Source organism: Phreatobacter aquaticus (assembly GCF_005160265.1).
Lineage (GTDB): Bacteria > Pseudomonadota > Alphaproteobacteria > Rhizobiales > Phreatobacteraceae > Phreatobacter > Phreatobacter aquaticus.
Window position 1 is genome coordinate 2,658,299 of the sequence record NZ_CP039865.1, and the last position, 55,231, is coordinate 2,713,529.

The 55,231-nt window shown below is 66.9% G+C and carries 55 protein-coding genes (2 of these 55 cut by a window edge); 14 read left to right on the top strand and 41 right to left on the bottom strand.

Annotated elements, in window-relative coordinates; all coding sequences use genetic code 11:
- On the top strand, nt 1-1,914 hold the 3' portion of the coding sequence (locus E8L99_RS12445) for a DUF2339 domain-containing protein (RefSeq protein WP_137099837.1). It extends 912 nt beyond the left edge of the window; only the last 1,914 of its 2,826 coding nucleotides appear in the window; its start codon lies off the left edge, out of view; it ends in the stop codon at nt 1,912-1,914.
- Nucleotides 1,915-1,953: 39 nt separating this feature from the next.
- Here E8L99_RS12445 and E8L99_RS12450 read toward each other — a convergent pair whose 3' ends face one another.
- Nucleotides 1,954-2,901, bottom strand: a complete 948-nt coding sequence (locus E8L99_RS12450; protein WP_252511097.1) for a WD40 repeat domain-containing protein — start codon at nt 2,899-2,901, stop codon at nt 1,954-1,956.
- A 213-nt stretch (nt 2,902-3,114) separates the two neighbouring features.
- Here E8L99_RS12450 and E8L99_RS12455 point away from each other — a divergent pair, with 213 nt between their 5' ends.
- Nucleotides 3,115-3,744 (top strand): histidine phosphatase family protein, encoded by a 630-nt coding sequence (locus tag E8L99_RS12455; protein WP_137099839.1) that lies wholly within the window; start codon nt 3,115-3,117, stop codon nt 3,742-3,744.
- 4 nt (nt 3,745-3,748) lie between these two features.
- Here E8L99_RS12455 and E8L99_RS12460 read toward each other — a convergent pair whose 3' ends face one another.
- The 19 genes from E8L99_RS12460 to E8L99_RS12550 form a co-directional block, all read right to left on the bottom strand.
- Complete coding sequence (locus tag E8L99_RS12460) at nt 3,749-4,885, bottom strand: CaiB/BaiF CoA transferase family protein (protein WP_137099840.1); 1,137 nt, start codon at nt 4,883-4,885, stop codon at nt 3,749-3,751.
- A gap of 4 nt (nt 4,886-4,889) precedes the next feature.
- Nucleotides 4,890-5,348 (bottom strand): GNAT family N-acetyltransferase, encoded by a 459-nt coding sequence (locus tag E8L99_RS12465; protein WP_137099841.1) that lies wholly within the window; start codon nt 5,346-5,348, stop codon nt 4,890-4,892.
- Nucleotides 5,345-5,701: a helix-turn-helix domain-containing protein gene (locus E8L99_RS12470; protein ID WP_168201660.1), complete on the bottom strand. Its 357-nt coding sequence runs from the start codon at nt 5,699-5,701 to the stop codon at nt 5,345-5,347. The genes E8L99_RS12465 and E8L99_RS12470 overlap by 4 nt, the downstream gene beginning before the upstream one ends.
- Nucleotides 5,688-5,963 carry a BrnT family toxin gene (locus E8L99_RS12475; protein ID WP_137099843.1) on the bottom strand — a complete coding sequence of 92 codons (276 nt, stop codon included), beginning with the start codon at nt 5,961-5,963 and terminating at the stop codon, nt 5,688-5,690. The genes E8L99_RS12470 and E8L99_RS12475 overlap by 14 nt, the downstream gene beginning before the upstream one ends.
- Nucleotides 5,964-6,012: 49 nt before the next feature.
- Nucleotides 6,013-6,594, bottom strand: coding sequence for an amino acid synthesis family protein (locus tag E8L99_RS12480; protein ID WP_137099844.1), 582 nt, complete (start codon nt 6,592-6,594; stop codon nt 6,013-6,015).
- On the bottom strand, nt 6,591-7,457 hold the full coding sequence (locus tag E8L99_RS12485) for a UPF0280 family protein (RefSeq protein ID WP_137099845.1): 867 nt from the start codon (nt 7,455-7,457) through the stop codon (nt 6,591-6,593). Before E8L99_RS12485 ends, E8L99_RS12480 begins: the two co-directional genes overlap by 4 nt.
- 1 nt (nt 7,458) lies before the next feature.
- Nucleotides 7,459-7,938 carry a MarR family winged helix-turn-helix transcriptional regulator gene (locus E8L99_RS12490; protein WP_137099846.1) on the bottom strand — a complete coding sequence of 160 codons (480 nt, stop codon included), beginning with the start codon at nt 7,936-7,938 and terminating at the stop codon, nt 7,459-7,461.
- Complete coding sequence (locus E8L99_RS12495) at nt 7,935-9,443, bottom strand: 6-hydroxynicotinate reductase (RefSeq protein ID WP_137099847.1); 1,509 nt, start codon at nt 9,441-9,443, stop codon at nt 7,935-7,937. Before E8L99_RS12495 ends, E8L99_RS12490 begins: the two co-directional genes overlap by 4 nt.
- A gap of 273 nt (nt 9,444-9,716) precedes the next feature.
- Nucleotides 9,717-12,458 (bottom strand): molybdopterin-dependent oxidoreductase, encoded by a 2,742-nt coding sequence (locus tag E8L99_RS12500; RefSeq protein ID WP_137099848.1) that lies wholly within the window; start codon nt 12,456-12,458, stop codon nt 9,717-9,719.
- Entirely contained in the window at nt 12,458-13,324 is an 867-nt protein-coding gene (locus tag E8L99_RS12505) for an FAD binding domain-containing protein (protein WP_137099849.1), read from the bottom strand. Before E8L99_RS12505 ends, E8L99_RS12500 begins: the two co-directional genes overlap by 1 nt.
- Nucleotides 13,324-15,018: a hydantoinase B/oxoprolinase family protein gene (locus tag E8L99_RS12510; protein ID WP_137099850.1), complete on the bottom strand. Its 1,695-nt coding sequence runs from the start codon at nt 15,016-15,018 to the stop codon at nt 13,324-13,326. Before E8L99_RS12510 ends, E8L99_RS12505 begins: the two co-directional genes overlap by 1 nt.
- A complete protein-coding gene (locus E8L99_RS12515; RefSeq protein ID WP_391527446.1) occupies nt 15,015-17,054 on the bottom strand; it encodes a hydantoinase/oxoprolinase family protein in 2,040 nt (679 codons plus the stop codon). The genes E8L99_RS12510 and E8L99_RS12515 overlap by 4 nt, the downstream gene beginning before the upstream one ends.
- 248 nt (nt 17,055-17,302) lie before the next feature.
- Complete coding sequence (locus E8L99_RS12520) at nt 17,303-18,019, bottom strand: ABC transporter ATP-binding protein (protein WP_137099852.1); 717 nt, start codon at nt 18,017-18,019, stop codon at nt 17,303-17,305.
- Nucleotides 18,019-18,807, bottom strand: a complete 789-nt coding sequence (locus tag E8L99_RS12525) for an ABC transporter ATP-binding protein (protein ID WP_137099853.1) — start codon at nt 18,805-18,807, stop codon at nt 18,019-18,021. The genes E8L99_RS12520 and E8L99_RS12525 overlap by 1 nt, the downstream gene beginning before the upstream one ends.
- Nucleotides 18,804-20,678: an ABC transporter permease gene (locus tag E8L99_RS12530; protein WP_137099854.1), complete on the bottom strand. Its 1,875-nt coding sequence runs from the start codon at nt 20,676-20,678 to the stop codon at nt 18,804-18,806. The genes E8L99_RS12525 and E8L99_RS12530 overlap by 4 nt, the downstream gene beginning before the upstream one ends.
- 114 nt (nt 20,679-20,792) lie before the next feature.
- Entirely contained in the window at nt 20,793-22,019 is a 1,227-nt protein-coding gene (locus tag E8L99_RS12535; RefSeq protein ID WP_137099855.1) for an ABC transporter substrate-binding protein, read from the bottom strand.
- A gap of 203 nt (nt 22,020-22,222) precedes the next feature.
- Nucleotides 22,223-23,230 carry an asparaginase gene (locus E8L99_RS12540; RefSeq protein ID WP_137099856.1) on the bottom strand — a complete coding sequence of 336 codons (1,008 nt, stop codon included), beginning with the start codon at nt 23,228-23,230 and terminating at the stop codon, nt 22,223-22,225.
- A 288-nt stretch (nt 23,231-23,518) separates the two neighbouring features.
- Nucleotides 23,519-24,289 (bottom strand): class II glutamine amidotransferase, encoded by a 771-nt coding sequence (locus E8L99_RS12545; protein WP_137099857.1) that lies wholly within the window; start codon nt 24,287-24,289, stop codon nt 23,519-23,521.
- A gap of 7 nt (nt 24,290-24,296) precedes the next feature.
- Nucleotides 24,297-24,554, bottom strand: a complete 258-nt coding sequence (locus E8L99_RS12550) for a DUF6356 family protein (RefSeq protein ID WP_252511098.1) — start codon at nt 24,552-24,554, stop codon at nt 24,297-24,299.
- Nucleotides 24,555-24,682: 128 nt separating this feature from the next.
- Between E8L99_RS12550 and E8L99_RS12555 the strand changes: the two genes are divergently transcribed.
- Nucleotides 24,683-25,162: an Lrp/AsnC family transcriptional regulator gene (locus E8L99_RS12555; protein WP_137099858.1), complete on the top strand. Its 480-nt coding sequence runs from the start codon at nt 24,683-24,685 to the stop codon at nt 25,160-25,162.
- Between the two features lie 2 nt (nt 25,163-25,164).
- On the opposite strand, the gene map is transcribed toward E8L99_RS12555, so the two are convergent.
- From map to E8L99_RS12575, 4 genes are all read right to left on the bottom strand, one after another.
- On the bottom strand, nt 25,165-25,914 hold the full coding sequence (gene map, locus E8L99_RS12560; protein WP_137099859.1) for a type I methionyl aminopeptidase: 750 nt from the start codon (nt 25,912-25,914) through the stop codon (nt 25,165-25,167).
- Nucleotides 25,915-25,969: 55 nt separating this feature from the next.
- Nucleotides 25,970-26,881 (bottom strand): MBL fold metallo-hydrolase, encoded by a 912-nt coding sequence (locus E8L99_RS12565; protein ID WP_137099860.1) that lies wholly within the window; start codon nt 26,879-26,881, stop codon nt 25,970-25,972.
- A gap of 80 nt (nt 26,882-26,961) precedes the next feature.
- Nucleotides 26,962-27,873, bottom strand: a complete 912-nt coding sequence (locus E8L99_RS12570; RefSeq protein WP_137099861.1) for an FkbM family methyltransferase — start codon at nt 27,871-27,873, stop codon at nt 26,962-26,964.
- 45 nt (nt 27,874-27,918) lie between these two features.
- A complete protein-coding gene (locus E8L99_RS12575) occupies nt 27,919-29,352 on the bottom strand; it encodes a protein adenylyltransferase SelO family protein (protein ID WP_137099862.1) in 1,434 nt (477 codons plus the stop codon).
- A gap of 126 nt (nt 29,353-29,478) precedes the next feature.
- On the opposite strand from E8L99_RS12575, the gene E8L99_RS12580 reads away from it, so the two are divergent.
- On the top strand, nt 29,479-30,186 hold the full coding sequence (locus E8L99_RS12580) for a hypothetical protein (RefSeq protein ID WP_137099863.1): 708 nt from the start codon (nt 29,479-29,481) through the stop codon (nt 30,184-30,186).
- 6 nt (nt 30,187-30,192) lie between these two features.
- Here the strand turns inward: E8L99_RS12580 and E8L99_RS12585 are convergent, their stop codons facing one another.
- From E8L99_RS12585 to E8L99_RS12595, 3 genes are all read right to left on the bottom strand, one after another.
- Nucleotides 30,193-31,200 carry an LLM class flavin-dependent oxidoreductase gene (locus E8L99_RS12585; protein WP_137099864.1) on the bottom strand — a complete coding sequence of 336 codons (1,008 nt, stop codon included), beginning with the start codon at nt 31,198-31,200 and terminating at the stop codon, nt 30,193-30,195.
- A 290-nt stretch (nt 31,201-31,490) separates the two neighbouring features.
- On the bottom strand, nt 31,491-32,159 hold the full coding sequence (locus tag E8L99_RS12590; protein ID WP_137099865.1) for a GntR family transcriptional regulator: 669 nt from the start codon (nt 32,157-32,159) through the stop codon (nt 31,491-31,493).
- Nucleotides 32,160-32,175: 16 nt separating this feature from the next.
- Nucleotides 32,176-33,369, bottom strand: coding sequence for a pyridoxal-phosphate-dependent aminotransferase family protein (locus tag E8L99_RS12595; protein WP_137099866.1), 1,194 nt, complete (start codon nt 33,367-33,369; stop codon nt 32,176-32,178).
- Nucleotides 33,370-33,646: 277 nt separating this feature from the next.
- On the opposite strand from E8L99_RS12595, the gene E8L99_RS12600 reads away from it, so the two are divergent.
- Complete coding sequence (locus E8L99_RS12600) at nt 33,647-36,577, top strand: FAD-binding and (Fe-S)-binding domain-containing protein (protein WP_137099867.1); 2,931 nt, start codon at nt 33,647-33,649, stop codon at nt 36,575-36,577.
- Between the two features lie 235 nt (nt 36,578-36,812).
- Here E8L99_RS12600 and E8L99_RS12605 read toward each other — a convergent pair whose 3' ends face one another.
- From E8L99_RS12605 to E8L99_RS12615, 3 genes are all read right to left on the bottom strand, one after another.
- A complete protein-coding gene (locus E8L99_RS12605) occupies nt 36,813-37,787 on the bottom strand; it encodes a Bug family tripartite tricarboxylate transporter substrate binding protein (protein WP_137099868.1) in 975 nt (324 codons plus the stop codon).
- A gap of 115 nt (nt 37,788-37,902) precedes the next feature.
- Nucleotides 37,903-38,502 carry a YdeI/OmpD-associated family protein gene (locus E8L99_RS12610; RefSeq protein ID WP_137099869.1) on the bottom strand — a complete coding sequence of 200 codons (600 nt, stop codon included), beginning with the start codon at nt 38,500-38,502 and terminating at the stop codon, nt 37,903-37,905.
- A gap of 4 nt (nt 38,503-38,506) precedes the next feature.
- The gene (locus E8L99_RS12615; RefSeq protein WP_137099870.1) at nt 38,507-39,316 is read right to left on the bottom strand and encodes an aspartate dehydrogenase; all 810 of its coding nucleotides are present in this window, start codon (nt 39,314-39,316) and stop codon (nt 38,507-38,509) included.
- Nucleotides 39,317-39,474: 158 nt separating this feature from the next.
- Between E8L99_RS12615 and E8L99_RS12620 the strand changes: the two genes are divergently transcribed.
- Nucleotides 39,475-40,458, top strand: a complete 984-nt coding sequence (locus E8L99_RS12620) for a tripartite tricarboxylate transporter substrate-binding protein (protein WP_168201661.1) — start codon at nt 39,475-39,477, stop codon at nt 40,456-40,458.
- A gap of 7 nt (nt 40,459-40,465) precedes the next feature.
- Here the strand turns inward: E8L99_RS12620 and E8L99_RS12625 are convergent, their stop codons facing one another.
- A complete protein-coding gene (locus E8L99_RS12625; RefSeq protein WP_137099872.1) occupies nt 40,466-41,389 on the bottom strand; it encodes a sugar kinase in 924 nt (307 codons plus the stop codon).
- Nucleotides 41,390-41,818: 429 nt separating this feature from the next.
- On the opposite strand from E8L99_RS12625, the gene E8L99_RS12630 reads away from it, so the two are divergent.
- Nucleotides 41,819-42,592: a ferredoxin--NADP reductase gene (locus E8L99_RS12630; RefSeq protein WP_137099873.1), complete on the top strand. Its 774-nt coding sequence runs from the start codon at nt 41,819-41,821 to the stop codon at nt 42,590-42,592.
- A gap of 190 nt (nt 42,593-42,782) precedes the next feature.
- Nucleotides 42,783-43,352, top strand: coding sequence for a hypothetical protein (locus E8L99_RS12635; RefSeq protein WP_137099874.1), 570 nt, complete (start codon nt 42,783-42,785; stop codon nt 43,350-43,352).
- Here E8L99_RS12635 and E8L99_RS12640 read toward each other — a convergent pair.
- The 4 genes from E8L99_RS12640 to E8L99_RS12650 form a co-directional block, all read right to left on the bottom strand.
- Nucleotides 43,346-43,927: a gamma carbonic anhydrase family protein gene (locus tag E8L99_RS12640; protein WP_137099875.1), complete on the bottom strand. Its 582-nt coding sequence runs from the start codon at nt 43,925-43,927 to the stop codon at nt 43,346-43,348. The two genes, E8L99_RS12635 and E8L99_RS12640, sit on opposite strands and share 7 nt — an antisense overlap.
- 104 nt (nt 43,928-44,031) lie before the next feature.
- Nucleotides 44,032-44,163 carry a hypothetical protein gene (locus E8L99_RS24045; protein WP_256371366.1) on the bottom strand — a complete coding sequence of 44 codons (132 nt, stop codon included), beginning with the start codon at nt 44,161-44,163 and terminating at the stop codon, nt 44,032-44,034.
- Nucleotides 44,160-44,630, bottom strand: coding sequence for a hypothetical protein (locus tag E8L99_RS12645; protein ID WP_137099876.1), 471 nt, complete (start codon nt 44,628-44,630; stop codon nt 44,160-44,162). Before E8L99_RS12645 ends, E8L99_RS24045 begins: the two co-directional genes overlap by 4 nt.
- Nucleotides 44,631-44,715: 85 nt before the next feature.
- Complete coding sequence (locus E8L99_RS12650) at nt 44,716-46,050, bottom strand: TIGR03808 family TAT-translocated repetitive protein (RefSeq protein ID WP_137102097.1); 1,335 nt, start codon at nt 46,048-46,050, stop codon at nt 44,716-44,718.
- A 156-nt stretch (nt 46,051-46,206) separates the two neighbouring features.
- Here E8L99_RS12650 and E8L99_RS12655 point away from each other — a divergent pair, with 156 nt between their 5' ends.
- A complete protein-coding gene (locus E8L99_RS12655; RefSeq protein ID WP_137099877.1) occupies nt 46,207-46,965 on the top strand; it encodes a metallophosphoesterase family protein in 759 nt (252 codons plus the stop codon).
- Between the two features lie 3 nt (nt 46,966-46,968).
- Here E8L99_RS12655 and E8L99_RS12660 read toward each other — a convergent pair whose 3' ends face one another.
- Both E8L99_RS12660 and E8L99_RS12665 read right to left on the bottom strand, forming a co-directional pair.
- A complete protein-coding gene (locus tag E8L99_RS12660; protein ID WP_168201662.1) occupies nt 46,969-47,580 on the bottom strand; it encodes a pyroglutamyl-peptidase I in 612 nt (203 codons plus the stop codon).
- Complete coding sequence (locus E8L99_RS12665) at nt 47,577-48,770, bottom strand: pyridoxal phosphate-dependent aminotransferase (RefSeq protein WP_137099879.1); 1,194 nt, start codon at nt 48,768-48,770, stop codon at nt 47,577-47,579. Before E8L99_RS12665 ends, E8L99_RS12660 begins: the two co-directional genes overlap by 4 nt.
- Nucleotides 48,771-48,941: 171 nt before the next feature.
- On the opposite strand from E8L99_RS12665, the gene E8L99_RS12670 reads away from it, so the two are divergent.
- The gene (locus E8L99_RS12670; RefSeq protein WP_137099880.1) at nt 48,942-50,330 is read left to right on the top strand and encodes a M48 family metalloprotease; all 1,389 of its coding nucleotides are present in this window, start codon (nt 48,942-48,944) and stop codon (nt 50,328-50,330) included.
- 11 nt (nt 50,331-50,341) lie between these two features.
- Nucleotides 50,342-51,154, top strand: coding sequence for a DsbA family protein (locus tag E8L99_RS12675; RefSeq protein ID WP_137099881.1), 813 nt, complete (start codon nt 50,342-50,344; stop codon nt 51,152-51,154).
- A 226-nt stretch (nt 51,155-51,380) separates the two neighbouring features.
- Here the strand turns inward: E8L99_RS12675 and E8L99_RS12680 are convergent, their stop codons facing one another.
- On the bottom strand, nt 51,381-51,755 hold the full coding sequence (locus E8L99_RS12680; RefSeq protein WP_137099882.1) for a nuclear transport factor 2 family protein: 375 nt from the start codon (nt 51,753-51,755) through the stop codon (nt 51,381-51,383).
- A 159-nt stretch (nt 51,756-51,914) separates the two neighbouring features.
- On the opposite strand from E8L99_RS12680, the gene E8L99_RS12685 reads away from it, so the two are divergent.
- Together E8L99_RS12685 and E8L99_RS12690 are read left to right on the top strand one after the other, a co-directional pair.
- Nucleotides 51,915-52,301, top strand: coding sequence for a DUF2267 domain-containing protein (locus E8L99_RS12685; protein ID WP_137102098.1), 387 nt, complete (start codon nt 51,915-51,917; stop codon nt 52,299-52,301).
- The gene (locus E8L99_RS12690) at nt 52,301-52,864 is read left to right on the top strand and encodes a hypothetical protein (RefSeq protein WP_137099883.1); all 564 of its coding nucleotides are present in this window, start codon (nt 52,301-52,303) and stop codon (nt 52,862-52,864) included. The genes E8L99_RS12685 and E8L99_RS12690 overlap by 1 nt, the downstream gene beginning before the upstream one ends.
- A 70-nt stretch (nt 52,865-52,934) precedes the next feature.
- On the opposite strand, the gene E8L99_RS12695 is transcribed toward E8L99_RS12690, so the two are convergent.
- The 3 genes from E8L99_RS12695 to E8L99_RS12705 form a co-directional block, all read right to left on the bottom strand.
- On the bottom strand, nt 52,935-53,639 hold the full coding sequence (locus E8L99_RS12695) for an outer membrane protein (protein WP_137099884.1): 705 nt from the start codon (nt 53,637-53,639) through the stop codon (nt 52,935-52,937).
- 273 nt (nt 53,640-53,912) lie between these two features.
- Entirely contained in the window at nt 53,913-54,338 is a 426-nt protein-coding gene (locus E8L99_RS12700; protein WP_137099885.1) for a MerR family transcriptional regulator, read from the bottom strand.
- Between the two features lie 115 nt (nt 54,339-54,453).
- Nucleotides 54,454-54,876, bottom strand: a complete 423-nt coding sequence (locus E8L99_RS12705; RefSeq protein ID WP_137099886.1) for a MerR family transcriptional regulator — start codon at nt 54,874-54,876, stop codon at nt 54,454-54,456.
- A 231-nt stretch (nt 54,877-55,107) separates the two neighbouring features.
- Between E8L99_RS12705 and E8L99_RS12710 the strand changes: the two genes are divergently transcribed.
- Nucleotides 55,108-55,231, top strand: partial view of an MgtC/SapB family protein gene (locus tag E8L99_RS12710; RefSeq protein ID WP_137099887.1) — the 5' end (the start) only. The gene runs 599 nt beyond the window's last position; only the first 124 of its 723 coding nucleotides appear in the window; it begins with the start codon at nt 55,108-55,110; its stop codon lies beyond the right edge, outside the window.

Below are 55,231 nucleotides of genomic sequence, written 5' to 3' on the forward strand. Positions count from 1 at the left end.
TTCCCGATCTATGCCTCGGTTATCACCGCGGCCTGCTACACGCTCGCCTGGATTCGTGGCTGGCGCTGGCTCACAGTCGCCGCGACCATCGCGGCCACCGTGCTCGGCACGGTCGCCATGATCGGCACGCGCGGGTCGGCGCTGCCAACCCTGATCCAGGCTGTCCTCGGCATTGCCACCGCGGCCATATTCCTCGTGCCGGGCATCCGCTTCACTCCCGACCACCCCCGCGGCATTGCCAAGATCGCGACCGGCGCGCTGGTCGCCTTTGCCGGCCTCGCCATGCTCGCCGTCCTCGACAGCCGGCATGAGGCATTTCCGCTCGTCCTGTTCGGGGCCATTGCTCTGACGATGATCGGTCTGACCTGGCGCACGCCATCCGTCGTCTTCTCTGTGCCTGCGACCGGGCTGTTCGCCACCCTGATCGTGCTGGCCATGGCAGCCGGCGTCCGGCGCCCCCTGGCGATCACCGATCCCCTGGCCATTCCCGACGCATTCCCGGATTCGCTCGCACGGATCGTCTGGGCGGGCCTGGCCTTCGCGCTGGTCTATGGGATCGGCGCCGCAGCCGCCGCGATTTATCGCCGCCAGGTCCAGGCGCGCACCGTTCTGGTCCTCGTCACGACTTCCGTTCTTGTGCCGCTCGCCATGCTGGCCATCGTCTATGGCAAGGTCGAGGGCTTCATCATCTCGCCGCGCTTTGCAGCCCTCGCCATGGTACTGGCCGCGACCTTCGGCGCTGCAACGGAGGCCACCCATCGCCTACGTTCCGGTGCGCGCCCGGGCCTCGCCTCGGCTTCGGCCATCTATGCAATCGGCGCTTTGGCGGCTGTCGCCTTCGCGCTGACCCTGCTGCTCGAGCGGGCCTGGTTGACGCTGGCACTGTCGGCGATGATAGCCGGCATCGCCTGGGTCTATACCCTCAGGCCCTTGCCGCATCTGCGCTGGGTGGCTGCCATCACCGGCCTTGCCGTCCTTGGGCGCCTTTTCTGGGACCCGGCCATCAACGGCGCTGGCGTCGGCGAGATGGTCATCCTCAACTGGCTGCTGCCCGGCTATGGCGTCCCCGCCGCTTCCGCGGCCTTCGCGGCCCTCCTGCTGCGCCGCAGGCGGGGCGAGGACACGCCCGTCCAGGTTCTCGAAGGCCTCGCCATGGTCTTCGCGGCCCTGCTGGTGATCGTCGAGACGCGCCACGCCTTCGGTGCGCACGGCCATCGCCTGTTCTATGCGCCGATGCGCTTCGGCGAGGCCGCGACCCACACGGTCACCATTCTTGCCTTCGGACTTGGCCTGTCACGCATCGCCTCGATCAGGCCCGGCGCACTCTGGCAGAACGTCACCCTGCTCGCGCGATATGCATCATGGGCATGGATTGTCGCGGTCATGGGCTTCGCGATGAACCCCTGGCTGTCCGGCTATTCGATCGGTCCGCACCCCATATTCAACTGGGCGCTGCTCGGCTATGGCTTTGCCGGTGTCCTGGCTCTGGGCTCGGCTCTGCTGGAGCGGCGTGCCGGCCGTGATGCAGAAGCCAAGATCATGGCTGTGCTGGGCCTCGGTCTGGTCTTCTTCTGGCTGAACACGGTCATCGGCGCCCTGTTCCGCGGGCCGGTGCTCAGCCGAGGCTCGATCAGCGATGGCGAACTCTACGCCTATTCCGCGGCCTGGCTGGTGCTTGGCCTGATCCTGCTGGGCCTCGGTGCTGCTTTTGCCAGCAAGGTGCTGCGTCTGGCCTCGGCCGCCCTCGTCGGACTGACCGTGCTGAAAGTGTTCCTGGTCGACATGTCGGACCTCACCGGCCTGTGGCGGGCGCTGTCCTTCATCGGGCTCGGCCTGGTTCTGCTGCTGGTCGGCCGCATCTATCAGCGCGTGCTGGGCATCGCTCAGAAGCCCGCGGACGGGCATGGCCAGTAGGCGGTCCTCGAGGGCCCCTGAAACGAGCGGGCTCGTGGCCTAAAGCGCGGCAAGTCCCGCCTTGCCGCCCTCGGTGCCGTACACGAAACCTTTGCCATCGGCGCGCCATGCCATGGCGGAGACGGGGTCACCGTCGGGCTCGCGCATCAGGATTTCCGCGCCGTCCTCGATCCGGGCGAGCAGGATCAGCCCATCGGCAAAGCCGACCGCGCAGACCGGGCTCGACGGATGGCCAGCCACCTGGGTCACCCGCACGCCGGCCTTGGCGCCCGGCGCGATCATGGTCGGTTGCGCGCCCATCGGGCCGTTCTTGGATGAGAAGGGCCAGAGGATCGCCTCGGTCGCCCCCGACGTCGCGAGGAACTTCGCGCCCATGGTCCAGCCGAAGGATTTCACCTTGCCGGGATAGCCGGACATGCGCATGTGCTGGCCGTCTTCCAGGCGCCAGCCGTGCAATTGCGGCTCCTGCATCGTGGTGACGACGAAGCGCTGGTCAGGGCTGACGGCGACCCCGAGATGCGAGCCCTTCCATTCCAGGAACTGGGGCTTCGCCTCGATATTCGGATACCAGAGGCTGACGCCATTATAGTGGGCCACGGCCACCCGGAACCCCTTCGGGAAGAAGGCGAGCCCGCCAACCGCTGAGATGACGTCGAGCGATTTGACCGCCGCGAGATCCTTCGGGCCTCGACCGCCCACCGCGAAGGCCTTGCGCCCGGCGCTCCAGGCAAGACCGCCGCCAGGTCCCATCGCCACACGGTCGATCCAGGCGCCGCCGCTGTCATGCACCGTGCGCGCGCCATCCTTGATATTGAACAGGACGACCTTGCCGTCGTCGCCGCCGGTCACCATCGACTGGCCATCGCTCGCCGTATCCAGAATGCCGCCATCGTGCAGAGTTTCACGCCGGTCGGTCTCGCCGGCCACGATCAGCTCGCCGGAAACGAGCGCGAGAACTGCCTCTTGGCCGAGAAAATGCGCTGACATCACGCGCTCGCCAGCTTCGATTGGCCGGACACGATCGCGGACGGAGGGACGGGATGGTTTGGTCATCATGACGCTTAGCTAGCGGATGGCGTCGGCCTTGGCGAGAGGGGCGTCCCCGTGACATCGGTGGATGAAACAGCCAGCCCCTTTGACAGTCGCGCCGCACTCGGCCATGCCATCGCCCGACTTCATGCTGCTGCCCCAGGGAGCCAGATGGCCACCGGAACTCCTACCCAGGTCGCACCGACCGTCGGCTACAACGCCATTGTCGATCTTTCGCGGACGATTGCCTTCCGGCCTCGGCTGTCGCGCTTCATTTTTCTGCGCCACGGCGAGACCGAGGGCAATCGCAAGGGCATTTACCAGGCGCCCGAGACGCCGCTGAATTCGGCTGGCGAGGCGCAGGCCGCAGAAGCTGCCTCGATCCTGGCGCTCGCGTCCATCGTCCATGTCGCGGCGAGCCCGATGATGCGCGCCTGGCGCACCGCGGCCATTGTCACCGATGGCATGGGCCTGACGCCGGAGCCCGATGGTGCTCTGCAGGAGCGTCTCTATCTGGGTCTGGCTGGAACCCCGGTCGGAACCCTGGACTGGAACGATGATCCGCCGGCCTGCGAATCGCTTGCGACCTTCGTCCATCGCGCAGGCTCCGGTCTGTCGCGCTGGCTGTCGCGCGAGGATGATCCGGAAGGCGACTTGCTGCTGGTTTCCCATGGCGGCGTGCTGCTGGTGCTCGCAGCGCTGACCGGCGTCGACCTGGGCACGGAGTTGCGTCGCAACGCCACGCCGATCCTGTTCACCAAGTCGAGCGCCGGCGGCTGGGAAGCCCAGGCGGCGGGCTGAAGTCCTAGCCGCCGAACTCGGCCTTCACGGCAGCGGTCTGCTGGCCAAGCGCCGGCACGGGTCCCAGTTCCGGCGTCTGGTTGTCGTGGATCGCGCCCGGTGCCAGCAGCGTCTTGCGGCCGGCGGGCGTATCGACATCCATGTAGCGGTTCTGCGGATGCTGCTTCAGGTCGTCCAGCGACGACACGCGGCCATAGGCGACCTTGGCCTTTTCCAGCCGCTCGACGATCGCCTCGCGCGGGGCACCCGCAAAAGCCTGGATGATGATCTGATCCAGCGCCGGGCGGTTCTCCACCCGCTTGACGTTCGAGACGAAGCGCGGATCGGTTGCGATCGCGCCGTCGCCTAGCACGTTTTCGCACAGCGACAGCCATTCCCGCTCGTTCTGGATCGAGAACAGGATCGCCTTGCCGTCGCCGCAGGGGTAGGCGCCGTAGGGTGCGATGGTCGGATGGTTGAGGCCTGAGCGCGTCGGATAGATGCCGCCATAGGCATATTGGAGATAGGGCACGTTCATCCAGTCGGCGAGCGCGTGATAGAGCGACACCGCGATATGGCGGCCCTGGCCATTGATCGACCGACCGATCAGTGCCTGCAGGATCGCCTGGAACGCCGTCATGCCGGCAGCGATATCGCAGACCGACACGCCGACGCGCGCGCGGCTTTCGCCGTCGCCAGTGATCTCGGCGAGCCCTGCTTCCGCCTGCACCAGGAGGTCATAGGCCTTGAGGTGCTTCCACGGACCTTCCTCGCCATAGCCCGAGATGGAGCAGGTGATGAGGCGCGGGTGCTTCGCCCGGAGCGCTTCCATGCCGAAGCCGATCCGCTCCAGCGCGCCGGGCGCGAGGTTCTGGATGAACACATCGGCCTTGGCGATGATCGCCGCCAGAACCTTCTGGTCGGCCGCGTCCTTGAGGTCCAGGACGACCGATTCCTTGCCCCGGTTGAGCCAGACGAAATAGGCGCTCTCGCCATCCACCGCCCGGTCGTAGCGGCGGGCGAAGTCGCCCTCGTCGCGCTCGATCTTGATGACCCGGGCGCCCGCATCGGCCAGCCTGGAGGCTGCATAGGGCGCGGCCACCGCCTGTTCGACGGAAACGACAAGAAGGCCGGAGAGATCGGTCTGCGATGCGGCGGGCATGGGCTTACTCGGAGAAGAGGGTCTTCTCCATAAAGACGCTGCCCGGGCTTGGTCTATAGCTGCCGAACGCTGCGCATGGCTTGTAGCCCATGGCCGCATAGAGCTGGAGGGCTGCGGCATTGCGCGGACCGGTCTCCAACTGGACCAGCGTGATGCATTCCGAACGCGCAACCGCCTCCAGAGCCTCCATCAGGGCACGCCCCGCGCCGAGCCCACGTGCCGTACTGTGCACGAACAGGCGCTTCACCTCGCCCTGTGGCGGGGCGATCGCCAGCGCGACGCAGCCGACCGCCCGGCCCTCGTGGCGCGCCACGAGGAAGCGGATATCGTCGGCGAGCAGCCGGTCGACGAGCGATCCATGCCGCTGTTCCGGTGGGTAGAGCGTCGCCGCAAAGGCATCCGCTGCCGCGATCAGCGCGCGCGCCTCGGCGCTGTCTGCCCGTTCAAGGGCGATAACGATCACGAGGCGAGCGCCCGGTCCACCGCCTCGCGTTCCGTCTCGATGACCGTGATATAGGCCAGGAAGGCGCTGTCGGGCATGGTCCGGCCCTGCTCGATATCCCTGAGACGGGCGAGATTGATCCGGTAGCGTTCGGCGAATTCAGGCTGGCTCAGGCCGAGCGACTGACGCAGCAGGCGGACCTTTCGCCCGGCCACGCCGCGGTCGAGCTCCTCCTCGGTCCAGGGCGGGTTGTCGGGATCGTCAAGCGCGTTCTGCTCGATCTGCTCCGGAGACAACGCGTTCATGCGCCGCTCGAAGTCAGGATCGAGCGCGGGCAGGTTGTTCGGGTCGAGAAAGAACCTACCTTTGGACATATGTTCTGATTTCCTTCGGATTGGCTCGGCGAGCCGAGATGATCCAATGCACGTCATCTCGCAAGGTATAGACCACGCTGAACAATCTACCGGCGAGAAGGCCAGTCGTCTTGCGTCGCAGCTCGCCATCCTCCTCGCGGGACGCATCAATGTCGATCCGCAGCGGATCAAGAAAGACGCTTCTCGCCTCCCCGAAACTGATCCCATGCTTGATCAGGTTCGAGGCGGCCTTGTCGTCATGCCAGTCGAAACTGAACGGCAAGACCGCCTCCGGATCATACGGAATTTCCGTACTTTCGGCAACGGCTCCTCTACCGCTGCCCGTCCCACTTCGAGATCTGGTCCTGCGTCAGGCCGCCCATGCGCGGATGCGGCCGGCCACCGGTCGCCATGGCGAGCGTGAACATGATCTCGTCCGGGCGGGGGCTGTCGGCTACGAAGGCGGTGATGCCGTCGAAATGGCTGCGGACATAGGCCGCATCCTTGTGGTGCAGCGGGATGTCGAGAATGGTGCCGACCGTGCCGATCTTGGTCATGGACGGCACGATGGACAGCGCCTGACCCAGCAGTTCGCGCATCGCATAGCCGCCGGGCACATGCCAGAGGGCGCCGTGTTCCAGTTCGCCGGCCGTGCCGACCACTGAACCCTTGCCATAGCCTTCGATCGATTTCGGATCGCCGCCCATCGCCTTCAGGAGCGTGGTCGAGCATTCGAGACCGAGCGGCTTCAGCGCATCCATCATGCCCTGGATGTCCTCGACATAGCGGCCGGCGAAGGGGTTCTTGACGATCGCCGCGACGAACCCCTTGAGGATCGGCTTGTCGAGCTTCGGCCCGCCATCATGGCGCACGTCTTCCACGCCGACGACGATCTTCCTCACATCCACGTTCATTGCGGTCTCTCCCCGAGGCTTCTGTGGTGTCCGACGGTGACAGTCTGGCCCTTGAGGCTCAAGGCTGCATCGATGATGAGGCGGCGGAGCCGCAGCTGCTCCGCGCGCTCCCGGCCGGCGGCGAGCGCCTGGCGGATATCGTCCGCCGACAAGTCGCCGACAGCAACCGTCACGGCGAGGTCGCCGAGGTCGCTGTCGGGATCGAGCGCGCGGGCAGGGCGGCGCGTGACAGCTGGATGATCGACATCGACCGCATTGGCGATCAGGCTGGCGCAGGCATCGGCGCTGGCCGCATCGCGAGCGAGCACAGTGACGCTGTCGGCTATGCCAAGCGAGAACGACCGCCCCTGCGCGCCGGATGTCGCGATGCCGCCGATGCCGTCGCCGTGGCGGAGCGATACCTGCCCGTTGAGCGCGGGGACCGATCCGCGTGAGAAATCGGCGGCCATCGCCACCTCCAGCGTTTCGCCTTCGGTCAAGAACACGGCGATGTCGCCGCCATTGTTGACGAAGGCGCGATCCAGCGGCGCGGCCTCGGTCAGCACCTCCAGGATCTCGTCCGCCACCGAGCCTGCGACCGCCGCCATGGGGGTCAGGAAAACGCCCTGGTGCGGCCGGCAGGCATTGATCATGCGCAAGCCCACCGGCGTCTCCACCGTCGGCCGTTCGCTCATCGGCTTGCGCAATTCGGTAAGTTCTCCGGCGAGTTCGGGCAGAACGGTGCGGAACCGGGCAATGGCTGCGTGATAGGCCTCCTTGACGGCCGCCGTCGCGCCCCAGGCCTTGATCACGAGGTCGATCGGCCCGTGCTGCAGATGCAGCCGGTCGCCGGCGAGCCATTGCGTGGTCGGGGCCTCCCACATGTCAGGTGATCTTGGCCAGCAGGGCGACCAGTGTCCGCGCCTCTTCGGCGGTCATCGGCTCGAGGGTTCTCGCCGTCACCTCCGAGCCCCGGCTCTTCATCGCCTCGGCCACGCCGCGGCCCTCGTCGGTCAACGACAGCAGGACCAGCCGGGCATCGGTCGGATCGACCGAGGGCGAAACAAGGCCCCGTTTGGTCAGCCGTCCGGCCACGCCGAACATGGTCGCGGGATCGATCCCCACCAGCCGCCCCAGCAGATTCTGCGAGGTCGGGCCCAGATCATGCAGCTTGGCGAGTACGGAATATTGCACCGGCGTCACCTCGAATCCGTCCATCACCTGATCGAAGATCGAACTCGCGCGCTGGTGGGCGCGACGGATCAGGAAGCCGATCTGGTCTTCCAGCACATAGGTCTTCAGCGCCGCGGGATCGACGGTCAGCGGCGGGCTCTGCCGCTTGGCGCGGGCCTTGGTGGCGCTCATGCCCGGCCCTCGCCGAACGGCCAGGGATTGCCGTCGGTCCAGCGGTCGATGCGGGCGGATGGGGCCACCTCGCGGAGCACATCCGCGATGGAAACGACGTCCGACATATGGCCCCCGAGCTGCTCGTAGAGCGCCTTCGGCACGGTGAACTCGATGGGCGCGACGATGGCCGGCGTCGGCACATAGCCGAAGGAGTTCTTCGGCATGCGCGTGACATCCGCCATGATCGTGATGCCGCCGCCGGGCCAGAGGAAGGCCGGCGCACCGCCCATGGTCACGCGCGTCTCGCCACGCCCGACGGAGCGGGTCAGCAGGACCGGGTTCTCGGTGACGCCGGCACGCAGCGACCCGCCGGCGCCCGCCATGAACAGCACGGAACAGACCGACGGCTCGCAATTCTCGCCGATCCGGTCGACCACCTTCATCACTGCCTCGGGGATCGGCGCCGGTACCGGCACGAGGTTCTCGTCGAGGATGCAGTAGAGGAAGTGCTCGCCGGTCGTGGAGGTCATCAGCAGGCGCAGGCCGGGCCAGGCCACGGCCGGATCGATCTTCTGGATGATCGACAGGGGCTCGTCGATATCGGTTCCGCCCCAGCCGATGCCGGGATTCGCCACCTGGAAATAGCGGCCCGGCGTCGACTTGCGGCCCCGCACGCGAATGCCGGCCTGTTTCATGTCCAGCACGCGGCCGGCCTGATGCTCGGTCAGCACGCCGGTGATGTGGTCATCGACCACGATCACCTCGTCGACATGGCCGAGCCATTGCTTGGCGAAGATGCCGACGGTTGCCGATCCGCAGCCGACGCGCATCCGGCTCTCCGGCTTGCCGTCGACGATCGGCGCCTGGCCCGCGGCCACCACCACCTCATGACCGCCATCGATGGTCATGGTCACCGCCTCGCCACCGCACAGCTTCAGCATGGTGTCGCAGGTGGTGTTGCCTTCCTTCTTCGAACCGCCGGTGAGGTGGCGCACGCCGCCGATCGACAGCATCTGGCTGCCATATTCGGCGGTCGTCACATGGCCGACCTGTTCGCCATTGACCCGAATGGGCGCCGCCTCTGGGCCAAGATGGCGGTCGGTGTCGATCTTCACCTTGACGCCGCAATAGCTGAAAATGCCTTCGGTCACGATGGTGACGGTATCGACGCCGTCATGCTCGGCCGAGACGATGAACGGCGCGGGTTTGTAGTCGGGATAGGTGGTCCCAGAGCCGACGCCGGTGACGAAGGTGCGGTCAGGGGCCAGCAGCTGGCCGTCCCACTCGTTCTTGCCGAATTCCACCAGCGGCGCGCCGTCCTCGACCGCCTTGGCCAAGAGCACGACCGGATCGGTGCGGATGAGCTGGCCGTTCTCGTTGGCATAGCGCGAACAGGCCCCCGCGCGGCCCGGCCGGATGCGGCAGAGCACCGGGCAGGCATCGCAGCGCAGGATGCCGTCGCCTTCGGCGGCACCGAACTTCTTCGAGCGCGCCTCGAGAGAGAGATGGTCAGTGGCGGTCATGGCGACCTCCGGTCGAGTGGATCGGCAGGAAAGAGGTCCTTCGAGGCGAGGCTGTCGCCTCGCACCTCAGGATGAGGATTGGATGGGCCTCGGCTGGACGAAGCGCGATCTGAGCCGCGTCATTGGCACTGGCTCCTGAATGGCGGATTGCTTCCCGTCCCTCATCCTGAGGTGCGAGCCCATAGCGAGATGCGAACGCATCTCGCGTTCGCTCGATGCTATGGCGAGCCTCGAAGGATCGGTCGCCGTCCGCGGAACACATGAGACCATCCCTCATTCCGCGGCCTCCTTCGCCTGCATGGCCTCCCACAGCCGATGCGGCAGCACCGGCACCTGGGTGACCCGCACGCCGGTGGCGTGGCGGATGGCGGCAAGGATCGCGGGCGGGGTTGCCACCAGCGCCGGCTCACCGACGCCCTTGGCGCCATAGGGGCCCTCGGGCTCGGTATCTTCGATCAGCTTGACCACGATCTCCGGCATGTCGCCGACGGTCGGGATCAAGTAGTCGTGCAGGTTCTCGGTGCGGCCGGGGAGATATTCCTCCATCAGCGCCAGCCCCAGGCCCTGCGCGATGCCGCCATGGATCTGGCCCTCGGTCAGCGTCGGATTGACCGCGCGGCCGACATCGTGGGCGGCGACGATGGTCTTCACCTTCACCGTGCCGAGGATCCGATCGACCTCGACGCTCGCCACCTGAGCCGCGAAGCCATAGGTCGCATAGGGAATGCCCTGGCCATTGGCGTCCAGCGCCGTGCTCGGCGGATCGTACATGCCTTCGCCGGCCAGCACGGTACCCACGTCGTCGGCCGCGAGCGCCGCCAGATCGAGAGTGCGGCTCGCCTCGCCATCTTCGACAGAGAGCGTCGTGCCGTTCAGCGTCAGCTTCGCGCCCGGCCCGGCATTGGCAAGCGCCAGGATCTTGGCGCGGAGATCCTCGCCGGCAAGCTTGGACGCATTGCCGGAGACAAAGGTCTGCCGCGAGGCCGAGGTCTTGCCGGCATCATAGGTGCGATCGGTGTCGCCGATGACGAAGTCGAAATCGGTCACCGGCAGGCCGAGCCCGTCGGCGGCGATCTGTAGCAGCACGGTGGAGGAGCCCTGGCCGATATCGGCGGCGCCATTCCAGAACGTCAGCTTGCCGTCGCGTCCGAGCGTGATGCGCATGCGCGACGGGTTCGACATCGACGTATTGCCGCAGCCGTACCACATGCAGGCAATGCCGACGCCCATGGCCACGCGCCCGCCCTTGGCATTGTGCGCCTCAGCCTCGGCCTCGAGGCGGAAGAAGTCGTCCTTCACAGCATCGAGGCATTGCGGCAGGCCGGCTGAGGCATGGATCACCTGGCCGCAGGGCGTCGCATCGCCATGGTCGATGGCGTTGAGCCGCCGGATCGTCCAGCGATCAAGCCGGAGCTTTTCCGCGAGATCATCGATCAGCGTCTCGCCGGCAATCGCCGCCTGCGGGATGCCGAAGCCACGAAACGCGCCAGCCGGCACCTCGTTGGTGTGAATGGCCCGCACCCGGTTATGGACGTTCGGCACGCGATAGGGGCCGCTCGCATGAACCGGCACGCGGCCGGCAACCGTTGGCCCCCAGGACGCATAGGCGCCGGTGTTGAAATCGCCGGTCATCTCATAGGCCGTGAACCGGCCCTCGGCATCTGCCGACATGCGCGCGGAAATCGCCGAGGGGTGCCGCTTGGTGGTGGAAGCCATGCTCTCGATGCGCGAATAGATGACGCGCACCGGCTTGCCCGTGACCCAGGCGGCGACCGCGAGCAGCGGCTGCACCGAGACGTCAAGCTTGCCGCCGAAGCCGCCCCCGCAGGCGGTCGGCACGATGCGCACATCGGCCATGGCAAGCCCCATGACGCGCGCGACCTCTTCCTGGTCCATGACGGGCGCCTGCGTGCAGGCCGTCACCTCGATGCGGTTGCCGACGCGCAGCGCATAGCCGGCCTCCGGCTCAATATAGGCATGTTCGACAAAGCCGGTGCGGAACTCGCCGGTGGCGGTGGCAGCGCCGGCACGATGGCCGGCCTCGACATCGCCGGTCTTGAGATTGCCGCGGCTCAGCACATTGTCGGGGATGGTCGGATGGAGCGCATACGCGCCCGGTTCCAGCGCTGCCTCGACGCCGATCAGCGCCTCTTCGATGTCCCAGGCGATCGGCAGTTCGGCGACGCGCACCGCCTCCACCGCCTCGCGGGTGCCGACCAGCGCCAGCACGCATTCGCCGCGATAACGCGCGAAGCCCGGCGCGAAGACCGGCTGGTCCTTCAGATGCGGGAAGATGCCGAAACTATTGGCGCCGGGCACATCGGCGGCCGTCAGCACCGCCTCGATGCCGGGATGGCCGGCCTTGAAGGCCTTGATGTCGCCGAGCGTGAAGCCGGCGCGGGCATGGGGCGAGCGCACGGCGCGCAGCCAGAGGGCACCCTCGGGCGCGAAGTCCGCGCCGAAACGGTCCGTGCCGGAGACCTTCGCCAGGCCATCGACGCGCGCGATGCGGGCGCCCACCGCCTGGCCGGCTTCGGCGACGGGGGCGGGCAGGATGTTTGCGCCACGCGCCACATCGGCCACCGCCTCGATGATCTTGATATAGCCGGTGCACCGGCAGAGCACGCCACCGAGCGCGTCCTCGATCGCCTGGGTGTCGGGGGAGGGCGTGTGCTTCAGGAGATCGGCTGCCGCCATGATCATGCCCGGCGTGCAGATGCCGCACTGGGCCGCGCCATGGGCCAGAAAGGCCTGCTTGAGGCGATCGACGATCGGGTCCGCGCCCTCGATCGTCAGGATGTCATGGCCCTCGGCCTGGGCCGTCGAGACGAGACAGGAGCAGACCTGCTCGCCATCCACCAGCACGGTGCAGGCGCCGCAATCGCCGGCATCGCAGCCGATCTTGGTGCCGATGAGCCCCAGGCCCTCGCGCAGCGTATCGGCGAGCGAGGCGAAGGGATCGGCGGTGACGGCGCGGTCAGAGCCGTTGACGCGAAGAACGATGGCCTGGCTCATCAGGCGGCCCTCCGGCTTGAGGTTGCGGCGAGGTCGGTCAGGAGATCGCGGACGAGCGTGGTCGCTGCGCCAAGACGGTAGGCGCCGGTGGCTCGGACATCGTCAATCGGGGAGAGCGTGGCGAGGTGGCGCGCTTCCACATGGCCGGCAGCGTCGGCCAGCGGCACGCCGATCAGTTCGCTTTCCAGCCGTCCCAGCCGTTCGGCCACCGCCGAACAGGCGCCAACCGCGATGCGCACGGTCGTGATGTGGCCGGCCGCATCGGTTGCGACCACGCCTGCCACCATTGCGATGGAGATGACCAGATAGGCCCGGGCGCCGAGCTTCAGGAATTGGGACCGTGCGCCGTCGACCGAGGGGATCAATATCGCCGTGACGATCTCGTCGGGGCGGAGCGCCGTCTTGCGATAGCCGGTGATGAATTCGGAGATGGGCAGCGTGCGCGTACCGGCAAGGCTCGCAAGCTCGATCTCGGCATCCAGCGCCATCAGGTTCGGGATGCCGTCGCCGGCTGGCGAGGCCGTGACGAGATTGCCGGCCAGAGTGCCGGAATTCTGCACCTGCACGCCGCCAACCGCGCGGGCGGCTTGTGCATAGCCATCGAACAACGGAGGCAGATCGGCCCGGATGAGATCGGTCCAGGTGGTGAGCGCACCGAAGCGGACGCCGGTCGCCGTCTGCTCGATGCCACGCAGGCCCGGCACGGCGGAGAGATCCAGTACGTCCTTGTGGGTCGGGTCGCCCCAGGCGCGCTTGGCCGTGCGCACCGGATAGACATCGGTACCACCGGCAAGCGGCATCACGTCATGGTTCGCCCGGATTTCCAGCGCCTCGGCCAGCGTCTTCGGTCGGAAATAGGCCGTCATCACGCCCTCCATCCCCACAGCCGCCCGGCTTCCTCGGCCGTGTAATAGCCGCGCGCCACGTCGCGGCTGATGGCGGCGGGATCGCGCCTGGCCGGATCGCCATAGCCGCCACCACCCGGCGTCTTCACCTCCACGCGGTCGCCCTTGCGGATCAGGATGCCCTGGTCCTTGGAGAGATGTTCCGGGATCGTCGTCGTGCCGTTCCGATGGATCATCACCTGGTTCGGCGCGCCGTCCTGGCCACCCAGCACGCCCGGCGGGCCGAAGCGGCCGTGATCCATCACGAAGGAGGCGCGCGCCTCGCCGCGTAGCAATTCCATGTCGTAATGGACGCCGAAGCCGCCGCGCTTTTCGCCGGCGCCGCCCGAGCCCTCGTGCAGCGAGAAGCGTCGGAACAGAACCGGGTAATATTGCTCCATCACCTCTATGGGCGCGGTCTTGGAGATCCCGATGGTCGAGCAGCCATTGGTCAGGCCGTCGGTCGCGACATTGCCGCCATAGCCACCGCCCGTGATCTTGTACATGACGTAGCCGGCGTTCTTGGCCGGGTCGAAACCGCCCAGCGCGAAATTGCCGGACGTGCCGGCGGGCGCGGCCGTCACCTTGTCCGGGATCGCCTGGACGAGGGCCAGGAACACCGCTTCCGCGATGCGCTGTGACACTTCCGCCGCGCAGCCCGAGACCGGCTTCGGATATTGAGCATCCAGGAAAGTGCCGACCGGACGATTGACGATCAGCGGCTCGAAGGCGCCCGAATTGATCGGCACGTCGGGGAAGATGTGCTTCACGCCGAGATAGACCGCCGACAGCGTGGTGGCGATCACCGAGTTCATCGGCCCCTGGCAGGGCGGCGATGATCCCGCAAAATCGAAGGTCAGCGTGTCGCCGGCCTTGGTCACGGCGAGCGCGATCTTCAGCGGCTCGTTCACGACACCGTCGGAATCGACATAGGCCACGCTTGCATAGGTCCCGTCCGGGATCTGGCGGATTTCCGCCCGCATCCGGTCGGCCGAGCGGGCGCGGATCTGGACGATCGCCTCGTCCAGTGTCTCGCGGCCATAGCGCGCGACCATCTCCATGAGCCGGCTCTCGCCAACCAGCAGGGCGGCGGCCTGGGCCTTGATGTCGCCGATCCGCTGTTCGGCAATGCGGATGTTCGACGAGATGATCGCGAAGATCTCGGGATCCATCTCGCCCTTCTTGAACAGCTTCACCGGTGGCAGGCGCAGGCCCTCCTGCTCCACCTCGGTCGCATGGGCCGAGAAGCCGCCCGGCACCATGCCGCCGATATCGGGCCAGTGGCCGGTATTCTGCAGCCAGCAGAACAGCTCGCCCTCGATGAAGACGGGCTTGGCGAAGCGCACGTCCATGAGGTGCGTGCCGCCGAGATAGGGGTCGTTGACGATGTAGATATCGCCGGGCTCGGGCTTGCCGGCCTTGCCCTCGCGGATCAGCCGGATGATCTCTTTCGTCGAATACTGCATGACGCCGACAAAGACCGGCAGGCCGAACTCGCCCTGGCTGATCAGCGCGCCGGTATCGCGGTCATAGATGCCGTCGGCGCGGTCATCGGCTTCCGCGATCACCGGCGAGAAGGCCGAGCGCGAGAAGGCGATGTCCATCTCGTTGCAGACCTGCTGGAGGCCGGCCTGGATGACGGCAAGGGTCAGCGCGTCAATGGGTTTCGTGCTCATACCTTCACCCTCAGATTGCCGATGGCGTCGACGGTCGCGACCGTGCCGGGCTCGATGATCGTGGTGGCGTCGATCTGCTGGATGGCGGCGGGGCCAGAGACGCTGCCGCCGATCGGCAGGCGGTCGCGGGAATAGACCTTGGCCTCATGCCAGGCGCCGTCGGCATAGAGCTGGCGCGTGCCGATCACCGCCTCTTCCGCCGTTGCCGCACGGGCCGCGCCGTCGATCAGTGCTGAGAGCGGGAAGCTCTTCCGCCGCCCGATCACGCTGGTCACCAGATTGACCAGCACCGCGCGGATTTCCGGCAGGCGCACCTGGAAACGCTTGAAATAGGCCGCCTCGAAGGCTGCCTGGATCGCCTCGCGGCTGACATCGGCGCTGGCGAGCGGGACCCGGATGAGATGGGTCTGGCCACGGAACTGCATGTCCGCGCCATGCATCACCACGATCTCCTCGATCTCGGCCTTCTCCTTCTCCACCGTCTCCAGCGCGCTCTGGCCTTGAGCCGCCATCAGCCGGTGAACCTCGGCCATGTCGACCTGGTCGAGCGGCTTGTTGACCGTGTTCACCCGGTCCTGCCGGAGATCGGCGACGAGGCAGCCCAGCGCATTGGTGAGGCCCGGCCGCGCCGGCACCAGCACCTCGGGAATTCCGAGCTCGCGGGCGAGCGCTACCGCATGGAGGGGACCTGCGCCGCCAAAGGCGAACAGCACGAAATCGCGGGGGTCATAGCCCTTGGAGAGCGACACCATGCGCACCGCGCCGGACATGTGGACATTGCCGAGCCGGATCACGGCGGCGGCGGCTTCCTCCACGCTCATGCCGAGCGGATCGGCGATGTCGCGGGCAAAGGCCTGGCGGATCGCCTCCATCGAGACCTTGGCATTGACGGCGGTCAGCCGTTCCGGATCGAGCCGGCCGAGCACCAGATTGGCATCCGTGATGGTCGGCTTCGTGCCGCCGCGCCCAAACCCGATCGGACCCGGCTCCGAGCCCGCCGAATGGGGGCCAACCTGCAACATGCCGGCCTTGTTGACCGAGGCGATCGAGCCGCCGCCGGCGCCGACCGTGCGCACATCCACCATGGGCAAATGGATCGGCAGGCCATAGGCAATTGTCAGTTCGGCCGAGACTTCCGGCACGCCGCCATGGATCAGTGCGACGTCGGTGGATGTGCCGCCCATGTCATAGGTGATCGCGTTGGTGAGGCCGGACTGTGCGAGCGTGGCGGCTGCCGCCATCACGCCGGAAGCCGGGCCCGACATGACGGTCTTGGCCGCTTCAAGGGCCACCACCGAGGCCGGCACCGTGCCGCCATTGCCGTTCATCACCAGGAGGTCGTGGGCAAAGCCCTTGGCCGAGAGATCGGCCTGCAGCCGCTGGACATAGCGGTCGAGGATCGGCTGCACGGCGGCGTTCACGCTCGCCGTGGTGCCGCGCTCATATTCGCGGAACTCCGAGAGAAGCTCGTGGCCAAGCGTCACATAGGGGTTCGGCCAGAGGGAGCGGACGATCTCGCCGGCGCGCTTCTCGTGGGCCGGATTGGCATAGGCGTGCAGGAAATGAACGACGATCGCCTCGCAACCGGCTTCGATCAGCGCCTTGGTCTCGCGGGCCACCGCGGCCTCGTCGAGCGGGATCACCACTTCGCCGTGGGCGTTCAGCCGCTCGGGCACCTCGCGGCGGAGCTCGCGCGGGATCAGCGGGTCGAACGTACCGATCATGCCATAGGCGGCGGGGCGGGTGCGCCGGCCAAGCTCGAGAATGTCGCGGAACCCGTCGGTGGTGATCAGGCCGACCTTGGCCACCTTGCGTTCCAGCACCGCATTGGTGGTGGCGGTCGTGCCATGGATGATCAGGTCGAGATCGGCGGGCGAGGCGCCCGCCGCCTCGATGGCCTGGACGACGCCGAGCGCCTGGTTGGCGGCGCTGGTCGGCACCTTGGCCAGGCGCACGGTGACCCGGCCACCCTCCGTCTCGGTCAGGAGAAGGTCGGTGAAGGTCCCGCCCACGTCGATGCCGGCTACTCGCCTCACGGTCTGCCTCGTCATTCGTCTACGAACGTTGGCGACATGCCAAGGTTCAATTTTGCTTCGTCCATCCACCGCCCCGGGGGGCGATTTCTGTCATTGGTCACCCCCGGCGAGCCCGAAGGGCGAGGGAAGGGGGTCCAGGAGTCGTTTGTCCCGACTTCGTGGCCCTTGGATCCCCTTCCCTCGCCGGGGATGACGGATCATCCCAGTCGACGCAGCGACGGCCTCTTCCCCATGTGGGGCTCATGCACTCACATGCTCAGATAGGCTTCGCGGATCTCGTCATTGGCTTCGAGATCAGCCGTCGTTCCCTCGTACCGGATCGCGCCCTTCTCGATGACATAGGCGCGGTCCGACACGGCGGAGGCGAAGTATAGGTTCTGTTCGGAGAGCAGCACGGCGATGCCCTCGGCCTTCATGGCGAGCACGGCATCGGCCATCTGCTCGACGATGACGGGCGCAAGGCCCTCCGAGGGCTCGTCCAGTAGCACCGCATGCGGATTGCCCATCAAGGTGCGGGCGATCGTCAGCATCTGCTGCTCGCCGCCCGACATGGCGGAAGCTCTGCGGCCCTTCATCTCGGCGAGATTGGGGAAGATCGCGAAAAGCCGCTCCGGCGTCCAGGCATTGGCGGTGCTGCCCGCCGCCTTCCGCCCGACTTCCAGGTTCTCGTAGACGGTGAGGTCGGTGAAGATGCGCCGCTCCTCGGGCACATAGCCGAGGCCAAGGCGCGCGATCCGGTAGGGCTGCTGCCCGGTGATCATCTCACCCTCGAAGGTGATCCGTCCCTCGGAGGGAATGAGGCCCATGATGGCCTTCAGCGTCGTGGTCTTGCCGGCACCATTGCGGCCCATCAGCGCCACGACCTCGCCGGAGCGGAGCGAAAGATCGACGCCGAACAGCACCTGAGCGCGGCCATAGGCGGCCGAAACGTTCTGGACGTCGAGAAGCGTACGGGAGGTGGTCATCACGCGGCTCCCACTGTCGCGCGCCGCGCCTTGAGCGCCGCCTGCACGCCGGTTTCGCCGAGATAGACCTGCTTCACCTGCGCGTTCGACCGGACCTCGTCGGGCGTGCCCTCGGCGATGATCTCGCCGCGCACCAGCACCAGGATCCGGTCGGAATGGGCGAAGACCGCGTCCATGTCGTGCTCGGTGAACAGGACGCCGATCTTGTGCTTGCGGGCGATGCTGGCCGTCAGCTCCATCAGCTGGGCGCGTTCCTTCGGCGCCATGCCGGCGGTCGGCTCGTCCATCAGCAGCAGCTTCGGATTGGAGGCGAGCGCAATTGCCAGTTCCACCCGCTTCACGTCGCCATAGGCGAGCTCCGACACCGGCCGTTCCGCCATGTCGGCCATGCCGACGCGGTCGAGAAAGCCGATCGCCTCGTCGCGGTGGAGGCTGTGGGCATTGGCGGTCAGCGAGCGCGTCTCGTTCCGATGCGAGATCAGCGCCATCTGGACATTCTCGGCGACGCTCATCGAGACGAACGTCTGGGCGATCTGGAAGGTCCGCCCCACGCCCTTGCGCCAGACCATGCGCGGCGGCTGGCCCGTCACGTCCTCGCCGTCGAGCACCACGCGGCCGAGATCGGGCTTCAGCTGGCCGCCGACCATGTTGAAGGTCGTCGACTTGCCGGCACCGTTCGGGCCGATGATAGCGAGCAGTTCACCGGGCGCCAGCTGGAACGACACGTTCTTGGCCGCCGTCACACCGCCGAAGCGCTTCTGCAGATTGTCGACCAGGAGCAGCGTCATGATGCGGCCCTCCCGGCGAAGCGCTCGCGGGCGGTCTGCACCGCGCCGACAAGACCGCGCGGGAAGATCAGCACCATGGCGATGATGGAGGCGCCGAGGAAAAACCGCCAGAAATCGGTCAGCGGCATGAAGAAGTCCTTCACCGAATGGAAGAAGGCCGCCCCCACCAGCGGGCCCATCACGGTCTGGATGCCGCCGGTCAGGATCATCACCAGGAAGTCGATCGACATGGAGATCGAGATCATGGTCGGATCGATCGACCCCTTGGAAAAGGCATAGAGGCCGCCGGCAAGGCCCGCCGCAGCGCCGGCCAGGATGAAGCCGAGCCAGCGATGGGTGCGCACATCGATGCCGATGGAATCGGCTCTGGTCGCGCTATCGCGGGCTGCCCTCAGCGTATAGCCGAAGGGGGCATAGACGACGTGGCGCAGCGCGAAGATCGCGGCCAGCGACAGCACGGCCACGACGTAGAAATAGACCTGCCGGCTCGACGCCCAGGCCGACGGCCAGACGCCGACCACGCCATTGTCGCCGCCGGTGACCTCCACCCACTGGAAGAACACCGCATAGGTGATCTGGGCGAAGGCGAGTGTCAGCATGGCGAGATAGATGCCCGAGAGCCGCACGATGAAATAGCCGAACAGGGCGGCTGCAAGACCTGCCGCTATCGGGGCGGCGATCAGCGCCACCTCCATCGGCAGCTTCAGCGGCCCGGTGACCAGGAGCCCCGCCGCATAGGCGCCGACGCCGAAATAGGCGGCATGGCCGAACGAAACGAGCCCGCCATTGCCGATCAGGAAGTTGAGCGAGAAGGCGGCAAGCGCGAAGACCAGAATCTCGATGCCGACCTTGACCTTGTAGGCATCGCCGACAAGCGGAATGGCGAGCAGGGCCAGCACAACCAGGGCGCTGATGATCCACTCCGTCCGGGCGAAGGGCTTCAGGTTGAGGATGCCCTCCGGAAGGATGGCGCGATTGGCGGTCGCGTCCGGCTTGCCCATCAGGCCCCAGGGCTTCACCACCAGGACTACCGCCATCAGCAGGAACACCAGAACCAGGGTGATCTTGGGGAAGATCAGGATGCCGAAGGCTTCCAGCATCTTGATGATCAGGGCGGCGATGAAGGCGCCCGGCACCGAGCCCATGCCGCCGATCACGGTGACCACGAAGGCTTCCGTGATGATGGAGAGGTCCATGCCCGTATTGGCGGGCAGGCGCGGGATCTGCAGCGCGCCGCCGAGGCCGGCGAGGAAGGCGCCGAGGAACAGCGTGCCGGTGAACAGCACGGCCTGGTTGACGCCGAGAGCGCCGACCATCTCGCGGTCCTGGGTCGCCGCCCGGATGAGCACGCCGAAGCGCGTCTTGTGCATGATCAGCAGGAGGATGCCGAGCACTGCCGGGCCGACGGCGATCAGGAACATCTCATAGGCCGGAAAGCGCTGGCCGAGGATCTCGATGCCGTGCCGCATGCCCGGTGCGCGCGGCCCCGTGATGTCCACCGGGCCCCAGATCTTCAGCACCACGTCCTGGACAATCAGCACGACGCCGAAGGTTGCCAGAAGCTGGAACAGCTCCGGCACCTTGTAGATGCGGCGCAGCAGGACAAGCTCCATCACCACGCCCAGCACGCCGACCACGATCGCCGACAGGATGACGCCGAGGAAGAACAGGGCCGGCGACCGGTCGAACTCCAGAAGCCACGGTACGATCGTCACGGCCATGTAGGCGCCGAGCATGTAGAACGAGCCATGGGCGAAATTGACGATGCGGGTCACGCCGAAGACGATGGTCAGGCCGGACGCGATGACGAACAGCGCCGAGGCGCTGGCCAATCCCGATAGGGCCTGGATGACGAGGAAGGAGAGGTCCATCGGGGGCGACTCTCGGCGCAAGCGATCAGAGCAGGGTCACGGCGATGCCGCGATCCGGTGGGGATCTTCCGCCCGGGAGCAGGTCCCGGGCGTATCGTTTCGATCTGATTGGCCTCAGATCTTGCGCGCGGCGCGCACCTCGGCCTCGGGGATCATCACCTCGGCACCGTCCACGTAGCGGAAGTTCTTCATGGTCGGCAGCTTGCCCTGCAGGGTGGTCTCGCCGACCCAGGCGCCGAGCGTCGACTGCTGGTCGATCGCCCGCATGGTCACCGGTCCGCAGATGGTCTGCGTCGTCAGACCCTTGAAGGCCTCGATCATCGCAGCCGTTTCGGTCGACTTCGCCTTGTTGAACATGTCGCGGATCATGAACGGCACGACATAGCCGAGCACCGAACCAAGGCGCGGGCTGTCGTTGAACTTCGCCTTGTAGGCGGCGACGAAGGCCGGATGGCCATGGGTGGTGATCTGCTCCGGCGGATAGCCGGTAACGATCCAGCCGGCGGGGGTCTCGTCGCCGAGCGGCAAGAGATATTCCGGCTCGCCGGTGAGCAGGCTCACCACGGTGCGACGCTCGAACAGGCCGCGCGTGTTGCCCTCGCGCACGAAGGCGGTGAGGTCGGCGCCAAACAGCACGTTGAAGATGCCGTCAGGCCGGCTTTGGGCCAGAGCGCCGACGGTTGCGCCGGCATCGACGCGGCCAAGAGCCGGGAACTGCTCGGCCACCACTTCGAAGCCCGGAACCGCCTCGCCCATCAGGCGCTTGAAGGCCGCGACCGCCGACTGGCCATACTCGTAGTTCGGCGCGACCACGGCCCAGCGCTTCACGCCCTTGGCCTTGGCGGCATCGACCAGCATCTTGGTCTGCATGTAGGTGCCGGGGCGGACGCGGAACGTGTAGGGATTGCCGCTGCCCATGGTGAGCGCGTCGGTCAGCGGCTCGGTGGCGAGATAGAGCACCTTCTTCTGGTTGGCGAAGTCGGCCAGCGCCAGGCCGACATTCGACAGGAAGGCGCCGGCGATGAACGAGACGTTCTCGCGGGTCATCAGCTCTTCTGCGACCCGGACCGCGTCGCCCGGCGTCGAGCCGTCGTCGCGGAACACGATTTCCAGCGGCCGGCCGCCGAGGCCGACAAGGCCGCCGGCCTTGTTGATCTCTTCCACGGCAAGCTGCATGCCGTTGCGATAGGGCACGGCGAAGGCCGCCATGCGCGAATAGGAATTGAGTTCGCCCACTTTGACGGGCGCGCCCTGGGCGGCGCCGCTCTTCGACGTCAGCGCCACGCCGGTTGCGGCAAGGCCGCCGACGACGCTGCGGCGGGACAGGTTCAACTTGGTCATGGAGCAACCTCCTTCAGGACACGGGGGCGGAGAACCGCTGTTCAGCCTCTGGACGCCTCCCGTCGTTTCATCGCGGGAGATCATTCGTAAACGAACGATACCTTCTCTCTAGGCGCTGGCAAGAGGGAAAATTGGAATTTCTGCAAACTGCTTGGGCACTGCACAGACTGTCGAAAAATGCGGCAGAAAAGGCCTTCCGCAGCTCATTGGAGCAGCGCTCCGGCAGGTTTCAGCCCGCCGACCACGATGCCGTTCCAGTTCACCAGTGACGGTTCGGCCAGGGCCTTGAACGCGGCTGCCTCGCTCTCGCTCATCGGCACGAAACGCCGGATCAGCGACGCCATGATGACTTCGGCGGCCCGGCTCGCGCCGTCATTGCACTTGATCGCGACGCCGAGACCCTGGTCCGGGAAGGCCGCGCAGAACACGCCCTCGGCGCCGGTCTTGACGAAGACGCGCGGGCCGAACAGCTCCATCGCGCGGGTGCAGAACCGTCCGGTGCCGGCCACCATGAAGGGCTCTGCGGCGCACGCCGCGCGCAGCCTGGCCATCGCCTTGGCGCGCTCCGGCCCGACGCCATGGCCGGTGGCGAGCTTCGCGAAGCCGTGGGAGAGCCTGGACAGCGGAATAGCATAGGTCGGGATCGAGCAGCCATCCGTGCCGATGGCGGTCGCCGCATCGAGCTTGTGGCCGGTCACCTCGCCGACGGCTTCGGCGACGTACCGCTGCACCTTGTGGTCGATACCGACATAGCCCCTGGGGTCGATGTCGTTGGCGCAAGCCAAGCAGACGAAGCCCGCATGTTTGCCCGAGCAATTGTTGTGAAGCGCCGATGGTGCGCCGCCGGAGCGCGCAAGCTCCTGCGTTGCGGCAGCACCCGACGGCCAGTGCGCGCCGCATTCAAGCGTTGCGACATCACGCCCGGCTTTCGCCAGCATGCCGGCCGAGGTCGCGGCGTGGCGGGCCTCGCCCGAATGGGAGGAACAGGCGAGCGCCAGTTCGGCATTGCCGAAGGCGTAGCGATCGGCAGCCCCGCTTTCCACCAGCGGCAGGGCCTGCAGTGCCTTGATCGCCGAGCGGGGATAGACTGGCCGATCCTCGCCGATCGACCAGACCACCCGACCATCGCCGTCGGTCACGATCGCCGCGCCGCGATGGACGCTCTCGACAGCCGGGCCGCGGGTGACTTCGACAAGGATAGGATCGGACATGGCTCAATGCTCGGCAGGGCATGCGGGGAGCGCATTGTTAGCAGCCGCGTTGCGCTTGCCTAGGGGCAGCGGCGCGATGGCTGCTCCACAGGAGCGTCGTGCTCCGCCCGGCGGCCCAACCGTCATCCCCGGCGAGCCGTGCAACGGCGAGGGAAGGGGATCCAGGAGCCCCATGTCCTGACCAATGGCCCCTGGGCCCCCTTCCCTCGGCCTTTGGCCTCGCCGGGTGTGACGAACGGGAGCAGCCCCATCAGACGAGCTTTTGGGGAGGTGAGACGGCCCCTCGGCTTAGTGGACCGAGAATGGCTCCACATATGGCCCTTCGGGCGTCACCGTCACCCAATGGTTCGGCGGCACCGCGTTCCAGCGCCCGCCTTCGGTGTCGATCGGTTCCGACACCACCAGCCAGCCCTTGGCGGTGCGCCCGCAATAGAGCGTCGGCGGCCGGTCGTCGGAGGAGAACCGGCAGGCATAGATGGTCTGACCATCGGTGAAACAGGCGGTGAATTTCAGGGGCGCGTTGGCGCTGCCCGCCTTCATGGCGGCAAGCACGGTCGACAGCGTCGCGCGCGTGGCGCCAATGGGGTCGTCCTCAAGGCCGTTCGCCCGCATCATCAGGAAGATCAGCTCGGAATCGGTTGCGCCATGGCGCTCGGCATAGAGATGGTCGGGGATCGTCGCCTCAAGCGTCCGCCGCACCCGCGCGAAATCGCCGATCTGGCCATTGTGGACAAACAGCCAGCGGCCGCCGGAAAACGGATGGCAGTTGACCCGGCTCGTGGCGGAGCCGGTGGAGGCCCTGACATGGGCGAGGAACATCCGCGTCTTCACCTGATGGGCGAGCGCCCTGAGGTTCTCGTCCGACCAGGCCGGCATGATGTCGCGGAACACGCCGGGCACGTCGCGCTCGCCATACCAACCGACGCCGAACCCGTCGGCATTGACGCCGGTCTTGGCCTCATGGGCGTGCCGGCTCTGCTCGATCAGCGAGTGGCAGGGCTGGAACAGGAGCTCGTCGACAAAGGCGGGCTCGCCCGAATAGGCCATCCATCGGCACATGCCGGCTTTACTCGGCGGGCTGGATCGCAGCCTCGACCTTGCCCTGCGGCGCGTTCATCCGGGCGTTCATGTCGGCGACCATCTTCTTGACGATGGTGGAGGCCGTCTTCTCGAACAGGAAGGGCAGGAAGGCGTGGACGAAGGCGCAGAACGCGCAGAAGGCGAACGTGCCGGCATAGCCCATGGCCGCGCGGAAATGCTCGAAATAGCTCTCGTTGACGCTCTCGGGATGAGCCATGAAGGCTTTGCGCAGGCGCTCGAACATGAGGGGGGCTCCAGGCTGATGTGACGCTTTGGTAACGATAACTCGCCCTTTGCGGGATGATGTCCCAATCTGGAGTCGCGAGCGTTCTGCTGTGTGGACAAATTCACGCCGAATGATATTTTATTGGGATGTCCTCTCAAGCCTCACCGCTCGACAGCTACGATAAGTCCATCCTCCGGCTGATTCAGCAGGACTCCAGCCCGTCGATCGAGGAGCTGGCAGCCAAGGTCAACCTGTCGCGCAATGCGTGCTGGCGCCGGCTGAAGCGGCTGGAGGACGACGGCTTCATCAAGGCGCGCGTCGCGCTCGCCGATCCGGTCAAGCTGAACCTCGAACTGACCGTGTTCATCGCGGTGCGCACCAGTCGCCACGAAGCCGACTGGGCCGAGCGGTTTCATCGCACCGTGCAGGACATTCCGGAGATCATCGGCGCCTACCGTACGGCCGGCGAGATCGACTATGTGCTGCACGCCCGCGTGCCGAATGTCGCGGCCTATGACCGGCTCTACAAGAAGCTCACCGCCCGCATCGAGATGCAGGATGTGTCTGCGAGCTTCGTGATGGAGGAGATCAAGGAAGTGACGGCGCTGCCGCTGGATTTCGTCTGACGTCAGCCGGGGAGCGTCAGCACCAGTGCGCCCTGGCGGGTGGCAATGACCGTGTGCTCGTACTGGACGGTCAGCGCGCGGGGCTCGCTGTAGAGCGTCCAGGGGTCGTCGCCATCCTCGGCCAGTTCGGCGCCAAGCGACAGGAACGGCTCAACCGTGAAGACCAGGCCTTCGGTGATCATCCGCCGCTCGGACTTGTCCGGCCAGGTCGCGATTTCGGTCGGATATTCGTGCAGGGACTTGCCCACGCCATGGCTGGCGAGATTGCGCACCAGCGTATAGCGGTTCTTCCGTGCGAAGGCGCCGATGGCATTGCCGATCCCGGCGATTGGCCGCCCCGCAGCGACTTCGCCGATACCGGCCCACATGGCGCGGCGACCGTCGCGACAGAGTTTTTCGATGGCCCGCGTGACGGGCGGAACCGCAAAGGATGCACCGGTATCGGCGAACAATCCGGCCTTCTCGGCGGAGACGTCGATATTCACGAGATCGCCGGCCGCGATCACCCGGTCGCCGGGGATGCCGTGGGCGATCTCCTCGTTGACGCTGATGCAGGTGGCGCCGGGAAAGCCATAGGCGAGTTCGGGGGCGGAGCGGGCGCCGGCCAGATCAAGCTCCCTGCGCCCGATCGCATCGAGCTCAGCCGTGGTCATGCCCGGCTCGATCGCCTTGCCCATGGTCGCCAGCGTGTTCGCGACGATCCGGCCGATATCCTTGAGCTTCTGCAACTCGTCTTCGCTGGTGGCTGTCATGCGCGAGGCTTCTAATGCCAATTGGCCGGGGAGGCCAAGTGCGCGCGCAGATGCCTCACACCACCCTGAACGCACCCTTCAGCGCTGGTGCGCCATCGGTGGCCACCAGTCCGCGCTCCACCATATCCTCCAGATGGGCGAAGACGCTCAGGCCTGCCGCGCCCTTCAGCCGGGGATCGAGCCCCTCGTAGATCGCCGCCACAATATCCGGAATGAGGCTGTCTCCCGCCGTGATCCGCCGGATGATCGCCGCCTCACGCTGTAGCCGGTGATGGGCCAGCGCCCGCATGAAGCGCTGCGGATCCTTCACCGGCCCGCCATGGCCCGGCCAGAAGATCTGCTCGTCGCGGGCGCGCAGCTTGGCGAGCGAGGCCATGTAGTCGCCCATCGACCCGTCGGGTGGCGCGACAATCGACGTCGACCAGGCCATGACATGATCGCCCGACAGGAGCGTGTTCTCCTCGCGCAGCGAAAAGGCCATGTGGTTGGCGCAATGGCCGGGCGTGAACACGCCCTCCAGCGTCCAGCCGGGCCCGGAGACAACCTCGCCATCGGCCAGCGCCACATCGGGCCGGAACTCGCGGTCGCCAGAGGCATCCATCGTGTTGGCCTCGCCCTCGTGGAGCGCGCGCGACGCGCGATGCGGCCCCTCGGCATAGACCTTGGCGCCGGTCGCCGCCTTCAGCGCAGGCGTGCCCGGCGAATGGTCGCGATGGGTATGGGTGACGAGGATGGCCTCGACGGTCTCGCCCTTCACCGCCTCCAGGATGGCTGCGTGGTGAGCCGGATCGTCCGGGCCGGGATCGACGATCGCCACCCGGCCGGTCCCGATCACATAGGTGACCGTGCCCTTGAAGGTGAAGGGGCCCGGATTGCCGCAGAGCACCCGGCGGATCAGCGGCGAGAGCTGCTCGGGGCGGCCGGGCACGGCCTCGTCGGCGCGTTCGAAGGGAATGTCGTCGGCCATCGTGCCTCTGGGGGATGCCTTGTCCTGTTGCACCGACCCAACACGAGCACTCGGCCGGTGGCAAGCCGGTCGAACGGGGATCAGCCGATGATGAACCCGCCGTCGAAATAGCAGGCGATGCGGGCCAGGGCCGCTCGGGTCTCGTCCGCGACCGGATCGACGCCCGGCGGCAGAATGCCGGCAAGCTCGGCCGAGGTCATGGCGTTGAGGCGCGGGAACAGGGCGGGGTCCAGCATCTTCGCCAACTGATGGTCCGGATGGGTCGCGTCCTCATGGGCGGGGCCATACTCGCCGAGATGGCGCATGGCCTTCCAGTCGGGCAGGGCCTTCGGCAGCCGCTCGGCCAGCGCCAGACCCTCCTCGGGCATGTAGAAGCGGTTGAGATTGTCGAAATAGACGTCGCGATAGCCTGCGGCACTCAGGATCGGCAGGAAATCCGCCGAGACATCGGCCATCGACCAGGGGGCCACCGCCTCCAGCATGACGACGCGCGGGCGAAAGCGCTGCCAGTCATTGCCGGCCAGCACTTCGGCCTCGGCGCCCTCGACATCCACCTTGAGGAAATCGATCGACGCCGGCGCATGGGCCGCGAAGAGGTCCGCGAGCGTCAACACCGGCAGGCGGTGGGCAGTCGTGGCGATGCCGGCAGCACTCGCCGCGTCGGCGTGCTGGCTGACTGTCGTCGACAGGCCGTGGAACCGGTCGGCTTGGAAGAAGTCGCTCTCGCCGCTGGCGCGTCCGCAGAGTGCATTGACCAGCACATCGCGTGGGCGAACCGTCCGGTAGGCAGCGGCCAGCGGCGCCTGCGGCTCCACCACGATGCCGCGCCAGCCGCGCTCGTAGAACGAGAAACTGACATTGTCGGCCACCACATGGCCGCCGCCGACATCGCAGTAGAAGCCGTCCTGCTGGCCCGCGAACAAGAGCGACAGGTGGTAGTCCTCGAAATTCTGCGCGTAGGAGAGGAAGCCAGGGGCCGTCGGGTCGGACATGCGGGCGCTTTCGACGGTGGGAACGGGACGCGCGAGGGAAGCGCGTCAGCGGGCAGGATGCAAGCCGAAGGCAAGGCGCGCCTGATCGATATGGGCGAGCTTGGCGGTGAACAGGCTCCAGTCGTCCGCCTCCGCAATGGGCGCCCAGAGCTTTTCGACCTCGTCGATGGTCAGTGTCGCGGGAGCAGGCCCGCTGAAATAGACCTCGGCCTCGGGGGTGACGCCGATGGGCTCGTGAGCGGCGAGCGCTGCAAAGAACCGGTCGAACGCCTCGCCCTGGTAGTGCGCAGCCGAGGGCCCGGCGATCGCGAAATCCCGCCGACCGGCGCCACCATGCCAGTCGAAGATCGTGCGCTCGAACGGCGCTTTGGAGTGATGGAGAAACTGGAAGAAGGCGGCGAGCAGTTCCTCATCCGCCGCCTCGTCCTTCGCCATCACGCCGAGACGGCCGGTCGCCATGCGCCGCAGGCGCTCGTTGAAGGCCGGCCCATAGGTCTTCAGCGCGGTTTCGAGGTCAGCGACGGGCGCCACCAGCGTCAGGCATTCGGCGAAGCGCTCAAAGTTCCACGCGACAGCGCCGGGCTGGCGACCATAGGCATAGAGCCCGGTCTGGTCGAAATAGGCTGCGGTGAAGCCCGGCTCGTAATGCGGCAGGAAGCGCCAGGGCCCGTAGTCGAAGCTCTCGCCGGTCACCACCATATTGTCGGTGTTGAGCACTCCGTGGACGAAGCCCGCCAGCATCCATTCGGCCACCATGGCGCCGGCGGCCTTCGCCACGGCTTCCAGCAGGGCAGGGGCTTCCAGAGCAACATCGCCGCCGCGGGCGGCCTGCGGGTGATAATGCCGAACACAATGGCCGACCAGTTGCGCTATCCGCGCCTGATCGTTCTCGGCCAGCAGCCGCTGGAAGGTGCCGAAACGCACATGGCTGTGCGACAGCCGCACCAGCACGGAGGAGCGGGTCGGGGAGGGTTCGTCCTGCCGCTGCAGGGCCTCGCCCGTCTCGATCAGCGAGAAGCTCTTCGACGTGTAGACGCCGAAGGCTTCCAGCATGGCGGTCGCAAGCACCTCGCGCACGCCGCCCTTCAGGGTCAGGCGGCCATCGCCGAAGCGCGAATAGGGCGTCTGGCCTGAGCCCTTGGTGGCGAGGTCGAGCAGTCGACCCTCACCGTCACGCGCTTGAGCGAACAGGAAGCCGCGCCCGTCACCGATCTCCGGATTGTAGGAGCGGAACTGGTGACCGTGATAGCGCAGCGCCACCGGCTGCGGGATGTTCTCCGGCAGCGGCTGGAACCGACCGAAATGGGCGATCCACTGGTCATCGGTGAGCCCGCCGAGCCCGATCCTCTCGGCCCAGCGCTGGTTGCGATAGCGTAGTGTATGGGCGGGAAAGTGCGCGGCCTCGACCGGATCGAAGAATCCGTCGCCGAGGTCGAGATGGGCGGTCGAGGGGGAATAGGCGGGGGATGGGGAGGACATGGGTCTTCTATAGCCGCGCATTGGAATTTGTGCAGGCGTGATCCGGCTTGCGGCAGGTCAATATGTAAATGCGAATATACGCATATAAAAGGTTTGCCCTGCTTCCCCTGCCTTCCGGAGTTTCCGATGCGCCGCCTCATGATGGTGACAATCACTGCCTTGTCCATCTTTGCCGGGGAGGTGGCGGCCGGCCCGTTCCGCGAGGCCGAGCAACAGGTGCAGGCAGCCTATGGCGACTATCGCGCCGCGCTGTCCCGCACCAACCAGAACGACCGCACGGCCAGCTTGCAGGCGATCGACGGCTTCGCGGCCAAATGGGCCGCACTTGTGGCAGTGTGGCGGGCGTCCCCGCCCCCGCAATATGCCGACGATCCGGCGCTCGCCGAGACGCTCACCGAGATTGGCCGGATCAATGAAGAGGCGAAGGCGCTGGCCGAGGCGGGAAAACTCGCCGAGTCCCATGATGTGCTGGAGAAGATCCGTGCACGGCTCGCCGCTTTGCGGGCCCGCAATGGCGTGATCGTGTTCTCCGACCACATGAACGCCTATCACGAGCATATGGAAAAAATCGCAGCTGCACCCTATGACGGCTTCAGCCCGACTGGCCTTCTGGCCTTGCGCGAGGATGTGGCTGTCCTGGCCTACCTCGCGGATGAACTGCGCAAGAACCGCCCGGTGGCCCAGGCTGCTGCGCTCGACGAGGCAATGGCGCCGCTCTTCTCCTCGGTGACGAGCCTGCGCAGCGCGCTGGCGAGCAACGACATCGCTGCCATCAAGGCCGCCATCAAGGCACTCAAGCAGCCCTATGCGCGGATGTTCATGCGCTTCGGCTGAGCGGTCTCACGCCGCCTGTTCGGTGCGTCCCAGCGTCTTCGTCACCTCGTCCAGCAGCGCATACGAGCGCACCCGCGCGTCATGGTCGAAGATCGCGGAGGCCACCATCAGCTCGTCCGCGCCGGTCTGCTCAATGAAGCTTTCGAGCCCGGCCCTGACCGTCTCGCGCGATCCGACGAAGGAACAGGCGAGCATCCGGCCGACCTGCACGCGCTCGGAATGCGACCAGAACGTCTCGATATCGTCGATCGGCGGCGGCAGGTAGCCGCGCGCGCCACGGAAGATGCCGGTGGCGCGCTGCTGCGCCGACGTAAAGAGCCGCTCGGCTTCCGCATCCGTCTCAGCCAGGAACACGTTGCAGCCGACCATGGCGTGGGACCGCTGCAGCTGCTCGGACGGCTTGAACCGCTCGCGATAGACCTGAAGCGCCTGCATCAGGGCATCGGGGGCGAAATGCGAGGCGAAGGCGTAAGGGAGCCCCAGCATGGCGGCGAGCTGCGAGCCGAACAGGCTGGAGCCGAGGATCCACAAGGGCACATTTGTGCCGAAGCCGGGGACGGCACGCAGCGTCTGCTCCGGCGCTGGATCGGCCAGGAAGGCCTGCAGCTCCAGCACGTCATTGGGGAAATTGTCGGAATCCATCGGATCGACGCGCAGCGCGCGCAAGGTGCGCTGGTCGGTGCCGGGCGCCCGGCCGAGGCCGAGATCGATGCGGCCGGGGAACAGCTCCGCCAGCGTGCCGAACTGCTCGGCAATGATCATCGGCGCATGGTTCGGCAGCATGATGCCGCCGGCGCCGACGCGGATGCGTGATGTCGCCGCCGCCACCTGTCCGATGACGATCGACGTCGCGGCGCTCGCAATGCCCACCATATTGTGGTGCTCGGCGAGCCAATAGCGCGTGTAGCCGAGCTTGTCGGCGTGGCGGGCGAGATCGATCGTGTTGCGCAGCGCGTCGCCCGGGCGCTTGCCCTCGGGCACGGGGGCGAGATCGAGGATGGAAAAGGCGGTCATCGGGACACCCGGTCAGGTAACAGCTTCGGCATCAAGGTGGGGCGTCAGGGGCTCGCTGGCAATGCGGTGGGGTGTGCATGGCTGGCATGGCGGGTGGCAATGGCGATGCTGATGTCACCCCACCCCAACCCTCCCCTCGATGAGGGGAGGGGGCAGATTGCGCTGTCGGTTATGTTCCGCGGAGTTCAGGCTCGTCTTTGGGGCGCTTGGGGAAGGTCCGGGCGCGCCATTCTCCCTCCCCTCAACGAGGGGAGGGTTGGGGTGGGGTGATCGCCGCGATCTTGCCAATCCTACCGATCAAGCTGCCTGAGCGCCTCGTGCACCACATCCGCCTTGTGCCGGAGATGCTCGCGCATCAGTGACGACAGGCCCGCCCCGTCGCGCGCGCGCAGCGCCACCATCATCCGCTCATGGTCGTCGATGGCTTCGGCCCAGCGCTCCGGGCTCTTGCGGGCGACGAAGCGCACCGCATGGATCTTCACCATCAGGCTCTGATAGAGCCCCGCCAGCGTCTGGTTGCCGGCCAGCACGAAGATCTGCTCGTGGATTTCCCGGTTGAGCCTGGAATAGGGCACCCACTCGCCGGCCTTCCAGTGCGTGACCATCCGGCCATGCATGGCCTCGAGCTTCCTGAGATCCCGGTCGGTCAGGCGCGCGCAGGCGAGTTCACCGGCCAACGCCTCCAGCATGCCCATGATCGGGAACAGTTCCTCGATCGCGCCGGGCTCGATGCGGGCAACGGTCGCGCCGCGATTGGGGGTGAGCTGCACCAGCCCCTCGGCCGCCAGAACCTTCAGCGCCTCGCGCAGCGGCGTGCGCGACACGCCGAAGGTCTCGCAGAGATCCGGCTCGGAGATCTTCGAGCCGGCGGCCAGCGTCCCCTCGACAATCATGTCGCGCAGCCGCTCGGTCAGTTCCGTGGCGAGTGATCGACGGGCGATGAGGGGATGCTCGTTCATGGGGTGATCCCGCGCCTCACGCCGCCTTTTTCGCGCTCGCCGCCAGATAGTCCATCGCCGCCTGAACGCCGCCCTTGCTGTGCGGCACATTGGCGAGCCCAAGGCCCATCTCGACGCCCGCGAGTGCGCCGACCAGGGTGAGGTCGTTGATGTCGCCAAGATGGCCGATGCGGAAGATCTTCTTCGAGACCTTCGACAGGCCGGTGCCGAGCGACATGTCGAAGGCATCGAGGATAGTGGCGCGCACCGCGTCGGCATCCACGCCGTCGGGCATGACCACGCCGGTTAGCACCGAGGAATAATATTTCGGGTCCTTGCAGAGGATATCGAGACCCCAGGCGGTGACGGCCCGGCGGGTGGCTTCCGCCAGACGGTCGTGGCGGGCGAAGACGTTGTCCAGGCCTTCCTCGTGCAGCATCTTGATCGCCTCATCGAGGCCGTAGAGCAGGTTGGTCGCCGGCGTATAGGGGAAATAGCCGGACTTTCCGGCCGCGATCATCTCGTCCCAGACCCAGAAGCTGCGCGGCAGCTTGGCGGCCTTGGCGGCGGCCAGCGCCTTCTCGGAAATCGCGTTGAACGACAGGCCCGGCGGCAGCATCAGCCCCTTCTGCGAACCCGCCACCGTGACGTCGACGCCCCATTCGTCATGGCGGTAGTCGATGGAGGCGAGCGAGGAGATCGTGTCGACCATCAGGAGCGCCGGGTGCTTGGCGGCATCGATCGCCTTGCGCACTTCGTCGATGCGCGACGTACAACCGGTCGAGGTCTCGTTGTGGACGACGCAGACCGCCTTGAACGTGTGGCCGCTATCGGCGCGCAGAGCCTGCTCGATCTGGCCGGCATCGGCGCCGGTGCGCCAGTCCGAGCCGATGAAGGTCGTCTCGATGCCGAGCTTGCCGGCCATGGTCTTCCACAGCGTGGCGAAATGGCCGGTTTCCACCATCAGCACCTTGTCGCCGGGCGACAGCGTGTTGGCGAGGGCAGCCTCCCAGGCGCCGGTGCCCGACGCCGGATAGATCACCACGGCGCCCTTGGTCTTGAAGATCGAGCGCATGCCGTCGAGCACCGAGAGGCCGAGCTTGCCGAAATCCGGGCCGCGATGGTCGATGGTCTGGCGGGCGATCGCCGTCAGAACGCGCTCCGGCACGGGCGAGGGGCCGGGAATCTGCAGGAAGTGCCGGCCGGCCTTGCGGGGGGCGTTCTGGGCCATGGTTGTCTCCTCACGGACAAACGAGGCCATCGACGCCTCTTGCCAGAATGAATAATGAATGCAAAATTCAAGTCAAGCCGTTTGCGCTGATCGACCTTGGAAGATCGGGTCCACACGTCACCCCCGGCGAGACGCGCCAGCGTCGAGGGAAGGGGGTCCAGGAGCCGGGAGCACGATCCTCGTGGCCCCTGGATCCCCTTCCCCTCGCTGCGCTCGGCCGGGGATGACGTTTGTGCTCCATGGCCGACGCCGAGAAGACGACCGAATAGGAAGAGCGATGACCGAATCCAATCTCCAGTCCCGCCTCGCCGCCGAGGTGCGCGGCGATATCCTGTTCGATCGCTTCTCGCGCGGCCGCTATGCAACCGACGCCTCGATCTACCAGATCACCCCGATCGGCGCGGTTGTCCCCGACACGATGGACGACGCCATCCGCGCCATCGCCATTGCCCGCGAGGCCGGCGTAACAGTCCTGCCGCGCGGCGGCGGCACCTCGCAATGCGGCCAGACGGTCAATTCCTCCCTCGTGGTTGACTGCTCGAAGAAGCTGAATTCCATCCTGGCCCTCGATGTCGCGGGCAGGCATGCCCGCGTTGAGCCGGGCATCGTGCTGGATGACCTGAACCGCCAGTTGAAGAAGCACGGGCTCTGGTTCCCGGTCGACGTCTCCACCGCCTCGCGCGCCACGATCGGCGGTATGACCGCCAACAATTCCTGCGGCGGCCGCAGCCTGCGCTACGGCACGATGCGCAACAATGTCATCGCGGTGGAGGCGGCGCTCGCCGACGGCAACCGCCGCTGGTTTCGAGAGGTCTCCCGCGACGAGGCGCTGCGGAACGATGCCGACACGCTGACCCGCGATCTCCTGACGCTCGGCGCCCGCGAGGCCGACGAGGTCGAGGCGCGGTACCCGAAGGTCCAGCGCCGCGTCGGCGGCTACAATCTCGATGCGCTGGTGCCGAACGGTTCGGCCAACAACATGGCGCATATCCTGGTGGGCTCGGAGGGCACGCTCGCCTTCACCACCGCTGTCGACCTGAAACTTTGGCCGCTTCTCGGCCCCAAGGTCTTCGGCATCTGCCATTTCGGCGCGTTCCACGAGGCGATGGATGCCGCCCAGCATCTGGTGAAACTGAAGCCGATCGCGGTCGAGCTGGTCGATCGCACGATGATCGGCCTAGCCCGCGACATCGCCATGTTCCGCCCCACCATCGAGCGGGTGGTGAAGGGCGATCCGGACGCCCTGCTGGTGGTGGAATTCGCCGAGGAGACCGAGGCCGAAAACCTCCAGAAGCTGAAGGATCTCGAAGCCCTGATGGGCGATCTCGGCTTCGGCTGGGACAGGTCGGGCGCCCGCTTCGGCGGCGTTATCACGGTGATCGAGCCAGCCTGGCAGGCCGCCGTCACCGAGATGCGCTCGTCCGGCCTCAACATCATGATGAGCATGAAGGAGGCTGGAAAGCCGGTCTCTTTCGTCGAGGATTGCGCCGTACCGCTGGCCGATCTCGCCGCCTATACGGCCGGATTGACCGAAATCTTCCGCGCCCATGGCACCGAGGGCACCTGGTACGCCCATGCCTCGGTCGGCTGCCTGCATGTGCGCCCCGTGCTCAACATGAAGCTCGATGTCGATGCCAAGCGCATGCGCTCCATGGCGGAACAGGCCTTCGAACTCGTGCGCAAATACAAGGGTTCGCATTCCGGCGAGCATGGCGACGGCATCGTCCGCTCCGAGTTCCACGAGCAGATGTTCGGCGAGCGTCTGGTGCGCGCCTTCGAGGAGGTGAAGGACCGCTTCGATCCGGACGGCCTCTACAATCCCGGCAAGATCACCCGCGCCCCGCGGATGGATGACCGCACGCTCTTTCGCTATCCGCCGGATTATTCGGGGCTGGAGATCAAGCCGGCGCTCGACTGGTCGGACTATCCCGGCGCGTCACAGGGTTTCCTTGGCGCGATCGAGATGTGCAACAACAACGGCACCTGCCGGAAGCTCGATGGCGGCGCCATGTGCCCGAGCTATCGCGTCACCCGCGACGAGCAGCATGTGACCCGCGGCCGGGCCAACACCCTGCGCCTCGCCATGACCGGCCAGCTCGGTCCGCAGGCCCTGCTGGCGCCCGAGATGGAGGAGACCCTCTCCCTCTGCGTCTCCTGCAAGGCCTGCAAACGCGAATGCCCGACCGGTGTCGACATGGCGCGGATGAAGATCGAGGTGAAGGCGCAGCGTTTTGACGCCTATGGCGCGAAGCTGCACGAGCGACTGGTGGCGCATCTGCCGCGCTATGCCGGCCTCGGTGCGAAGCTGCCCTGGCTTTTGAACCTGCGCGACAAGGTGCCGGGCCTTGCCTGGGCCTCGGAGAAGCTTGCGCAGTTCTCGGCCAGGCGCTCGCTGCCGCAATGGCGCTCGGACGTCTTCCAGCCTTCGGTTGCGGCCGAAGGGCCGGAGAGCGGACCGGAAGTCGTCCTGTTCGCAGACACGTTCAACCGCGCTTTCGAGCGCGAAAACCTCGACGCGGCCGTCGCCGTGCTGAAGGCCGGCGGCTATCGCATCCACCACGCCGTGCCGGCCGACGGCACGAAGCGGAATCTCTGCTGCGGCCGCACCTATCTGGCGACCGGCATGATCGACAGGGCGCGCGCCGAGGCCGAGCGGCTGGTTGAAGCGCTCGCACCCTTCGCCGCGCGCGGCGTGCCGGTAATCGGGCTCGAACCCTCCTGCCTCCTGACGCTGCGCGACGAGATTCCGGCGCTCTTGAAGTCGGACGAGGCCAGGACAGTCGCGGGTCAGGCGGTGATGTTCGAGGAGTTCATTGCCGCCGAGGCCAAGGCCGGGCGCCTCTCATTGCCCTTGAAGCCGGTGGAGACAACGGCGCTGCTGCACGGCCATTGCCACCAGAAGGCCTTCGGCGCCATGGGCGCGGTGGAGGGCACGCTGCGGCTCATTCCGGGCCTGAAGGTCGAGACGGTGGAGAGCTCCTGCTGCGGCATGGCGGGTGCCTTCGGCTATCATGCCGACACGATCGACACCTCATTGGCCATGGCTGAACTGTCGCTTCTGCCCAAGGTGCGGGCGGCGTCGGTAGAGACGATCGTGGTCGCGGACGGAACCTCCTGCCGGCATCAGATCCATGACGGCGCCGGTCGCGAGGCGCTGCATGTGGCCAGGGTTCTGGCGATGAGTCTGGAGGGGAAGGCGGGGATGTGATGGCCCCCCACCCTAACCCTCCCCGCCGCAAGCGGGGGGAGGGGACCGATTATGCCGCCGGTCAGGAGTGAGCCTGAATTCAAGGTTATCAGTCCGGCACTCTTGGCGGCCGCATTTGTCCGCTGCAGTCTCTCCATTCCCCTCCCCCCGCTTGCGGCGGGGAGGGGTCAGGGGTGGGGGGATCGAACCCCAAAGGCGACAGACCTGGAGAGCTGGGAAAGTGAATCCTCGCCCCTCACTCCAGCTTGATGCCGGCGTCCGTGACAACCTTGCGCCAGCGCGCCACTTCGGACGAGACGAACTGCCCGAAGGCCGCGCCTTCCAGCGCCGGGATGTCGGAGCCATTGCGAGCCCAGGCTTCCGCGATCTGCGGTGCGGCGAGCGCGGTGCGGATTTCGCGCTGCATGCGCTCGACGATTGCCGGCGGCGTTCCCTTCACCGCGAAGACCGCATACCAGGTCGAGACGTCGAAATTGGCGAGGCCGGCTTCCGACGTCGTCGGCATGTTGGGGAAGGCGCCGTTGCGCTTCGGCGCAGCTACGGCGAGGCCGCGGATCTGCCCGCCGGTGATCTGCGGCGCCGAGGTGCCGAGACCGTCGAAGATCATGTCGATCTGGCCCGCGACGAGGTCGGCCATGGCCGGGCCGGCGCCACGATAGGGCACGTGGCGGATCTGTGTCTGGGTCAGGAGCTTGAACAATTCACCAGTCAGATGGTGCGTCGTGCCGATGCCGGCCGAACCGTAGACCAGCGTGTCCGGCTTGGCGCGGGCGGCCGCGATCAGCTCGGCCAGCGTATTGACGTTCAGCCGGCGCGGATTGACCACCACCACCTGCGGCGGCTGGGCGATCACCGCGATCGGGATGAAGTCGGTTTCGATATTGTAGTCGAGGCGCGGATAGAGCGACGGCGCGATCGTGTGATGAGCGGCGCCCACGAAGAAGTAATAGCCGTCCGGCTGCTGGCGCGAGGCGAGCGAGGCGCCTGCCGTGCCGCCGGCACCGGCGCGGTTCTCGATGACGATGCCCTGTCCGAGTTGCTTTTCAAGCTGGGCGGCGAGCGGCCGGGCAAAGGCGTCGGTGCCGCCGCCGGCAGCGAACGGCACCATCCATGTGATCGGACGGTTCGGCCAGGTTTGCGCCACAGCGCCGGTGGCCGCGAAGACAAGGGTCGAGAAGGCCGCAAGGGCCGCGAGAAGGGTGCGCTGCATGTTTCCTCCAGCAGGATGTGTCGCGGCTTGGTCCGGGGGGCCGCTGTTCTGTCTGAAGGATGAGACTAGCGCGGGCCGGAGGAGTTGCAAGCCGAATGGGTGAGGCAACCCTCGGTCAATGCCGGCTCTTCTTGCGGCGCGGATGGATCGTCTCGCCGCGCGCCAGCATGGCGACCAGCTTGACGATCCAGCTGGTCCGCGTCTCTGGCTTCTTCGCGGCCGTGACGCGGTGGAGCACGGCATAGCGGTTGGCGCTGTCGAGCGCGCCGAACAGGGCTTTGGCTGGGGGATTGTCGTCGAGCGCCCGTTGCAGGTCGTCCGGCACGGCCATCCGGCTTGGCGGCTCATAGGCGATAGCCCATCGGCCATCGGCCTTGGCTGCCTCCACCTCGGCAAGGCCAGCAGGCTTCATGCGGCCGTCAGCGAAGAGCCTCTCCACCCGGTCGCGATTGAGCGCCGCCCAGATGCTGCGCGGTCTGCGCGGCGTGAAGCGGACCCGCCAGGCCTTGTCGTCGATCGGCTTGGCCTGACCGTCGATCCAGCCGTGGCAGAGCGCGATATCCACGGCTTCGTCACGGCTCAGCGTGACACCGCCAGACCCCTTCTTGGCAAAGACCAACCAGCAGCCGCTCGAACTCGCTCCGCCGGAATCGAGCCAGGCGTCGAAGGTGGCGGCGTCGGAGAAGGTCAGGACCGGGAGGTCGGCTGCCGCCATCAGGTCACGTTCCGATGCGCAGCGGCGCGTTGAGCTTGCGCAGTGCCGCGATCACCGACAGCGCGGTGATCCGCCCGGTCTTCGGGTTCTCCGACGGGATGTTCTCGATCGCCAGCGTCAGCTTGGCGGAGTCGGCGTCGACCTCGATCGAATGGCAGTTCCGCGTGACGCCCGGATCGGCCCAGATGTCGATGGTCGTGCGGTCGGGGCCGATGCCGGCAAGCGACAGGGCGGCGGCGACATTCACATTGGCCGGGAAGCCCTTGGCCGCCTCGCGCGCGGTGCCCGAGAACACCAGCGTCGGCGTGGTCACCTTGTCCATGTCGAGGCCCTTCTCGATGAGATAGGGCGCGCCTTTCAGACCCACCGGCGGCTTGCGCGTGGTCATCTTCACCGAATGGATCGTCCCTTCGGCTGCGGCCGTCACCGCATCGAGGCCGAGCAGTGCGCCGGTCGGCACGATGATCTGGCCGCCATGGGCCTTGGCAAGCTCCATCAGGTGCGGGCGCGGCAACAGCGCGCCGCAGGACAGGACCATCACCTTCTTGCCCGCTTTCAGCATGGGCACGCAGATCTCCTCGATGATCGAGGCCGGTGCGCATTCCACCGCGAGATCGGCGAGCTTGGGGAAGTCCGCGAGATCGACCACCGGGCAGGCAATACCCTCGGATTTCAGCCAGGCCTCTGCCTTGGCGCGGTCACCGGATGCGATCGCGGCCAGTGTCAGGCCGGGCAATGTGCCATCCGAGATGCGGCGGGCGAGCGTCTTGCCGATGGCGCCGAGGCCGGCAATGGCGATGCGGGTGGGGGACATCAGAAAGGCTCCGGATCGAGGGGCTGCGGACCATAAAGGCAAATCCGCAGCGCGCCAGTGGGGTGCGTCATGACGCCCATGCGGCATTGCGCCGGATAAGGGTTTCCCCGTGGCGCCGGCTGGGTCATGATGAAGGTTGTTCCTTTCAGGAGTTGCCCATGTTTGCCCGCCTGACGCGCCGTGCCGCGCTTGCCGCCGCCCTCTTGGCTCTGCCCGCAACCGCCTTCGCGCAAAGCTGGCCGACCCGGCCCGTCACCATGATCATCCCCTTCGCGGCGGGTGGGCCGACCGATGTCCTCGGCCGCGTCATGGCCGAACGCATGTCGCAGATCCTGGGGCAGCAGGTCATTGTCGAGAATGTCGGCGGCGCCGGCGGCATGACCGGCACGGCGCGCGTCGCCCGCCAGGGCCAGGATGGCTATTCCTTCGTCCTCGGCACGGTCGGCACCCATGCGGTGAACCAGACGCTCTACAAGGAGCCGCTCTACAACGCCGCGACGGATTTCGCCCCCGTGACGCTGATCGCCGAGGTGCCGCTGATCCTGATCACCCGAAAGGACTTCCCGGCCAGCAACCTCCAGGAGTTCATCGCCTATGTGAAGGCGAACCAGTCCAAGCTCCAATATGCCTCGGCCGGTGCCGGCTCGGCCGTCCATCTCGGCTGCCTCTATCTCAATTCGGTCATCGCCACGAATGACGTGACCCACGTGCCCTATCGCGGCTCGGCCCCGGCGATCCAGGACCTGGTCGGCGGCCGCGTCGACTACATGTGCGAGATTTCTTCCACCGCTCTGCCCCATATCCAGGGCGGGACGGTCAAGGCGCTGGCGACCATGACCTCGGCCCGTGCCGCCGTGCTGCCGGACCTGCGGACCGCCCAGGAGCAGGGTCTGCAGGGCTTCGAGGCCTATACCTGGAACGCCTTCTTCATGCACAAGGCGGTCGATCCCGCCATTCTGGCCCGTCTGCGCGCCGTCACGATCGAGGCCATGGACACAGCTGCCGTGAGGGATCGCCTCGTGGCGCTGGGCGCGACCATGGCGGTGCCGGATCGTCGCGGCGGCCCCTATCTCCAGCGTCTCGTGGAAAGCGAGATCGCCAAATGGGCCGGCCCGATCCGCGCGAGCGGCGCGACCCAGTAAGCGCTGCCTAAGCCTCGGCCCCCGCCAGCGCGGCGAGCACAGTCGCGCGCCGGGGCAGCGGCGCCACAGCGCCGAAGCCGGTGGCGGAGAGAGCCGCCGCCGCGCAGGCATAGCGGCCCGCGGCGAAGGGATCGCCACTGTTCAGCCATTCCGCGAGGAAGGCGCCGTCGAAACAATCGCCGGCGCCGGTCGCATCCACCGCCTTCACCGGGATGGACGGGATCACGCGCCGCTCGGTGGACGTCGCGATCAAGGCGCCGTCCTTGCCAAGCGTCAGGGCGACAATCTTTGAACCGCCCTCGAGATAGAAATCGGCGATGGCATCCGGCGTCTCGCGGCCGGTCAGCTGGCGGGCATCGTCGACACCGGGAAGCGCGATGTCGGCGAGCGCCATAGCGGCATTGGTGACGGCACGGGCGCGCTCGATCGGCCAGAGCCGGAGGCGCAGGTTGGTGTCATAGGAGACGGTGACGCCCGCCGCTCGCGCAGCCTCTATGGCGGCGATCACCGCATCGCTGGCATTGGGCGAGATCGCCTGCGAAATGCCCGAGACATGCAGGATCTTGGCCTGGCTGATCGCCGCGAGCGGCAGATCGGTGGCTTCGACGCGGGCTGCGGCAGACCCTGCCCGCCGATAGGTGAACTCGTGACCTTCCGGCCCATGGGTCACGAAATAGAGCCCGGTATCGGCGCCGGACCTGAGCCGCATCGCCGATGTGTCGATGCCCTCCGCCTGCCAGAGGTCGAAGAAGCCCCGGCCGAAACTGTCGTCGCCCACCGCGCCGATCACGCCGACGCTGGCGCCGGAGCGGGCGGCGGCAATGGCGCAGTTCGACGTGTCGCCGCCATAGCCGAACAGGTAGTTCGGCTCGCCGGGCCGGGTCTGGTTGAACTCGCCGAGCGGTTCACCGAAGCAGAGGATGTCGGGCATGTCTGGGGCAGGGGCTCTGAGTGCGGAAGTTGCGGCAGCATAGGGCCAGCCCGCGCGAGGGCAACCCGGCTCCCTGAGCCAAGGAGAGTCAGGGCAGCACGGCCGTCGGTTCCGATCTGGTCTTGTCGACATCGCGAACTGGCTCCTCACAAGCGACCAGTTGCATGCGACACCCAGAAGATCGATGGAGCCGCGCCGTGGCTCACGGGGAACGATCCATCTGCGAAAGGGCTGGTCCATGACCCACATCATCTGCCAAAGGCGCCTTCTGCAGCCCGTTTCTCGCTATTTTTCGGGCGTGTACGGTCCGTTCTTGACCCGTCGCAATGACCGTCTCATCCCACACGTTTAGGTCTTGTCAGATTGGTGCGTTGCAGTATCATTTGTGTACGAATGATCTAGCGCGCCTCGCTCCCCAAGGGTCCGCCCATGTCCAACCTGAATTCCGAACGTGTCCTCGAAGTGCGGCACTACACGGACCGTCTGTTTTCGTTCAAGACGACGCGCGACCCGGCGTTCCGCTTCGTCAATGGGCAGTTCACGATGATCGGGCTGGAGATCGAGGGACGGCCGCTCATGCGCGCCTATTCCATGGCCTCGTCCAATTACGAGGAGACCCTGGAGTTCTTCTCCATCAAGGTGGCGAACGGCCCCCTGACCTCAAGGCTTCAGCACATCAAGGTGGGCGACACGGTCCTGGTCGGCCGCAAGCCCACCGGCACGCTGGTGCAGGATGCGCTCCTGCCGGGCAAGAACCTCTATCTCTGCGGCACCGGCACGGGCCTTGCCCCGTTCATGAGCGTTATCAAGGACCCGGACATCTATGACCGGTTCGACAACGTGGTGCTGATCCACGGCACGCGCACGATCTCCGAACAGGCCTATCGCGGCTATATCGAGGACGAGCTGCCGAACGACGAGCTGATGGGCGAACTGGTCCGGGAGAAGCTCAAATATTACCCGACCGTGACCCGCGAGCCCTTCGTCCACAATGGCCGCATCACCAACCTGCTCGCCTCCGGCAAGCTGCAGGAAGACCTCGGTCTCCAGCCGCTCGATCCTGCCAATGACCGCGTGATGATCTGCGGTTCGCCGGCCCTGCTCGCCGACATGGTCAAGATGCTGGAGGAAAAGCACTTCGACGAGGGCGCGATCTCCAAGCCGGGCCATTTCGTCATCGAAAAGGCCTTCGTCGAGAAATAGCTGAAGCGCCGCCGGAACTGGTCGTCCTCGACCGGCGTTGAACCTTTCGCCCTCTCGGCCCGACCCATGCCCGAAGCGCCGATTGCGATGACCCCTTCAGGGGCGTCGCTCGCGGTGCTCGGCCGGGGGCGGTCGTATCAGTTTGCCGTGCCCCGGTTCGCAAGACCGCACGAACCGCATGGGCACGACAATGAATTCCGAGACCGAAGCCGGCACATCGCCTGAAGGCGGGGCCGCAGAACCTCCCGAACCTCGGCGGTCCAGGCCCTGGACGCGGATCCTGGCGGCCCTTGGTCTCGTCATCGTGGCCGGCGGCGGCGTCCAGCTGATGCGCGAGAGCGAGCGCACCCGCACCACAGCGATGCTGTCCTACGAACTGCGCCTCAGCGGCGATGCCGTTGGCCCGGCGCTGCTCGGCGGCGACCACGACGAAGGCCGCTTGCTGGTGGAGCTCATCTCCGACATGCACGGCATTGCCGCGGCCGACGGTCCGCGCTGGACCCGCGACGAGGGCAACCGCATGATCGTTTCCGGCCGCTTCCCGCTGACCAAGGCCGGCAAGCCCGAGGCGATCGTCGTCTCGCGCGCCCGCATCAGCAATTTCCGCTTCGGCCTCGACCTGCCGCCCAACCCCGCACCGACCCATGGCTTCGACGGCTGGCGCCGTGCCGACGTCGCCTTCAGCCCGGATGGGGAGCCGATCACCGCCGGTCTGGAGCAATATGAGCTGCGGCTGCGGATCGAGCGGAAGCTCTACTGAGACGGCTCAGCGCCGAACCTGGCTTGCGCATTCAACAGGTCGATATCAGCCCACACCCGATGTTCGCCGCGGGCATAGGCCTCGGCATTCTTGGCGTAGAGCCAGGCGTTGAAGCGGTTGGCCCGGCTGTTGTCGCGGCTGGCCTTCACCACGGCCGGAATGCCGGCGACGATCGAATTCGCCGGCACGATCGTGCCTTCCTTCAGGAAGGCGCCGCCGGCAATGATCGAATTCTCGCCGATCACCGACCCATCCATAATGGTCGCGCCGATGCCGACCAGCACATTGTCGCCAAGCGTGCAGCCATGCAGCGTGACGCGGTGGGTGATCGAGCAATTGGCGCCCACGATGGTCGGAAAGCCCGATCCGACATGGATCATCACGAAGTCCTGGACGTTCGACCCCTCGCCGATCACCACCTCATGGGCTTCCGCGCGGATGACGGCATTGGGCCAGACCGAGACGCCGGCCCCAAGCCGCACCTTCCCGTAGATCTGGGCACTCGGATGGACAAAGGCCGCGGAATCGATCGCCACATGGGCGCTGGTCAGCGGGAAGGCCGGGCCCGGCAGCATAGGGGTCGCTCCGTCTCAGGCGGCAGCGCCGGCTGGCGCACGCGATGAGGCGCGACCTTGCCCGCCGGGCTTTTGCCGGGCAAGGCGGCCGATAGGGCGATGGATCAGGAGCGGGCGGGCGCGACCGGCTCGAGCCAGGTGACCGAGAACGTTTCGGCGACCTCGGCGTCGAAGCTCGCCTCGGGGCTCAGCGGCGGAGCGGTGAGCGTCGGCAGGTCCTGCTCGTCGCGGATCATGGCTGGGTCCTCTCGGTCGGCCGCGGCGTCGAGCCGGTGGATCGTGTGCTGGCCTGGTCGGCCATCTGGAAGAACAGCGCGCGCATCACCGCGGCATTCTCCATTTCGGGCAGCGCGCGCAGGTGCGGATAGAGTTGGTCGAAGGCGTTTTCGAGCAGGCTCGCCACCACGCCGGTGCCCTGCGGGATCTCGTCGGCGGCATAGCTCGCCAGCGCATTGCGCCCGGCAAGCGCTGCGATCTGGATCAGCACGCGCTCCTCGATCTCACCGGTTGCGCGCTGCTGTTCGCGGGCGAACGTGGCGCAGGCGTCGAGCGCGCGCATGCTGGCGGTGCGCAGTTCGGCATCGGCCACCATGGCTTCGGTCGTGTAGGTTTCGGTCAGAGTGGGCGCGCAAGCCTCCTGGGCCGCAGCAGGAAGCGCGGTGATCAGCAGGGCGGCGAGGGCGGTCGGGATCAGCGCGCGCATGGGCGCCTCCGTCTGGATGAATTATCCGGTCGGAGGACGGTGGACTGATCCGGTTAACGAGGGATTAATGGTCGGTGCGGCGCACTCACCGCACCCGGTTGCCCGCCACGGTGAGCTGCGCGAACCGCCCGACGCCGTCACGCGTCATGTCGCCGGTCACGGGCCGCTTCCACTCCATGCCGACTACTGCGCCGCGGCTCGCGCCCTGCACCAGATTGTTGGCAACCAGTGCTTCGCCCGCGCCCGGCGCCACCGACACGGCGATGCCGACCGGCGAACCCTTGATGACATTGGCGGTGACCGAGAGGTCGCGCATGTACTGGCCCCAGCCGAGCCAGATGCCGGCGGTCGGCGCCCCCTCGATGATGTTCGACGAGATCGCCGCATCGGCTTCCGCCGCGATGCCGATGCCCGAGGCATCGTTCGGATCGGTGCCGGCGGGGCGCTGGCCCACGAGGTTGCGGATGATGTTGCCGTGGATGTTGGCGAGACGGCCGCCATGGTTGAAATTGGTCGCGACGATGCCGAGTGCCGCGCCGTCGATGATGTTGTTGGCGACCACCGCGCCTTCGAAGCCGAATTCGACATAGATGGCGACCTCGCCGAGCGAGGCGCAATTGTTGCCGGTGATCGAGATATTGGCCGTACCATTGGCGCGGATGGCGGAGAAGGCCGCGCCGCGGATGCGGTTGCCCGAGATGGTCACATTGCCCGCGCGATAGACATTGATGGCATTGCCGTTCTGGCCGGAGCCGCCGTCGCGCGCGCCAATCTCCTCGATGCGGTTGCTGTCGACGATCGTGCCGTCGTCGCCGGCATTGGTGCGCCAGACGAGAATGCCGTTGTTGGCCGCCGAGCGGATGGTGTTCTGGCTGATCGTCAGCCCGGCCGAATCAAGCGCCACCAGCCCCGCCTTGGCGACACCGGAAATGGTGTTGCCGCGGACCAGGCCCTCGATCCCTTCCAGCACCAGGCCGTGATGGGTGGAACCGGCAATCTCGCAATCCTCGACCCGCACCGAGCGGCCCTGATGCAGCGAGATCAGGCCGCGCCGGTCGGGCAGGGGCTTGCCCTGACCGTCGACCACAAGGCCCGACAGCGTGATCTGGTCGGCGCGCGGCGCCACCAGGCAGCCTGTGCCGCCCTGGAACAAGAGGCGCGTCTGACCACGCACGCCATGGATATGCGCGCCTGCGGGAATGCGGATCTCGCCGACCTTGTAGGTGCCGGCGGCGAGGCTCAGCGGCATGCGCGAGCCGGCGGCGGTATCCACCGCACGCTGGAAAGCGCGCGTCTGATCGTCGGAAGCGCCGGGGCGGAGGCCAAAACCTGTCCCTTCCAGCACGGCAGCACGTGCCGAGGCGGGGACCGCGAGAACAGCGGCGCTGGCAAACAGGAACGAGCGGCGATTAAGCGACATGGGCAGCGACATGGGGCAGCGCCTCCGGGCGGTTGACGTCAGAAGCGCAAGCGCCGTGCCGTGAGAAGCTGTGCCGGAATGGGAGGACGGTCTGCGCCGGCGTTGATTGTGTCGTCCGGCTTGAGCCATCAGATTTGGCACCAGGAGATTCCCCCCATGCGCCTCGCCGTCATCGCCGATATCCACGGCAACGTCCTCGCCCTCGACGCGGTTCTGGCCGACATCGCCGCGCGCGACCTCACCCGCATCGTCAATCTCGGCGACTGCGTCTCAGGGCCGCTCTGGCCGCGCGAGACGGCGGAGCGACTGATGGCGCTGGATCTGCCGACCGTGCGCGGGAACCACGACCGCTGGGTAGCGACCGAGGATCCGGAGAAGATGTATTTCTCCGACCGGTTCGCGCTCGACGAATTGCCGGCCGAAGCCATCGCCTGGCTCGGCGGCCTGCCCACCATGCTCGACCTCGATCTGGCCGGCGTCGGCATCCGGGCCTTCCACGCGACGCCCGCCGACGACAATCGCTATCTGATGGAAGACGCGACCGGCGGGCGGCTGGTCCAGGCCGGCGCCGAGTCGATGCGCCATCGCCTCGGTGATCCCGGTTCGGCGCGCCTCGCGCTCTGCGGCCACAGCCATCTTGCCCGGCTCATCGAGCTTGAGACCCCGGCTGTCACCCTCCTCAATCCCGGCAGCGTCGGCTGTCCGGCCTATTCCGACCCGACGCCGCCGGAGCCCCATGTCTCCGAGGTCGGCTCGCCCCATGCCCGCTATGCGATTGTCTCCGCAGCTGATGGCGCGCTCACCAGCATCGACATGGTCGCCGTGCCCTATGACTGGAAGGCCGCCGCCGCGCGCGCCGCCGAACTCGGCCGCCAGGACTGGGCGAGGGGACTCACCTCGGGCTTCGCCAAATAGCGCTCAGGCCATGATCGCGCTGGCCGCGATCACCGCGGCGTCGGCGAGATCGGCTTCGGTCAGCCGCCGCGTGAAGTCGCCACGCGCCGAGGGGCCGGACCTGAGCGGCAGCGGCACATGGACGAACAGCGCGCGCGCCGTTCGTCCGGCAGCCACCGCCTCTAGCGCGTGCCAATAGGAAAAGTTGCAGAGGTATTGGCCGGCACTGTCCGACAGGCGCGCGTTGAGGCCGGCCTGCCGGAGCGTCTCGGTCAGCGCCAGCGTGCGAAAGCCGGTGGACTTCCGGTAGGGCTCGCCATCGGCGATGTCCGGCCGCACGTGAAAGACACCCGAGGCGTCCGGCACCCGGCGCGTCGTCACATTGTGGGCATGGCGCTCGATGCGGAGATGGCCGGTGCGCCCGGCCAAACCGAACAGCAGCACGGCATCGGGCTTTGCGAGATCGATCAGGCGCGGCAGGTCGCGCTCCACCTCGGTGTAGACCGTGTTGAACACATGCGGCACCACCCGGATGCCCGGCAGGCGCGCCCGCGCTACCGCCTGCACCATGGCGGGCGTCGGGTTGCGCTCCCAGCCGGGAAAGGGGCCGAAGCCGGTGACAAGAAGGGTCTTCACGTCAGCCACCGCGTCAGCCGCGTCACTGCCTCTTCCATATGCTCGGTCGAGCCGGCGAACGAGAAGCGTATGGCGCGCATGCCGCCATAGGGGTCGAAGTCAGGCCCCGGCGTCGCGGCAACGCCGGTCTCGGCCAGCATGCGCCGGGCAAAATCGAGCGAGTCATTGGTGAGGTGGCCGATATCGGCATAGATGTAGAAGGCGCCGTCCACCGGCAGAAGCCGCGTCAGCCCGGCCTTGGGCAGGCCCTCGAGCAGCACCTTGCGGTTGGCCGCATAGCCGGCCTTGATCACCTCAAGCTCCGCGTCGGCATCGAAGGCGGCCAGAGCCGCCATCTGGCTGAGCTTCGGCGCCGAGATGAACAGGTTCTGCGTCAGGCATTCGACCGCCCGTGTCAGGCTCTCCGGCACCACCATCCAGCCGATCCGCCAGCCGGTCATGCAGTAATATTTCGAGAACGAGTTGATCACCACGACATCGTCGGAGGTCTGAAGCGCGGTGGCGCAGGTCATGCCGTAGGACAGGCGATGGTAGATCTCATCCGAGATGAAGCGGATGCCGAGATCCTGCGCCGCCTCGATCAGCGCAGAGAGCGCCTCCGGCGTCATCATCGTGCCGGTCGGATTGGCGGGGCTGGCGATCAGCAGGCCCTTGAGCGGCTTCTTCGCGTGCTCTGCCGCCAGCATGTCCGGCGTGATCGCGTAGCGGGTGGCCGCCGTCGTCTCGATGAACACGACCTCGCAGCCCAGCGCCTCCAGGATGTTCTTGTAGGCCGGGTAGCCCGGGCTCGCGATCGCCACCCGGTCGCCCACCTCGAACAGAGCGAGAAACGACAGGATGAAGGCCGACGACGAGCCCATCGTCACCGCGATGCGGGAAATCGGCACTTCGACGCCATGCGCCTCGGCATAATAGCGGGCAATGCGCTGGCGAAGCTCGGGAATGCCCAGCGCCAGCGTGTAACCGATCTGGCCCTCCATCAGGGCGTCCGCCGCCGCCTTGCGGACCGACATCGGGGTCGGCGCCGCCGGCTGGCCGACCTCCATATGGATGACGCTTCTGCCCTCGGCCTCGGCCTTGGCGGCATCGGTCATCACGTCCATCACGAGGAAGGGCGCGACCGAGCCGCGCTTGGTCGGCGTGATCAGCGGGCGCGCCGCCCGGGCTCGGGCAATCAGGGCATCGGACATGGGCATCCTCGTCATCGTTTCGCCCGCTTGGCCTGTAACAGGATGTTGGCGGGGGAACGCGAATTGTCCTTGGCGCCTAACACAGATGGGCGCGACGGTCACCGGTCTCGCCCGAACGTGAACGTGCCCTGCGTTGACCGGCTCATGCCCTTTCCCTAGGTTCCGCCCACGATGATGCTTCGCAAGACTTCGACCCGCATCGCCGCCGCGGCGTTGGCAGGCCTTCTGGCCTTGGGCACAGTCATGCCTGCTCATGCCCAGTCGATCCCGCCGGGCGTGCCGCTGATCCGCGACACCGAGATCGAGAACCTCCTGCGCGACTATGCGCGTCCGCTGTTCCGCGCGGCCAATGTCGGCGGCAGCCAGACCAATGTCGTCATCATCAACAGCCGGGGCTTCAACGCCTTTGTCGCCAATGGCCGGCGCGTCTTCATCAATGCCGGCGCGATCATCGATTCCAAGACGCCCAACGAACTGATCGGCGTCATCGCCCACGAGACCGGCCATATTGCCGGCGGCCATCTGGTGCGCCTGCGCGAGGCCATGGAGCGCGCGCAGATCATGGCGGTGATCAGCATGCTGGCCGGCGTCGGCGCGGTGGCGGCGGGTGCTGCTGGTGGCCGCAGCGTCAGTGGCGTCGGCGAGGCAGCGCCCGGCGTGCTCACCGGCGGCATGCAGGTCGCCCAGCGCTCGCTGCTCTCCTATCAGCGCGGCGAGGAGGCGGCAGCCGACCGTTCCGCCATCACCTATCTCAATGCGACGGGCCAGTCGGCCCGCGGCATGGTGGAAACATTCAAGCGCATGCAGGACCAGAACCTGTTCGCTGTGCGCAATGTCGACCCCTACACGATCAGCCATCCGGTGCCGCAGGATCGCGTCCAGTCGATCGAGCCACTGGCCAAGGCGAGCCCCCATTACAACGCGGTGGACCCGCCGGCGCTGATTGCCCGCCATGATCTCGCCCGCGCGAAGCTGATCGGCTTTATGGACCGTACCGACGCGATCACCCGGCGCTATCCGCCGACCGATGTCTCGCTGCCGGCCCGCTATGCCCGCGCCATCCAGATGTTCCGCTTCGGCGACCGCAACCGCGCTGCCGGCATGGCCGACGACCTGATCCGGGCCCAGCCGAACAATCCCTATTTCCACGAGATCAAGGGCCAGATCCTGCTGGAGACCGGCCAGCCGGGTGCGGCGATCCCGGCGCTGCGCCGCTCGGTGGCGCTTGCCCCCAATGCCGGCCTCATCCGCATCATGCTGGGCCATGCCCTGGTCGCCACCGGCAACCCAGCCGTGCTGGACGAGGCGATCCGCGAGTTGCGTCTGGCGCTCCAGCGCGAGCCGGAGGCCCCCGATGGCTACCGCCAGCTGGCCATCGCCTATGGCCGCAAGAATGATCGCGGTCAGGCCGATCTGGCCGCCGCTCAGGCCTCTCTCTATGAGGGCGACCTCACGACCGCTCGCGGGCTTGCCCGCCGGGCTCAGGGTTCGCTGCCCTCCGGCTCGCCGGGCTGGTTGCGCGCCGAAGACATCTGGAACCAGCGGCGCACGCCGAATTGAGGACTTTCTCCATGGCTTTCCGCCCCCTCGTCCTTGCCTGCATCGCCGCCATCGGCCTGGCAGGCGCGGCTCTTGCCCCGTCGCGTGCACAGCAGGCTGCGCAGCCGCCCGCTGCCTCCACCGCCAATGTCAGCGCCGATGAGCGCGGGCGCATCGAGGCGATCGTGCGCGAGTACCTGCTGCGTAACCCCGAGGTGCTGCAGGAGGCGCTGGTCGAACTGGAGAAGCGCCAGGCCCAGGCCGAGGAGCGCTCGCGTGCCACGGCCTTCCAGGCCAATCGCGAATTGCTCTACCGCTCGCCGAACCAGGTCGTGCTCGGCAATCCGCAGGGCGATGTCACGCTGGTCGAGTTCTTCGATTACAATTGCGGCTTCTGCAAGCGGGCGCTGGCCGAGACGCTGGATCTCCTGCGCGCCGATCCGCGCATCCGCCTGGTGCTGAAGGACTTCCCGGTCCTGTCGCAGGGTTCGGTGGAGGCGGCCCAGGTGGCCGTGGCCCTGAAGATGCAGATCCAGGGTCCCAAATATATGGAATTCCACACCAAGCTGCTCGGTGGCCGCGGCCAGGCCGATCGTGCCCGTGCGCTGGACGTCGCGCGCGAGGTTGGCGCCGACATGACGCGCCTCCAGCGCGATTTGGGCTCGGCCCAGGTGCGCGACACGCTGGCAGAGAATGCCCGCCTCGCCGAACTGCTGCGCATCAACGGCACGCCGACCTATATCGTCGGCGACGAGGTGGTGGTCGGCGCCGTCGGCATCGACAAGCTGCGCGAGAACATCGTGCGGGCCAGGGCGACCTGTGCGGTTCAGGTCGGCGTGTGCTGAGGCAATCCGCGCGGCCTTCATCGAGGGCGCATCTTCACCTCTCCCCGTTCACGGGGAGAGGTCGGCAGCGCTTGCTGCCGGGTGAGGGGCGCTATCCGGCAGCGGCCTGACAGAGGGAGAGGGCAGGAGCCCCTCACCCGCCCGTCTTTTCACTCCGGTCGACCCCTCCCCGCAGGCGGGGAGAGATGAATCGTCGCCGTTCCGCCTGCGAGACCCTGCCGGTCTCTCACTCCTTCACATCGTAGCGGTACGACTTCGACACGATGGTCCAGCCATCCGTCAGCTTCATCAGCACGAGATAATCGGTGAAATAGCGCGGCGGCAGCTGGCAGCGCACCTTCACCAGCGCGGTGGTGGCGTCCGAGCGGTCGATCAGCACGGTGAAGTCCTCCCGCGCCTTGCCCTCCGACTTGGCCGAGGGGCGCTTGCGCACCCGGTCCAGCCAGTCTGGCGCGGTCAGAACCTGCAATTCGCCCTTCTCCTGCCAGCGCAGATCCGCGCTCGGATGGAAGATGGCGCCGAGCTTGTCGGCATCGCCCTCGTAGAGCCCGTCGAAATAGTGCTGGATCACGGCTTCGATGGTCGAGCGGTCATGGGCCATGGTCGGTCCTCCCTGATGTCGTTGGGGCGAATCAGATCACAAACAAAGCCAGCGCGGAACCGCCCGCCGCGCTTGCCGGCAATGCGGCGGGTCGCCATATTGGCCGCGACTCGTGGTGGCCGCCCCAAGGCCTGCCCAACCCATCTGGAGACTGACATGATCGAGGACCTCATCAACCGCGTTGCCACCGCCGCCGGCCTCGACCCGGCCGTGGCATCCAAGGCGATCGGCATGATCCTGGGCTTCCTGCAGAAGGAAGGCCCGACCGAGCAGGTCAACACCATGCTGGCGGCGCTTCCCGGCACGTCCGAACTGATCGCCCAGGCCGAGGCCGATGGCGGCGGCGGCGGCCTCATGGGCATGATGGGCGGCATGATGGGCGGCGGCATCATGGGCCTTGGCGCCAAGCTGATGGGCGCCGGTCTCGACATGGGCCAGATCTCGACTGTCGGCCGCGAGCTCCTGACCGCTGGCCGCGAGCAGGCGGGCGACGACGTGGTCGGCCAGATCGTCGCGGGCACGCCGGGCCTGTCGCAGTTCGTCTGATGCGCACATTCATGGCGCGTGGCGCCCTTGCCGCCGTGGCTCTGGCCGCGGCGGTTTCGTCTGTGTCAGCCCAGCAGGCGGCGCCTGCCTGGCGCGCCAGCGAGATCGCCGGCCAGGCGACCGCCTTCGTCACGGTGGAGCCCGCTCCCGGCACCGGCACGACCAGTTCCTATCTCGGCTTTTCCTGCGGGGCCCAGCCTGCGGTCAAACTGACCGGCCAGGTGGCGGTGACGGGTGCGCAGGCCGGACCCTTGCCACTGTCGCTGACATTCACGGCTGGCGACGACCTGATGGCGCTGCGGCTCGACGTCCGCTTTTCCGGCGCCGTCACCGCCAATGCGGCGGAGGCCGCCCGCGCCGATCTCGCCGGCGAGCGCCTGCTCATCGAGGATGTCGATGCCGGCTTGTTGCGCGATCTGGCCGAGTTTCTGCGCGACGCGCCCGAGGGGGAGCTGCGTGTGGGCTCCGATCAGCCGAATTTCCGCATGACCTTCCCGCTGGCCGAGGCCAAGGCCGTGCTGACGCGCTTTCTCGCGACCTGTCCGGCCTTGGCGAAGCGCTGACCGACGATCCAGCCCAACGAAAAAGGCCCGGCGCTGGGCCGGGCCTTTCGAAGGTGGGCAGGCGTCTCGCTCAGTAGCGGGCGACGACCGCCGACGGGCCGGTCGAGAACAGGTAGTTCACGCCGATCCGGAATTTGTGGGTCTCGAGGCGGACATTGTCCACGTTCAGGATCTTGGTGCCGTAGTTCGAATAGAGATACTCGCCACGGATCGTGACGTTCTGCGTGACGGCATGCTCGATGCCGGCGCCAAGGGTGAAGCCGAGGCGGGTCTGGCTGGCAGAGAACGGGAAGAAGGCGACCGGCAGGCCGGCCGCACCGCGGACGCTGATATCGGCCGCGGCGAGACCGCCGGTGACGTAGAGCAAGGTGCGGTCGATGGCGACACCGGCACGGGCCCGCAGCGAGGCATCCCACTGGGTGCGCCACTGGATGAAGTTGCCGCCGCCGAGATCCGCACGGCGCGTGACGCCGAAATAGCCGGCATCGCCTTCGACGCCGAGGACGATATTGTTGATCTGATGGTTGTAGCCGACCTGCAGCCCGGCAACCAGGCCGGTGCCGCTGCCCGACAGGAGGCCACCCGTGAGGACGCTGTAATTGGTGTTGGCAATGCCGATGCCGAGATTGGCGCCGACATAGAAGCCGGTCCAGTTGAACGCGGGAGCGATGATGGCGGCTGCGATCGGCTGACGCGGCACACCGAGGTCGGCGGCCTGGGCAATCCCGGCCGACATGGCGAGGGCGGACGTAGCGGCAAGCAGGATGCGGCGCATGGGTTGCACTCCAAGGTGTGGACGAATTCTCTATCCAAACCATACGAGAGCGAGGTGCCGGCACCTATGACTTGCCGGCAACACAACGTTACGAGTCGTCAGGCCCAATAGCGGTGGATTTCCCTGTTTTTCCAATGGTGGAAACAAATCAGAAAGCATTCCGCGCCACGGAATAAGACTGTGCGGCAGCCATGCTTGATCCGTGAAACCTTGGGTCAACCCCCAGCGACATCATACAGCCGGCCGGCGTGCGGCCGATGTCTCGGCAGACCTTCAGCGCATCGTCGAGAGGACCTGCTTCAGTTCCTCGATCGCTCCGACGATCTCGTCGCGTTTGGCATTCAGCCGCTCGACCTGCTGGTCGATGGCGAGCTTGCGCAACCGCTGAACGGACGCGATGGATCCCGATGTGTCGCGCATATCGGTGATCAGCGCCTGGATCTCGGCCAGCGAAAAGCCGACACGCTTGCCCCAGATGATCAGTTCCAGCTTCTCGCGGTCGAGCGCACTGAAGACCCGCTGGCCCTTCTCGTGCCGCGGTGCAATCAGCCCGATCGATTCGTAGTAGCGCAGCGCCCGGTAGGTGAGACCCATCTGTTCGGCAATCACCCGGATCGGAAACCCGTGTAGGTTGTGGGCGGCCTGGACATCGACGAGCAGGTCATCGAGGTCGAATGCGTCTGACGAGGAATGCATCATGGCGGAGCGCAACCTTGTGGCGCGAGTTCGTTTCAATGTCCTCAAGATAGGTCTGGCGGGAGATTGAGACCTTGCGGTGCCTCAAACCAGGTAAAATTGTCTGTTTCAGGCCCGATCAGTCGAGTTCGGCGAGATGGCGCCGCAGTTCTGCGATCGCCGCGATGATCTCGTCGCGGCGCGCTGTCAGCTCCTTCATGCGTGCAATCATGTCGTCGGGTTGCAGAAGATTTTGCTGCGGCTCGCTCGTGCCCTTGGCCCGGTTCTCGATCATCTCGCCGATCTCGGCCAGCGTGAAGCCGAGGCGTTTGCCCCAGACCAGCAGCTCCAGCCGTTCGCGGTCTTCCTCGCTGTAGACCCTGCGCCCGTCCCTGTGCCGCGGCGTCAGCAGGCCCTTGCTCTCGTAGAAGCGCAGGGCCCGGTAGGTCAGATGGAACTGCGAGGCGATGTCGCGGATGTTCAGGCCAGCAGCACCATGGGCCCGTTCCACGGCTCCGGGCACCGTATCGACGTCGAAGGCGGTCGGATCTTTTGAGGACATGGCCTTGCCCCGCAATGCGCCTGCTGGATGCGCCAGCCGATTGGACGACGCAATCGGCAAGCCACCAAAGCCGACGCTAGACCCGATGCGGTCCGCCTACAACCGCCGGATGGATGAAACCGATCGAGGTCCCCGGCAATGTGACGCCAGCTGGCCAGACGTCACACGGCTGTTGCGGAGGCAGGGTTCGAGGGCCTAGTCAGCGTGCCGCCAGACAGCAGGAGACGTGTCATGGCCCTTGCCGCCTTCGCCGGGTTCGATCCGGTCCAGTTTCTCAACACGGTCGTCAGCCTGTCGACGGCCTTCGTGCTCGGCACGGCGATCGGCGCCGAGCGGCAATATCGCCAGCGCACAG

Bases quoted from the DNA above. Each gene is read 5' to 3' on its own strand.
- E8L99_RS12450 (WP_252511097.1), bottom strand. From the start codon at position 2,901: ATGTCAGCGCATTTTCTCGGCCAAGAGGCAGTTCTCGCGCTCGTTTCC.
- E8L99_RS12455 (WP_137099839.1), top strand. From the start codon at position 3,115: ATGGCCACCGGAACTCCTACCCAGGTCGCACCGACCGTCGGCTACAAC.
- E8L99_RS12460 (WP_137099840.1), bottom strand. From the start codon at position 4,885: ATGCCCGCCGCATCGCAGACCGATCTCTCCGGCCTTCTTGTCGTTTCC.
- E8L99_RS12470 (WP_168201660.1), bottom strand. From the start codon at position 5,701: ATGTCCAAAGGTAGGTTCTTTCTCGACCCGAACAACCTGCCCGCGCTC.
- E8L99_RS12480 (WP_137099844.1), bottom strand. From the start codon at position 6,594: ATGAACGTGGATGTGAGGAAGATCGTCGTCGGCGTGGAAGACGTGCGC.
- E8L99_RS12485 (WP_137099845.1), bottom strand. From the start codon at position 7,457: ATGTGGGAGGCCCCGACCACGCAATGGCTCGCCGGCGACCGGCTGCAT.
- E8L99_RS12490 (WP_137099846.1), bottom strand. From the start codon at position 7,938: ATGAGCGCCACCAAGGCCCGCGCCAAGCGGCAGAGCCCGCCGCTGACC.
- E8L99_RS12495 (WP_137099847.1), bottom strand. From the start codon at position 9,443: ATGACCGCCACTGACCATCTCTCTCTCGAGGCGCGCTCGAAGAAGTTC.
- E8L99_RS12500 (WP_137099848.1), bottom strand. From the start codon at position 12,458: ATGAGCCAGGCCATCGTTCTTCGCGTCAACGGCTCTGACCGCGCCGTC.
- E8L99_RS12505 (WP_137099849.1), bottom strand. From the start codon at position 13,324: ATGACGGCCTATTTCCGACCGAAGACGCTGGCCGAGGCGCTGGAAATC.
- E8L99_RS12510 (WP_137099850.1), bottom strand. From the start codon at position 15,018: ATGAGCACGAAACCCATTGACGCGCTGACCCTTGCCGTCATCCAGGCC.
- E8L99_RS12520 (WP_137099852.1), bottom strand. From the start codon at position 18,019: ATGACCACCTCCCGTACGCTTCTCGACGTCCAGAACGTTTCGGCCGCC.
- E8L99_RS12525 (WP_137099853.1), bottom strand. From the start codon at position 18,807: ATGACGCTGCTCCTGGTCGACAATCTGCAGAAGCGCTTCGGCGGTGTG.
- E8L99_RS12530 (WP_137099854.1), bottom strand. From the start codon at position 20,678: ATGGACCTCTCCTTCCTCGTCATCCAGGCCCTATCGGGATTGGCCAGC.
- E8L99_RS12535 (WP_137099855.1), bottom strand. From the start codon at position 22,019: ATGACCAAGTTGAACCTGTCCCGCCGCAGCGTCGTCGGCGGCCTTGCC.
- E8L99_RS12540 (WP_137099856.1), bottom strand. From the start codon at position 23,230: ATGTCCGATCCTATCCTTGTCGAAGTCACCCGCGGCCCGGCTGTCGAG.
- E8L99_RS12545 (WP_137099857.1), bottom strand. From the start codon at position 24,289: ATGTGCCGATGGATGGCCTATTCGGGCGAGCCCGCCTTTGTCGACGAG.
- E8L99_RS12550 (WP_252511098.1), bottom strand. From the start codon at position 24,554: ATGTTCGAGCGCCTGCGCAAAGCCTTCATGGCTCATCCCGAGAGCGTC.
- E8L99_RS12555 (WP_137099858.1), top strand. From the start codon at position 24,683: ATGTCCTCTCAAGCCTCACCGCTCGACAGCTACGATAAGTCCATCCTC.
- map (WP_137099859.1), bottom strand. From the start codon at position 25,914: ATGACAGCCACCAGCGAAGACGAGTTGCAGAAGCTCAAGGATATCGGC.
- E8L99_RS12565 (WP_137099860.1), bottom strand. From the start codon at position 26,881: ATGGCCGACGACATTCCCTTCGAACGCGCCGACGAGGCCGTGCCCGGC.
- E8L99_RS12570 (WP_137099861.1), bottom strand. From the start codon at position 27,873: ATGTCCGACCCGACGGCCCCTGGCTTCCTCTCCTACGCGCAGAATTTC.
- E8L99_RS12575 (WP_137099862.1), bottom strand. From the start codon at position 29,352: ATGTCCTCCCCATCCCCCGCCTATTCCCCCTCGACCGCCCATCTCGAC.
- E8L99_RS12580 (WP_137099863.1), top strand. From the start codon at position 29,479: ATGCGCCGCCTCATGATGGTGACAATCACTGCCTTGTCCATCTTTGCC.
- E8L99_RS12585 (WP_137099864.1), bottom strand. From the start codon at position 31,200: ATGACCGCCTTTTCCATCCTCGATCTCGCCCCCGTGCCCGAGGGCAAG.
- E8L99_RS12590 (WP_137099865.1), bottom strand. From the start codon at position 32,159: ATGAACGAGCATCCCCTCATCGCCCGTCGATCACTCGCCACGGAACTG.
- E8L99_RS12595 (WP_137099866.1), bottom strand. From the start codon at position 33,369: ATGGCCCAGAACGCCCCCCGCAAGGCCGGCCGGCACTTCCTGCAGATT.
- E8L99_RS12600 (WP_137099867.1), top strand. From the start codon at position 33,647: ATGACCGAATCCAATCTCCAGTCCCGCCTCGCCGCCGAGGTGCGCGGC.
- E8L99_RS12605 (WP_137099868.1), bottom strand. From the start codon at position 37,787: ATGCAGCGCACCCTTCTCGCGGCCCTTGCGGCCTTCTCGACCCTTGTC.
- E8L99_RS12610 (WP_137099869.1), bottom strand. From the start codon at position 38,502: ATGGCGGCAGCCGACCTCCCGGTCCTGACCTTCTCCGACGCCGCCACC.
- E8L99_RS12615 (WP_137099870.1), bottom strand. From the start codon at position 39,316: ATGTCCCCCACCCGCATCGCCATTGCCGGCCTCGGCGCCATCGGCAAG.
- E8L99_RS12620 (WP_168201661.1), top strand. From the start codon at position 39,475: ATGTTTGCCCGCCTGACGCGCCGTGCCGCGCTTGCCGCCGCCCTCTTG.
- E8L99_RS12625 (WP_137099872.1), bottom strand. From the start codon at position 41,389: ATGCCCGACATCCTCTGCTTCGGTGAACCGCTCGGCGAGTTCAACCAG.
- E8L99_RS12630 (WP_137099873.1), top strand. From the start codon at position 41,819: ATGTCCAACCTGAATTCCGAACGTGTCCTCGAAGTGCGGCACTACACG.
- E8L99_RS12635 (WP_137099874.1), top strand. From the start codon at position 42,783: ATGAATTCCGAGACCGAAGCCGGCACATCGCCTGAAGGCGGGGCCGCA.
- E8L99_RS12640 (WP_137099875.1), bottom strand. From the start codon at position 43,927: ATGCTGCCGGGCCCGGCCTTCCCGCTGACCAGCGCCCATGTGGCGATC.
- E8L99_RS24045 (WP_256371366.1), bottom strand. From the start codon at position 44,163: ATGATCCGCGACGAGCAGGACCTGCCGACGCTCACCGCTCCGCCGCTG.
- E8L99_RS12645 (WP_137099876.1), bottom strand. From the start codon at position 44,630: ATGCGCGCGCTGATCCCGACCGCCCTCGCCGCCCTGCTGATCACCGCG.
- E8L99_RS12650 (WP_137102097.1), bottom strand. From the start codon at position 46,050: ATGTCGCTTAATCGCCGCTCGTTCCTGTTTGCCAGCGCCGCTGTTCTC.
- E8L99_RS12655 (WP_137099877.1), top strand. From the start codon at position 46,207: ATGCGCCTCGCCGTCATCGCCGATATCCACGGCAACGTCCTCGCCCTC.
- E8L99_RS12665 (WP_137099879.1), bottom strand. From the start codon at position 48,770: ATGTCCGATGCCCTGATTGCCCGAGCCCGGGCGGCGCGCCCGCTGATC.
- E8L99_RS12670 (WP_137099880.1), top strand. From the start codon at position 48,942: ATGATGCTTCGCAAGACTTCGACCCGCATCGCCGCCGCGGCGTTGGCA.
- E8L99_RS12675 (WP_137099881.1), top strand. From the start codon at position 50,342: ATGGCTTTCCGCCCCCTCGTCCTTGCCTGCATCGCCGCCATCGGCCTG.
- E8L99_RS12680 (WP_137099882.1), bottom strand. From the start codon at position 51,755: ATGGCCCATGACCGCTCGACCATCGAAGCCGTGATCCAGCACTATTTC.
- E8L99_RS12690 (WP_137099883.1), top strand. From the start codon at position 52,301: ATGCGCACATTCATGGCGCGTGGCGCCCTTGCCGCCGTGGCTCTGGCC.
- E8L99_RS12695 (WP_137099884.1), bottom strand. From the start codon at position 53,639: ATGCGCCGCATCCTGCTTGCCGCTACGTCCGCCCTCGCCATGTCGGCC.
- E8L99_RS12700 (WP_137099885.1), bottom strand. From the start codon at position 54,338: ATGATGCATTCCTCGTCAGACGCATTCGACCTCGATGACCTGCTCGTC.
- E8L99_RS12705 (WP_137099886.1), bottom strand. From the start codon at position 54,876: ATGTCCTCAAAAGATCCGACCGCCTTCGACGTCGATACGGTGCCCGGA.